The organism is Corynebacterium sp. HMSC065H09 (assembly GCF_001812845.1).
In the GTDB taxonomy this organism is placed as follows: Bacteria; Actinomycetota; Actinomycetes; order Mycobacteriales; family Mycobacteriaceae; genus Corynebacterium; species Corynebacterium jeikeium_D.
In genome coordinates, this window is the sequence record NZ_KV810585.1 from 1 (window position 1) to 57671 (window position 57671).

At 58.5% G+C, this 57671-nt stretch carries 47 protein-coding genes (1 of these 47 running past the window's edge); 27 read left to right on the forward strand and 20 right to left on the reverse strand.

Annotated elements, in window-relative coordinates; translation table 11 throughout:
• Window positions 1-196 precede the first annotated feature (196 nt).
• The 5 genes from HMPREF2878_RS03955 to HMPREF2878_RS03975 all read right to left on the reverse strand — a co-directional run bounded on the left by HMPREF2878_RS03955 (window position 197) and on the right by HMPREF2878_RS03975 (window position 4192).
• Window positions 197-1429: an amidohydrolase gene (locus HMPREF2878_RS03955; RefSeq protein ID WP_070652883.1), complete on the reverse strand. Its 1233-nt coding sequence runs from the start codon at window positions 1427-1429 to the stop codon at window positions 197-199.
• Between the two features lie 82 nt (window positions 1430-1511).
• Window positions 1512-2009 (reverse strand): hypothetical protein, encoded by a 498-nt coding sequence (locus HMPREF2878_RS03960; protein ID WP_048732907.1) that lies wholly within the window; start codon window positions 2007-2009, stop codon window positions 1512-1514.
• A 107-nt stretch (window positions 2010-2116) separates the two neighbouring features.
• Window positions 2117-2728 (reverse strand): suppressor of fused domain protein, encoded by a 612-nt coding sequence (locus tag HMPREF2878_RS03965; protein WP_070605535.1) that lies wholly within the window; start codon window positions 2726-2728, stop codon window positions 2117-2119.
• A 30-nt stretch (window positions 2729-2758) separates the two neighbouring features.
• On the reverse strand, window positions 2759-3403 hold the full coding sequence (locus tag HMPREF2878_RS03970; RefSeq protein ID WP_070605537.1) for a ribonuclease FAU-1 family protein: 645 nt from the start codon (window positions 3401-3403) through the stop codon (window positions 2759-2761).
• Between the two features lie 96 nt (window positions 3404-3499).
• Entirely contained in the window at window positions 3500-4192 is a 693-nt protein-coding gene (locus HMPREF2878_RS03975; RefSeq protein ID WP_049193655.1) for an Rv1157c family protein, read from the reverse strand.
• A gap of 635 nt (window positions 4193-4827) precedes the next feature.
• On the opposite strand from HMPREF2878_RS03975, the gene typA reads away from it, so the two are divergent.
• From typA to HMPREF2878_RS04010, 7 genes are all read left to right on the forward strand, one after another.
• Complete coding sequence (typA, locus tag HMPREF2878_RS03980; protein WP_016422389.1) at window positions 4828-6741, forward strand: translational GTPase TypA; 1914 nt, start codon at window positions 4828-4830, stop codon at window positions 6739-6741.
• An 83-nt stretch (window positions 6742-6824) separates the two neighbouring features.
• Window positions 6825-8957 (forward strand): ABC transporter family substrate-binding protein, encoded by a 2133-nt coding sequence (locus HMPREF2878_RS03985; protein ID WP_070652884.1) that lies wholly within the window; start codon window positions 6825-6827, stop codon window positions 8955-8957.
• A gap of 8 nt (window positions 8958-8965) precedes the next feature.
• Entirely contained in the window at window positions 8966-9919 is a 954-nt protein-coding gene (gene mshB / locus HMPREF2878_RS03990) for an N-acetyl-1-D-myo-inositol-2-amino-2-deoxy-alpha-D-glucopyranoside deacetylase (protein ID WP_069358855.1), read from the forward strand.
• Complete coding sequence (locus tag HMPREF2878_RS03995; protein ID WP_070652885.1) at window positions 9912-10433, forward strand: hypothetical protein; 522 nt, start codon at window positions 9912-9914, stop codon at window positions 10431-10433. Before mshB ends, HMPREF2878_RS03995 begins: the two co-directional genes overlap by 8 nt.
• Window positions 10434-10665: 232 nt before the next feature.
• Window positions 10666-10989: a ferredoxin gene (gene fdxA, locus HMPREF2878_RS04000; protein ID WP_069358853.1), complete on the forward strand. Its 324-nt coding sequence runs from the start codon at window positions 10666-10668 to the stop codon at window positions 10987-10989.
• 54 nt (window positions 10990-11043) lie between these two features.
• Window positions 11044-12171, forward strand: coding sequence for a succinyldiaminopimelate transaminase (gene dapC, locus HMPREF2878_RS04005; RefSeq protein ID WP_070652886.1), 1128 nt, complete (start codon window positions 11044-11046; stop codon window positions 12169-12171).
• 90 nt (window positions 12172-12261) lie between these two features.
• Complete coding sequence (locus HMPREF2878_RS04010) at window positions 12262-13203, forward strand: pseudouridine synthase (RefSeq protein ID WP_070652887.1); 942 nt, start codon at window positions 12262-12264, stop codon at window positions 13201-13203.
• Here the strand turns inward: HMPREF2878_RS04010 and dapD are convergent.
• The 3 genes from dapD to HMPREF2878_RS04025 form a co-directional block, all read right to left on the reverse strand.
• Window positions 13200-14171: a 2,3,4,5-tetrahydropyridine-2,6-dicarboxylate N-succinyltransferase gene (gene dapD, locus HMPREF2878_RS04015; protein ID WP_070652888.1), complete on the reverse strand. Its 972-nt coding sequence runs from the start codon at window positions 14169-14171 to the stop codon at window positions 13200-13202. The two genes, HMPREF2878_RS04010 and dapD, sit on opposite strands and share 4 nt — an antisense overlap.
• Before the next feature lie 116 nt (window positions 14172-14287).
• Window positions 14288-15691 (reverse strand): amino acid permease, encoded by a 1404-nt coding sequence (locus HMPREF2878_RS04020; RefSeq protein WP_172620259.1) that lies wholly within the window; start codon window positions 15689-15691, stop codon window positions 14288-14290.
• Between the two features lie 124 nt (window positions 15692-15815).
• Complete coding sequence (locus HMPREF2878_RS04025) at window positions 15816-16808, reverse strand: 2,3,4,5-tetrahydropyridine-2,6-dicarboxylate N-succinyltransferase (protein ID WP_016422397.1); 993 nt, start codon at window positions 16806-16808, stop codon at window positions 15816-15818.
• 83 nt (window positions 16809-16891) lie between these two features.
• Here HMPREF2878_RS04025 and HMPREF2878_RS04030 point away from each other — a divergent pair, with 83 nt between their 5' ends.
• The 6 genes from HMPREF2878_RS04030 to HMPREF2878_RS04055 all read left to right on the forward strand — a co-directional run bounded on the left by HMPREF2878_RS04030 (window position 16892) and on the right by HMPREF2878_RS04055 (window position 22241).
• The gene (locus HMPREF2878_RS04030; protein ID WP_246821858.1) at window positions 16892-17782 is read left to right on the forward strand and encodes a hypothetical protein; all 891 of its coding nucleotides are present in this window, start codon (window positions 16892-16894) and stop codon (window positions 17780-17782) included.
• A gap of 5 nt (window positions 17783-17787) precedes the next feature.
• On the forward strand, window positions 17788-18924 hold the full coding sequence (gene dapE, locus HMPREF2878_RS04035; RefSeq protein ID WP_016422399.1) for a succinyl-diaminopimelate desuccinylase: 1137 nt from the start codon (window positions 17788-17790) through the stop codon (window positions 18922-18924).
• 69 nt (window positions 18925-18993) lie between these two features.
• Window positions 18994-19821, forward strand: a complete 828-nt coding sequence (locus HMPREF2878_RS04040; protein WP_048732866.1) for an LOG family protein — start codon at window positions 18994-18996, stop codon at window positions 19819-19821.
• Between the two features lie 45 nt (window positions 19822-19866).
• A complete protein-coding gene (gene folP, locus HMPREF2878_RS04045) occupies window positions 19867-20679 on the forward strand; it encodes a dihydropteroate synthase (protein ID WP_070652962.1) in 813 nt (270 codons plus the stop codon).
• A 223-nt stretch (window positions 20680-20902) separates the two neighbouring features.
• Window positions 20903-21070: a DUF3117 domain-containing protein gene (locus tag HMPREF2878_RS04050; RefSeq protein ID WP_005509573.1), complete on the forward strand. Its 168-nt coding sequence runs from the start codon at window positions 20903-20905 to the stop codon at window positions 21068-21070.
• 295 nt (window positions 21071-21365) lie between these two features.
• Window positions 21366-22241 (forward strand): methyltransferase domain-containing protein, encoded by an 876-nt coding sequence (locus HMPREF2878_RS04055; protein WP_048732862.1) that lies wholly within the window; start codon window positions 21366-21368, stop codon window positions 22239-22241.
• Between the two features lie 3 nt (window positions 22242-22244).
• On the opposite strand, the gene budA is transcribed toward HMPREF2878_RS04055, so the two are convergent.
• From budA to glgA, 3 genes are all read right to left on the reverse strand, one after another.
• Entirely contained in the window at window positions 22245-22994 is a 750-nt protein-coding gene (gene budA, locus HMPREF2878_RS04060; RefSeq protein ID WP_080969585.1) for an acetolactate decarboxylase, read from the reverse strand.
• Between the two features lie 130 nt (window positions 22995-23124).
• Window positions 23125-24648 carry a glycoside hydrolase family 5 protein gene (locus HMPREF2878_RS04065; protein WP_070652890.1) on the reverse strand — a complete coding sequence of 508 codons (1524 nt, stop codon included), beginning with the start codon at window positions 24646-24648 and terminating at the stop codon, window positions 23125-23127.
• A gap of 202 nt (window positions 24649-24850) precedes the next feature.
• Window positions 24851-26047, reverse strand: coding sequence for a glycogen synthase (glgA, locus tag HMPREF2878_RS04070; protein ID WP_070546826.1), 1197 nt, complete (start codon window positions 26045-26047; stop codon window positions 24851-24853).
• A 112-nt stretch (window positions 26048-26159) separates the two neighbouring features.
• On the opposite strand from glgA, the gene glgC reads away from it, so the two are divergent.
• A complete protein-coding gene (gene glgC / locus HMPREF2878_RS04075; protein WP_042388575.1) occupies window positions 26160-27377 on the forward strand; it encodes a glucose-1-phosphate adenylyltransferase in 1218 nt (405 codons plus the stop codon).
• A 312-nt stretch (window positions 27378-27689) separates the two neighbouring features.
• On the opposite strand, the gene HMPREF2878_RS04080 is transcribed toward glgC, so the two are convergent.
• Window positions 27690-28364: an O-methyltransferase gene (locus HMPREF2878_RS04080; protein ID WP_049189280.1), complete on the reverse strand. Its 675-nt coding sequence runs from the start codon at window positions 28362-28364 to the stop codon at window positions 27690-27692.
• A 158-nt stretch (window positions 28365-28522) separates the two neighbouring features.
• Between HMPREF2878_RS04080 and sigE the strand changes: the two genes are divergently transcribed.
• The 4 genes from sigE to tatB all read left to right on the forward strand — a co-directional run bounded on the left by sigE (window position 28523) and on the right by tatB (window position 31639).
• The gene (gene sigE, locus HMPREF2878_RS04085) at window positions 28523-29176 is read left to right on the forward strand and encodes an RNA polymerase sigma factor SigE (RefSeq protein ID WP_049193704.1); all 654 of its coding nucleotides are present in this window, start codon (window positions 28523-28525) and stop codon (window positions 29174-29176) included.
• Between the two features lie 51 nt (window positions 29177-29227).
• Entirely contained in the window at window positions 29228-29620 is a 393-nt protein-coding gene (locus HMPREF2878_RS04090) for an anti-sigma factor family protein (protein ID WP_052317810.1), read from the forward strand.
• Entirely contained in the window at window positions 29620-30939 is a 1320-nt protein-coding gene (locus HMPREF2878_RS04095) for a S1C family serine protease (RefSeq protein ID WP_070652891.1), read from the forward strand. Before HMPREF2878_RS04090 ends, HMPREF2878_RS04095 begins: the two co-directional genes overlap by 1 nt.
• A 112-nt stretch (window positions 30940-31051) precedes the next feature.
• Window positions 31052-31639 (forward strand): Sec-independent protein translocase protein TatB, encoded by a 588-nt coding sequence (tatB, locus tag HMPREF2878_RS04100; RefSeq protein ID WP_070652892.1) that lies wholly within the window; start codon window positions 31052-31054, stop codon window positions 31637-31639.
• A 244-nt stretch (window positions 31640-31883) separates the two neighbouring features.
• Here the strand turns inward: tatB and HMPREF2878_RS04105 are convergent, their stop codons facing one another.
• Window positions 31884-33017: an Mrp/NBP35 family ATP-binding protein gene (locus HMPREF2878_RS04105; protein ID WP_049193006.1), complete on the reverse strand. Its 1134-nt coding sequence runs from the start codon at window positions 33015-33017 to the stop codon at window positions 31884-31886.
• Between the two features lie 319 nt (window positions 33018-33336).
• Here HMPREF2878_RS04105 and HMPREF2878_RS04110 point away from each other — a divergent pair, with 319 nt between their 5' ends.
• Window positions 33337-33819 (forward strand): YflT domain-containing protein, encoded by a 483-nt coding sequence (locus tag HMPREF2878_RS04110; protein WP_042388577.1) that lies wholly within the window; start codon window positions 33337-33339, stop codon window positions 33817-33819.
• A gap of 43 nt (window positions 33820-33862) precedes the next feature.
• Here the strand turns inward: HMPREF2878_RS04110 and HMPREF2878_RS04115 are convergent, their stop codons facing one another.
• Window positions 33863-35086, reverse strand: a complete 1224-nt coding sequence (locus tag HMPREF2878_RS04115) for a magnesium and cobalt transport protein CorA (RefSeq protein ID WP_070652893.1) — start codon at window positions 35084-35086, stop codon at window positions 33863-33865.
• Window positions 35087-35129: 43 nt separating this feature from the next.
• Here HMPREF2878_RS04115 and HMPREF2878_RS04120 point away from each other — a divergent pair, with 43 nt between their 5' ends.
• Window positions 35130-35885: a type 2 periplasmic-binding domain-containing protein gene (locus tag HMPREF2878_RS04120; RefSeq protein ID WP_070429353.1), complete on the forward strand. Its 756-nt coding sequence runs from the start codon at window positions 35130-35132 to the stop codon at window positions 35883-35885.
• Window positions 35886-36237: 352 nt separating this feature from the next.
• On the opposite strand, the gene HMPREF2878_RS04125 is transcribed toward HMPREF2878_RS04120, so the two are convergent.
• The 3 genes from HMPREF2878_RS04125 to HMPREF2878_RS04135 form a co-directional block, all read right to left on the reverse strand.
• On the reverse strand, window positions 36238-39906 hold the full coding sequence (locus HMPREF2878_RS04125) for a multifunctional oxoglutarate decarboxylase/oxoglutarate dehydrogenase thiamine pyrophosphate-binding subunit/dihydrolipoyllysine-residue succinyltransferase subunit (protein ID WP_048732838.1): 3669 nt from the start codon (window positions 39904-39906) through the stop codon (window positions 36238-36240).
• A gap of 103 nt (window positions 39907-40009) precedes the next feature.
• Window positions 40010-43855, reverse strand: coding sequence for an ABC transporter ATP-binding protein (locus tag HMPREF2878_RS04130; protein ID WP_168165344.1), 3846 nt, complete (start codon window positions 43853-43855; stop codon window positions 40010-40012).
• A gap of 106 nt (window positions 43856-43961) precedes the next feature.
• Window positions 43962-44780, reverse strand: coding sequence for a hypothetical protein (locus HMPREF2878_RS04135; protein WP_240593319.1), 819 nt, complete (start codon window positions 44778-44780; stop codon window positions 43962-43964).
• 177 nt (window positions 44781-44957) lie between these two features.
• On the opposite strand from HMPREF2878_RS04135, the gene HMPREF2878_RS04140 reads away from it, so the two are divergent.
• Complete coding sequence (locus HMPREF2878_RS04140; RefSeq protein WP_240593320.1) at window positions 44958-45779, forward strand: (2Fe-2S)-binding protein; 822 nt, start codon at window positions 44958-44960, stop codon at window positions 45777-45779.
• Between the two features lie 198 nt (window positions 45780-45977).
• Window positions 45978-46811 carry a hypothetical protein gene (locus HMPREF2878_RS04145; RefSeq protein ID WP_070652896.1) on the forward strand — a complete coding sequence of 278 codons (834 nt, stop codon included), beginning with the start codon at window positions 45978-45980 and terminating at the stop codon, window positions 46809-46811.
• 28 nt (window positions 46812-46839) lie between these two features.
• Here the strand turns inward: HMPREF2878_RS04145 and HMPREF2878_RS04150 are convergent, their stop codons facing one another.
• On the reverse strand, window positions 46840-47394 hold the full coding sequence (locus tag HMPREF2878_RS04150; protein WP_049190066.1) for a hypothetical protein: 555 nt from the start codon (window positions 47392-47394) through the stop codon (window positions 46840-46842).
• Between the two features lie 297 nt (window positions 47395-47691).
• Here HMPREF2878_RS04150 and HMPREF2878_RS04155 point away from each other — a divergent pair, with 297 nt between their 5' ends.
• The 3 genes from HMPREF2878_RS04155 to HMPREF2878_RS04165 all read left to right on the forward strand — a co-directional run bounded on the left by HMPREF2878_RS04155 (window position 47692) and on the right by HMPREF2878_RS04165 (window position 51103).
• Window positions 47692-48753, forward strand: a complete 1062-nt coding sequence (locus tag HMPREF2878_RS04155; protein WP_070546812.1) for a chymotrypsin family serine protease — start codon at window positions 47692-47694, stop codon at window positions 48751-48753.
• A gap of 255 nt (window positions 48754-49008) precedes the next feature.
• Window positions 49009-50163: a trypsin-like serine protease gene (locus HMPREF2878_RS04160; RefSeq protein ID WP_246821912.1), complete on the forward strand. Its 1155-nt coding sequence runs from the start codon at window positions 49009-49011 to the stop codon at window positions 50161-50163.
• 181 nt (window positions 50164-50344) lie between these two features.
• On the forward strand, window positions 50345-51103 hold the full coding sequence (locus tag HMPREF2878_RS04165) for an Eco47II family restriction endonuclease (RefSeq protein WP_070652898.1): 759 nt from the start codon (window positions 50345-50347) through the stop codon (window positions 51101-51103).
• Here HMPREF2878_RS04165 and dcm read toward each other — a convergent pair.
• Complete coding sequence (dcm, locus tag HMPREF2878_RS04170) at window positions 51095-52375, reverse strand: DNA (cytosine-5-)-methyltransferase (RefSeq protein ID WP_083310817.1); 1281 nt, start codon at window positions 52373-52375, stop codon at window positions 51095-51097. The genes HMPREF2878_RS04165 and dcm overlap by 9 nt on opposite strands.
• 223 nt (window positions 52376-52598) lie before the next feature.
• Between dcm and HMPREF2878_RS04175 the strand changes: the two genes are divergently transcribed.
• Window positions 52599-53981 carry an MFS transporter gene (locus HMPREF2878_RS04175; protein WP_070652899.1) on the forward strand — a complete coding sequence of 461 codons (1383 nt, stop codon included), beginning with the start codon at window positions 52599-52601 and terminating at the stop codon, window positions 53979-53981.
• On the opposite strand, the gene HMPREF2878_RS04180 is transcribed toward HMPREF2878_RS04175, so the two are convergent.
• Window positions 53978-54910, reverse strand: coding sequence for a bile acid:sodium symporter family protein (locus tag HMPREF2878_RS04180; RefSeq protein WP_070652900.1), 933 nt, complete (start codon window positions 54908-54910; stop codon window positions 53978-53980). The genes HMPREF2878_RS04175 and HMPREF2878_RS04180 overlap by 4 nt on opposite strands.
• Window positions 54911-55622: 712 nt before the next feature.
• Here HMPREF2878_RS04180 and HMPREF2878_RS04185 point away from each other — a divergent pair.
• Window positions 55623-57671 carry the 5' portion of a DEAD/DEAH box helicase gene (locus HMPREF2878_RS04185; RefSeq protein WP_070652901.1) on the forward strand. 123 nt of this gene lie beyond the right edge of the window, so 2049 of the gene's 2172 nt are visible here — the first part of the coding sequence; its start codon is at window positions 55623-55625; the stop codon falls past the right edge of the window.

Genomic DNA, 57671 nt, shown 5'->3' on the forward strand with positions numbered 1-57671 from the left:
TCATAAACTCATACAGTTTCACATTTGCAGCCCGTAAGTTTTTGGGTTAAGTAGCAAGAAGCATGTCCGGTCGGCGTGCGCCGGGGCCTACTTTTTCGCTTAACCCCCGGTTTTTCGGCCGTCCCGCACGAGTCCGGCACTACACCATCCACCAGCTCGCCTGCAGCCGCACGCATCAGCCTCGCTAATCACACCCTCATTTCGCCAACCAAGCACAGGCAGCTACAACGATTGCTTCTGCGCCCCGGTCAAGAGTGGGTTGGAGGTCAGGGGCAAAAGCTGGGTTGTGGTTGCCAACAGCGCTGCTCTCATCCGCGAAGCCGCCGAGCCCCCAGTACGTATATGGCACGCCAAGCGCATCGGGGATGATTGAGAAATCTTCAGAGGCGGGCACTGCGTCCAAATCGGAGACTTCATCACCGAAGTACGCGTCGAATGCCTCGCGCACAGTATTCGTGGCGTCCCCGTCATTGTTCGTGAGGGGATAGCGGTCGTAGTAAGTGAACTGCGGGTCTTGAGGGCTGCGGGCAGCAACGCACTCTGCTCGTACAATGCGCTCGATTGCCTCTTTGAGGTGTTCGGTCACGGCGCTGTTGTAGGCACGAGTGTTGATGAGCAGCTCTGCGGAGTCAGGGATGATGTTGGACTTAGTTCCCGCCTGAATCGCGCCAACGGTCACCACTGCGGTCTCGGTGGCTGCTACCTCACGCGAGACAATCGTCTGAAGACGCATCACAATGGTGGATGCCAAGACAACGGGATCGACACTGAGCTCCGGCATGGATCCATGGGAGCCATTACCGTACACAGTGACTTTGACCGAGAATGCAGAGGAGAGAACTGGCCCGCGGCGAGTGCCCACATAGCCGCCGGGCAAGCTAGCTAGTACGTGTTGACCGAGATAAACATCGGGACGCGGAATAGCCTTCTCCAGATCTGCCGCCAGCATTGCGCGTGCACCTTCGGCGGTTTCTTCAGCGGGTTGGAAGATACCGATGAATGTGCCAGACCACTGATCAAGGTTTTCGTTGAAAGCCTGCAGCGCTGTGAGCAAAGACATCAGGTGGAAGTCGTGGCCACAAGCGTGGGCGACGGGGACCTCTGTGCCGGTCTTTTCATCAATCTGCGTTGCCGTGGAGGCGTAGTCTTTGCCGGAAGTCTCCTTCACCGGTAGCGCATCAATGTCTGCGCGCATAGCTACAATCGGCCCGGCACCGTTCTCAATAATGGCAACGATGCCGGTGTCTCCGACGCGATTTGTGGAAATACCTGAAGATTCGAGCTCCTGAATAATCCGGTCTGCAGTGCTGTGCTCCTGCATGGAAAGCTCAGGGTGCCGGTGGAAATATTTGTACAGTTCCTCGCGCTGGGATTGGGTGGACGCGAGACCATTCAGAATCTTTCTGGCGCTCTCAGTATTAGTGGGCATACCTAAAATGTACGCCGACCTAAAGCGGACGGTGGAGGCCCTGGAAGGCATCCCCGTCCCGCCCCAAACCTCTAAGAGCTGCCTACGTCGTCACAAAGAACTTCTGGTTACGCTCGCCGCGGTAGGACTGGGCGGTTGCAGTTGCGGCGATGATAGAGGCAACAATCAGCAGGCCAGCTGTAATCAAACCGAGCGCCGACGAGTCTCCGGAGCGTACCTGGGAAATCGTTCCGACCAGCGTCATTGATGCATTAATGACAAAAACTGCCGCCGCCACGGACAGCACCGTGCGCGCTGCAGTCGATCCTTCAAGGAGTTTGCCAGCAAGCCACCAGCACGCAATCGCCGTTGCCGTCTGCGCGAGAATCGCAAACGCGAAGCTCACGGCCAAGCTGGTCTGTGCAGCAGAAACCTCGATGTTGTTGGCCTTTGCCGCTTCCGTAACAGTCGCGTCCCATTTCAATAGGGAACTGACCACGGTGAGGATTAGCGCTGGGACGTAAACATATACCGCGAGCCGCCACCACCTAAAGGACTGCGCCGCATGGAAAGGAACGTCTTTAGCCGAATTGACTGCCATAATTCCATACTCTAAACCACGCTGTCGCGGCGCGAAACGTCACTGCTAGGTTGAACTTATCGCTTGCCGACGAGCAGATAACCGGCAACCACCACAAAAGCTAACTTTTATACAGCGCTGGTGCGGTGCGGGTCGGTGAAGTCGACACCTTGGGTTTCCCACACGCGACGCAGTTCGTCAACGCCCTTAGCGCGAGCAAGGGCAAATTCGTTGGTCGTGGCGGGGACCGGCTGGAAGATTGTGACTTCGGTTTCCTCTATCGCGACCGGCGGGATTTCTGCCTTGAGCAGCACAAAACCGGTGAAGCGCGACTGATCCCACAGTGGCTGGCCGAAGTCGATTAGTGCCCCCTCGGTGAGGATGAGGCCTTCGATGCTTGGGGAAGCGGCAAGAATACCCAGCGGGCGGATGACTTCGTCCAGTCCACCACGAATAGGCAAGATGAGCTCGGCGCGCGGGCCAGAGTTGGTGTCCACCACCATTGCGGACGGATCCTGCATCGCCTCGGCACTGCAACCCAGTGTTGCATAGGTGACAATCCGGTCTGTGTCAGGTCCGAAGCGCAGCATCTTCAGTGGCGCAGAGCCAAGGAAGGTCAGCTGGGCTTCGCCGGGGTTGGACTCTTCAAAATAGGAGGTAAATGCTGCTCGGACTGCTTTGATAATCGCATTGCTATCGGGGCCGGCGGGAGGAATGGGGCCGGTTAAGTTATCGAACACGGGCGGTACTCCTTTGTTGAGGTGGTCGTTCTAGGCCGCAGGCGAAAGCTCAACGGCATCAGCCCACGTCGCATCGAGGTTCAAAGTCTGCATCCACGCATCAATGTTGTCACCGTGTGCGGCGATTGCGGCGCGTGCAGTCAGCGTGGTCTCGATGGCGAACTCGGTGAGTTCATCGCTAATCAGTCCCTGAGTGTGGGCAGCGACAAGCTCGTCGACATCTTCAACTCGAATCTGTGTGGCCGCATCGACGGGTAGGGGAGCTATGGCCTCAGAGTCGGTCGGTGCCTGCAGGATGTCGAGGTACAAATCGGTCATACGCCAGCACTGCGGATCAGTCCGGTCGATGCTGACAATATCGACGTAGCGTTGGTGTTCTACCTTCACGCCCGGGCGGAAGTGATAAATGCTGATGCGCAACCCTTCGTCGGCAAGCAGGAATGACTCTAGATATCCAAACTTTGGATGATCCATCCCACGGCGCATATAAAGGCGGCTGGGTGTGAGAGTTCGGAACTCATCGACATTGCGCTGAAAGCCCTTGGGGTCGGTGTTGACCATTTCACGTAGGTCAAAGGTCTCGACTTTCGGAGGATGTGTGTCCTGACTCGAGCGAATTGGGGAGAGCGCAGGAGCTGCCGCGGTCGAAGCCGAAGTGGCCGGTGAAGTGGACATGCGAATACCTTAACGTGTGGAGGCTGCCTTTTTGGGCATAGAAAAGCCCTTTCTGCATACGTGATGCAAAAAGGGCTAGGGGAGAACTAGAAAAACTTAGTTCAGGCCGACCGGGAAGACGCCGGCGGTCGGGGTGTAGTTGCAGTTGGTCGGACCAGGCTCTTCCTGAGTGGTGATGCCGCCCTGCATGACAGCGATGACCACGCCCTTGCCCGTGTCGGCGGTGCCGTTGACAGCGCCCGGGCCCTTCTCGGCGTTGATGCCGTTGTTCTCCAGGGTGGTCTTGCCGTACTTGCCGTTAGCAACGTTGACCCAGTAGACATTCATCTCTGTGTCCTGCTGCTTAGCCAGCTGCTTGGTGCCCAGGCCAGTGAAAATAAAGCCAAGCTGGTTTTCTGGAACACCTGGCAGAGGCAGGTCTGCCGGGCCCGGAACGGTAGTGGCCAGGCCGAAGGAACGACCTTCGCCGCCGATGCACTTGTCGGCAACAGTAGGTAGCAGGAACTGGTTGGTCTTCGGGGCACCTTCCGGAACCTTGAAGCCCGGCTCGCCCTCGCCCTCACCAGTCAGGAAGTCAATTCCCTTGTTCAGTGCGCTGGAAATTTCCTCAGGAACGCCTGGGGAGTTAATGATGTCGCGCGCGTTGCCGTAGAGATTCGGCGAAGCGATGTTCAGGGAGTCCAGCGACGGGGAAGCAGAAGCGGCGGGAGTCATGCCCGCAGTGAGAATTGCAGCTGCACCCAAGGTCGCTGCGGCACGGCGCAGGAAGGAGCGTCCAGTCGAAACCACGGTGAAGAACCTCTCATTCGTGGGCTATTGGAGTCGGAATCAAAATTTCGGAATCGTTGCTCATCTTAGAACGACTCCAACGTGAAATGGAAAGATTTGAAAAAGAAATGTTCAGAATCTTCTCAGGAGATTAACGCACGGATTCCCGCGTGTCGCAAGTCAATTAAAGTGGTTCTTGGTGTAGAACGAGATGATTGTGACAATTGAGGCGCAATGCGTACGCATGGGGTTAATGGTGTTTCGCAGCGTGTAAGTGGGTGAAGTCAAGTCTCATCCCGTGGGGTTACAACTATGGCATTTGGTCACATGTGTCACATGGCGGGCTGAGAGATTGCCGTCGTGAAGCGTTGTGGCGTTGGCGGATGTGTCATTATGGCTGTCGGTAAAGCGGGGGTGCAGTAAGGGGGTAATTTATCCCTAAGGGTGGCGCGGCAGTGCCACTTTGCATGACGGATAGGTGCTCGGGGTTGCGAGAATCTCTGCCAGATGTGCAGGGGCATTAAGAAGGAGTACACTGTAGAACGCTTTATTACGCGTTGATGCGGGGAGTTAAAGGCAGTCGTAAAGACAGTCCTTTAGAGCAAGGCCGTATCTTTTTCTTTTAGTCCTCTTAGCTTGTTAGGAGCTATCCGCCTGTGAGCGATACCGAGTTCCGTAATGTCGCCATTGTCGCACACGTCGACCATGGCAAGACCACTCTCGTGAACGCCATGCTGGAGCAGTCCGGCGTCTTCAGCGACCACGAAGAAGTTGCAGACCGAGTGATGGACTCTGGTGACCTTGAAAAGGAAAAGGGCATCACCATCTTGGCGAAGAACACCGCTATTCGCCGAAAAGGTGAGGGCAAGAACGGCGAAGACCTCATCATCAACGTCATTGACACCCCTGGTCACGCCGACTTTGGTGGCGAGGTGGAGCGCGCACTGTCCATGGTTGACGGTGTCGTGCTGCTGATCGACTCCTCTGAAGGTCCGCTGCCGCAGACCCGCTTCGTCCTGGGCAAGGCGCTTGCTGCCTGCATGCCGGTGATCATTGTGGTCAATAAGACTGACCGGCCAGATGCACGTATCGACGAGGTTGTCGAGGAAGCACAGGATCTGCTGCTCGAGCTAGCCTCCACCCTGGAAGACCCGGAAGCTGCAGAGGTCGCTGAGCGCAACCTTGAGCTGCCGGTTCTCTATGCCTCTGGTCGTGCCGGTAAGGCTTCTACCGAGAACCCGGGTAACGGCAACTTGCCGGAGTCCGAGAACCTGCAGCCGCTGTTCGACGTCATCACCGAGGTGCTCCCGGAGCCGTCCGCTGAGATTGATGCCCCGCTGCAGGCGCAGGTGACCAACCTGGACTCCAGCTCCTTCCTTGGTCGAATTGGTCTGATTCGTATCCACAAGGGCCGTATCCGCAAGGGACAGCAGATTTCGTGGATTCACTACGACTCCGAGGGCAATGAGCATGTCAAGAACGCGAAGGTCGCGGAGCTGCTGCGTACCGTCGGCGTGACCCGCGTACCTGCTGAAGAGGCCATTGCAGGTGACATCGCCGCTATCTCCGGTATCGACGAGGTCATGATCGGTGACTCTCTCTGTGATGCCGAGCATCCGGACCCGCTGCCGCGCATCCTGGTCGATGAGCCGGCTATTTCTATGACGATCGGCGTGAACACCTCGCCACTGGCAGGCCAGGGTGGTGGCGATAAGCTGACCGCTCGTATGGTCAAGGCCCGCCTGGACCAGGAGCTGATTGGTAACGTCTCGCTGCGCGTGCTGCCGACCGAGCGCCCGGATGCCTGGGAGGTGCAGGGCCGTGGTGAAATGGCGCTGTCCGTTCTGGTTGAAACTATGCGCCGTGAGGGCTTTGAGCTGACCGTCGGTAAGCCGCAGGTTGTTACCAAGACCGTCGACGGCAAGGTTCAGGAGCCGTACGAGCACCTGACCATCGATGTTCCTGAAGAGCACCTGGGCGCTGTCACTCAGCTGATGGCGGCTCGTAAGGGACGCATGGAGCAGATGGGTAACCAGGGCACCGGTTGGGTGCGCATGGAGTTCCTCATTCCGTCCCGCGGTCTGATTGGCTTCCGCACCACTTTCATGACGGAGACCAAGGGCACCGGTATCGCCAATCACTACTCGGCCGGTTACGGCGAGTGGGCAGGCGAGATTAAGGACCGTCCGACGGGATCGTTGGTCGCTGACCGTACTGGCCAGATCACCGCTTACGCGCTAATCCAGCTTTCTGACCGCGGTACCTTCTTCGTCGAGCCGGGTGACCAGGCTTACGAGGGCATGGTCGTTGGCCAGAATCCGCGTGATGAGGACATGGATATCAACATCACCAAGGAAAAGAAGCTGACCAATATGCGCGCAGCCTCGGCTGATGCGACCGTGACTCTGGAGAAGGCGCACAAGCTTTCCCTCGATGAGGCTATGGAGTTCTGTGGCGCTGACGAGTGTGTTGAGGTCACTCCGGAGGGTATCCGCGTACGCAAGCAGATCCTCAGCGCTACCGATCGCGCTCGCGCTCGTTCCCGCGCGAAGGCCATGAATAAGAAGTAATTCGGGTTGCTAGGGGACTGGACCACCTGAAAAACCAGTCTCGGGGTAACTGACTCGACCAGGTGTCGAGTAATCTCGTGAATATGTTTATTCGCAGCCGTCGTCACGCAGCTTCTCGTCGATTTTTCGTAGCATCGACACTCTGCGTGACGGCGGCTTTGGCGTCTTCGTGCATGGCTCGCCCGTCGGACGCTCCGACTGTGCCCGGGCAGCAGGAAGCGCCGGTGCAACAGGAAGACACCGCTGACCAGGCCAAAAAGATGCGTGAAGTCACGGTCGGTGTCGACGAGTTTGTCGAAGGCTTCAATCCGCATTTGCTTGCCGACGTCTCCCCGGTGACCAGCCTGGTAGCGCGACTGACACTGCCTAGTGTTTTCACCCCTGCGCCGGTAGAGGGCGAGGCTGGTGACGCTAGTGCCTCCGCGCAAGCTCCCGGAGTGGTGGATAACGCTGCCAATGCTCGCTCGGCAGGAGCTCCCCAGTGGCTGCTCAACTCCGACTTGCTGGATTCCGTGCAGGTCATCGAGAGTGATGACAGCAAAGACGGTGACGCCAGAAACGGAGCTGGAAACGGGAAAGCGGCCGATGTTGACATCACGGATCCGACGGTAGCGGCAGAGCATGTCCGCTACCGCATTCGAAAAGGGGCGCAGTGGAGCGATGGCACGCCAATCAGTGGCGAGGACTTCCGCTACCTATTTTCCCAAGTCACGTCCACGCCAGGATCGTTGGATACGGCGACTTATGAGCTGATTAAATCCATTGATGTCTCCGACGGTGGCCGTCAGATTGATGTGACGTTCACTCAGCCGATTACGCATTGGCAGCGCCTGTTTGCACATCTCTTGCCAGCGCATTTGATGCGGTCGAACACTGATGGTTTTTCCGAAGGGCTGGCCAGCCGTTTCCCGGCCTCCGGTGGGCAGTACACCGTCGAGTCGATGGATGTCGGCCGCAACATCATTCGACTGGTTCGAAATGACCGCTACTGGGGTGAGCAGCCAGCAGCCTCGGAGGTTATTACGCTGCGTGCCATGCGTAGTGCCATCGATGGTGCGGAGCAACTGCGTTCGAAGCAGATCCAGGCCGTGCAGGTCCGTCCGACGGAGACGTCTGAGCTGACGTACGGTCTAGTCCCCGGTGTTGCTGAGTTCTTCCATGAGCCCAACCGGGAACTGGTTTTCAGTACCAACCTCGCGTCGAGCAGGCTTGCCGACGAGTCCGTCCGCCGGGCCATTCTGCGCACCATCAACGTTGCACAGGTCTCAGAGGTGGCCACCGGACGCCGAATCGCGGGTGGTTCTGGTGACGGTGGTGAACAGGAGAAATCCGAGGCACCTCAGGCCGGATTTACCGAGGACAATCCGCTACGAATCGGCATCATTAGCGACGGTATAGCGGCACGCGCTGCGGCTTTTGCGGTCGCTGACCAGTTGACTGCAGCTGGTATCCCCGCCACCGTTGTTTCGTATTCTCCGGCGGACATGCTGCGGTCTTCGTTGCCCTACGGAACCGTCGATGCCGTGGTGGCATGGGCAGAGCAGCCCAATTCCGTCCAGGCGGCCCGGGAACGCTATGCGTGTACGGAAGGCTCGATCAGTTCGCTACCGCCGAAGGACTTGGATGAAGCAGGCGCAGAGTCGGCTACCGAGTCTGAGTCAGAGGGCGTTGACAGTTCGACAAAACCTGCACCAAGTGGAGATCGGGGAAAGAGCGCTGAAGAGCAGAGCTCGCTGGACGGGACGACACCGTCTGAACGGTCCACATCTTCTACCTCAGCGGAACCGGCTGACCTAAATGGAGTACCTGTCGCTCCGAGATCGGCTGCTCGGAGCGAGAATCTTTCCGGCCTTTGTGACCCGCAGGTTGATGAGCTGCTCGCTCCCGACAGTTCTGCGTTGCCCGCTGAACTCGCCGATATCATTGCTGGCCACAGTATCGAGCTGACCTTGGTGAAAGACGGCTTGCTGACGGTCGTCAGCCCGGAAATTACAATTACTGGGCGGAAGGACTCTTCGCAGTGGACCGATGACCCAGTGTTGGGCCGCCTCGGTGTTCTGGGTGAGATTCGCCGAGTCGCGACGCAAAGCGGGACTCGAGAATCGTCGGAGAATTCTCAACCGGGAGATAATCCGCGCGAAGATACTGAGCAGGACGGTTCGGGTCAGAACCAAGATGGCCGCGATAACATCGACCAGGAGAACAAGGGGAAGTAAGAAAGTCCGTGAAGTTACTTTTTGTTCACGCACATCCAGATGACGAGTCCATTTGGACAGGTGGTTTGATTGCGGCTGCCGCGCGTTCCGGAGCGTCGGTAAGCGTAGTGACCTGCACGATGGGCGAGCTGGGAGAGGTCATCGGTGCGCCGTACCAGGGGCTAGTTGCTGATGAAGCCGACCAGTTGGGCGGTTTCCGCGTCGCCGAGTTGCGCTCGGCGCTGCGTGCGTTAGGCGCCAACGGTCCTGATAACGCGCCGCGGTTCCTCGGCGGCGCTGGACGTTGGCGTGACTCCGGGATGGCCGGTGACAAGGGCAATGAGCATCCGCGTGCCTTCGTGAACTCAGGTGATGAGGCGGTCGCCCAGCTTCGCACCATCCTCGATGAGCTGCAGCCAGACCTGGTCATTACCTACGACGCCGATGGTGGCTATGGGCATCCGGACCACATTCGTGCGCACGATATCACTGTCGCGGCGTGCGGAAATCGCTTTCCGACGCTGTGGGCGGTCACCGATCGTGAGGCAATGGCGGCGGGGCTGGATGCCATTACCGTGGTACCGGAGAGCTGGCAGTCGTGCGATGTCGACGACTTCGCCACCGTGACTGGCCATTTCGAGGTTCAGCTGGATGACGCCGCTGTGGCTGCCAAGGTTGAGGCCATGCGCGCGCATGCGACGCAGGTGTGGTTCGCCGATGGTTCCGTCAGCGAGGTTAATCCGGATGCTGTCTATGGGCAGACCGATGGCTCTGGTCGTGCGCGAGCCGTCTGGGCGTTTTCCAATTTGCTGTGTCAGCCGGTGACACCGACTGAGGCATACCGTTTTGGTACGGCGACCGCTGCGTCCCTGGAAGAGCTGGGGGAGCTGGTGAATATCCAATTACCGCCAGAGCCGGTAGCGAGCGTCGACTCTGTACCGAGCGTGGATCTGGAAGCGGAGGGGAGTGCGGACGATGAGTAACCCTCAGCCTCACGAAAGCGAAGACTTGATTAACGCTGCTGGCGGAAAGTTGAAGAACGAGCGCTTGAGTATTGAAAAGCGCACATTCGGGGATGAGCGCTATTGGGGTGACCCGGAACGTTCGCAGCCACGCGAGAGCTTCCATCAGGGGGAGGTCACAGTAGCGCTAGTCTGGCTGTCGCTGGCTGCGTTGGCAGCGTTGGTGATTGAAGTAGTTTTCCTCGGAGTGTGGATTACCATCGGCTCGGTTGCTATTCCGTTGCCGTGGACCATTCCGCTGGCCTATATTGCCAATCTGATTATCACCAACACAGCGTTGCTGTGGACACGCGATCGCTCCAAAGCTGCAATTCCGACTGTCATCTGGGTGCTGGGCTTTGCAGGCATTCTGCTGTGGGCAGTGCTGCCCTTCGGTGGGGACTTGGCAATGGGGCAGTGGTTGCGAACAGTGCTGCTGCTTGTTTGCGGTGTGCTGGGCGGTGCCTGGCCACTGCGCCATCTGCGGGCACTCTAGCGAAAACCGCAGCGGATACTGCAGGAGACGGTGAGGAATTGATACAGGGCAGGCCCGCATCAATGTGGCTCTTTCTGGAGCCAGTTGAAAACAACACCCACGTTGGGTGTAGACTCCAATCTGAATATACCGCTCTGTCTATTTTGCTCTGTTTCTCGTCGGAACGGCATAATCGACAGATAGCGAAAGCCTCATCCCATATCTTGTGAGAAAGGTTCTTAAACCTAAAACCATGACTTACATCATTGCCCAGCCATGTGTTGACGTCCTCGACCGTGCCTGTGTTGAAGAGTGCCCGGTTGACTGCATTTACGAGGGCAAGCGCATGCTCTACATTCATCCTGATGAGTGCGTGGACTGTGGCGCTTGTGAACCGGTCTGCCCAGTCGAGGCCATCTTCTACGAGGACGATGTTCCGGATGAGTGGGTTGAATTCATCGATGCGAATGTCGACTGGTTCGATGAGTTGGGTTCCCCGGGTGGTGCCGCCAAGCTCGGCCCCCAGGACTTCGATGTGCCATTCGTGGCAGCTCTGCCGCCGCAGGCAGAAGAATAAAACCACAGATGATTAAACCTATTTCTTTTCCCGGGAAGGACTTCATCACCGCCCATGTCAGCTGCCCGTAAGCGCGTAACTCCCGGTTCTCTTTTGCCTCAGTTTCCGTGGGATTCTCTCACGCAGGCGAAAGCCACTGCGGCTGCGCATGAAGAGGGCATGGTCAATCTCTCGGTCGGCACACCGGTCGATGAAGTCGCTCCGATAATTCGGAAGGGCCTTACCGAAGGTGCTGCCGCACCGGGTTACCCTCAGACCGTCGGCACGCCTGAGCTACGTGCTGCGATTGTTGCAGCGATGGCGCGGCGCTACGGCGTGACGGGACTGGAGTCAGCGGTCAATGGCGGCAATGTGCTTCCGGTCATCGGCACCAAGGAAGCGATTGGCTGGCTTCCCTTCCTCCTCGGCGTAGGCGCGGGGCACACCGTCGTCATCCCCGAGCTGGCATATCCCACCTACGAGGTCGGCGTTCGCATCGCAGGCGCTGAGCTGCTGCGTGCGGACTCGCTGACGCAAATCGGCCCCGCCTCGCCGACGCTGATGTTCATCAATTCCCCGGGCAACCCCAACGCCAAGGTCCTCGGTGTTGAACACCTGCGCAAGGTGGTTGAGTGGGCGCGTGCTCGGGACGTCGTTGTCGCCTCTGACGAGTGCTACCTGGGGCTCGGTTGGACTGAACAGCCAGTCAGTATTCTCGACCCGCGAGTGTGCGACGGTGATTTCACCAACCTGCTGGCTATTCACTCGCTGTCCAAGACGTCGAACATGGCGTCGTACCGCACCGGCTGGTTCGCTGGCGACGCGGACCTCATCGCCGAGCTGGTTTCCGTGCGCCGTCACATGGGGCTGATGATGCCGGGACCCATCCAGCACGCCACGATCGCCGCGCTTAACGACGACTCCCACGAGGCCGAACAAAAGCAGCGATATTGTGACCGCCGTGAGATTCTGCATGATGCACTGGTAGCCGCAGGTTTTCGTATCGATGACTCCGAGGGCGGGCTCTATCTGTGGGCTACGCGCGGGGAAGACTGCTGGCAGACCGTTGATTGGCTGGCCGAACGCGGCATTTTGGTCGCGCCGGGTAGCTTCTACGGCCCCAAGGGTGCGCAGCACGTGCGGGTGGGGCTCACAGCAACGCTCAACGACATCGAAGTGGCGGCGGCGCGTATTCGCGGCTAGCCCCGGCCAGATGTGCTGGCCCGCGTAGGCCGAATGCTGCAAACGGTGCCGACATCGGCATAGACCAAATCATGAAAAAGGGAGTGTGCCGTGGGACGTGCCGCAGGCAATCGAGATGCGTGGTGGGGCCTTGAGAAGAACCGTCAGGCAGCGCAAGTCGATGCCGCCGCTCACGAGCGCGAGGAGTACATCCCCTTTGAGCCGGCAATCGTGGCCGACACCGATGAGTTTCTGGTCGTAGACAAGCCACCTTTTCTGCCGGCGACTCCCAATGGCCGCATCGTGGCCAATACCGTGCAGGAGCGACTGCGACGTAGTCTCGGGGAACCGGAGATAGTGGCCGTTCACCGCCTGGATTTTCTGACCAGTGGGCTGCTGTTGCTTTCCCGGAATCCGGCTACCCGTGCGCGCTACCAGCAGCTTTTCCAAAACCAGGAAATCACCAAAGAATACGAATGCCTCACCGTGATGCCCGATGATTGGCATGTGGGGGAAACCAGGGATGTCACGCTTCTGCTCGATCCCAACCCGGCGGGGCGCGGAGTAAAAGTCGTGGAGACCGACGATTTCGCTCGCGCTGCCGCGAAGAATCCCAAGTTCAAGCTCGCACGCACAACCGTGACCTTCCTCGGCCGAGTAGCCGCGGACATCGGCGATGTGCTGGCGAACAGCCATGGCGGTGGTGCGACCAGCACCAGCATTCCGCTGCACGCAGTCGGCTGTGGTTGTGGGCATTGCGGGAGTCGCATGCAGGTGGGGCGCTGGCGGCTACAGCCCCATACGGGCCGCACGCATCAGCTGCGGGCGACGATGGACTGGCTAGGCTATCCCATTCTCGGTGAGGACACCTATGGCCGGAAAGCGGGGGCGCAGGGGCCGTCGGCAAGCGCGGGCAGCGCGCCAAAGTACACGCCGCAGCTGCGATTGACGGCAACCGCGCTGGCCTTTGTCGACCCCGTCACTGGTGAGCGACGTGTCTACCGGAGCGCGCGGAATATCGCGGCCCCGGCAGACGTGCCGACCACCCCTTAGTTAGCGTGCAGCTCCGCGCTGAGCTTCACCTTTTCGGCAGCCCACGGCACAACCTCGACTGCACCAGAGAGCGAGTTGCGGCGGAAGAGCATATTCGATCCGCCCGAGAGCTCGCGGGCCTTGAGCGTCTTCTTCACACCGTCTAGGGCAACGAGGCACTTGGTGCCGGCAGTGATGTAGAGCCCGGCTTCGAGTACGCAGTCATCGCCGAGCGAGATTCCGAGTCCAGCGTTCGCACCGAGTAGGCATCGCTTGCCGACGGACACAACTTCCTTACCTCCACCGGATAGTGTGCCCATGATGGACGCACCACCGCCGATATCGGAGCCGTCGTCGACGACGACCCCCTGAGAGATACGGCCTTCCACCATGGAGTGTCCAAGCGTGCCTGCGTTGAAGTTGACGAAGCCCTCGTGCATGACTGTGGTGCCCTCTGCGAGATGGGCTCCAAGGCGCACGCGGTCAGCGTCACCGATGCGGACTCCGGTGGGAGTGACGTAGTCGACCATGCGGGGGAATTTATCGATGGAGTAGACGGTGACAGGCCCGCGGCGTGACAGCTTGGCTCGGGTTACCTCGAAGCCTTCGACAGCACAGGGGCCAAAATTCGTCCACACCACATTGTTGAGCTTGCCGAAGATGCCGTCCAGGTTGATGCTGTTGGGGGTGGCCAGGCGGTGGGACAGCAGATGGAGACGCAGGTAGGCATCGATGGTGTCGACTGGTGCGTCATCGAGTGAAGCGATGGTAGCTGTGACCAGACGGCGGGTGGTGCCACGGTCCGCATCGGCTACGGCCAGATCTGTGAGGTAGGTGAAATCTTCGGGCAGTGCGTCGGCGTCGATGGTTCCGGTCGTGGTGGAGGTTGCCACGCCCTCTTCGATGAGCTTGGGGGCGGGGAACCAGACGTCGAGAACAGTATCGTTGTTAAAAGTGGCAATGCCGGTAGCTTGTGCTCCAAATTTCATGGAAAACAGGCTACCGGCATATCCCTATCTATGAAAAGTGTTCCGCAAATGTGTAGCAAGGAAATGTTCGGATAGGGGTAGCAGGGTGGTTAGGCCCTGCAGTCAGTTGCTAACGGCTAGTTGCTATCGCTGGACTCGAGAGCCTCGCGGGCCGCGGTGCGGCTCTTCTTAGTCAGTGCAGCGAGCACCGCGAGGAACGCAGTGACACACACAACGGCGATAACCTGCTGGCGAGCACCAGAATCGGTGAGCATGCCAACAGCGAGGCCCAGGATCAGGATGACCGCTACCCAGGACAGTGCCGGGTAGGCCCACATGCGAACGGAAAGCTCGTTGTTCGCCTCCATCTGCGGGCGCAGCTTAATCTCGGACAGGGCGATGACCAGCCAGATCACCAGCAAGCAGCCGCCGACAGCGTTCAGCAGGAAGACCAGGACACTCGAGCCGTCGAAGACAACCTGCAGGCCAACGGAGACGAAGGCGAAGACCATCGACATGATGACCGCACGGTTCGGAACTGCGCCCTCATTGGTGTGGGCGAAGAAGCGCGGTGCCTCACCGCGGGTGGACATCGAGTAGACCAGGCGAGAGGTTGCGTAAATCTGAGCGTTGAACGCGGACAGCAGCGCCAGAACGATAATGGCCTCCATGAAGCCAACGGCACCCGGAATGTTTGCCTGCTTCAGAACCTGGGTGAACGGCGACTCAGCTGCGGAGTCAGCGCCGTCAATCTGGGAGTACGGCAACAGCAGGATGATGACGGTCACGCAGCCCAGGTAGAACACAGAGATGCGGAAGATCACCGAGCGGACAGCAGCAGCGATGGAGCGTTGCGGATCTTCAGCCTCAGCAGCGGCGATTGTGACAATCTCGATACCGCCGAAGGCGAAGGCCACAGCCAACAGACCAGCGGCAATGCCGGACACTCCATTCGGGAGGAATCCGGATTCGGCAATATGCGTCGTACCGACGAAGCTGGTGCCTGGCAGCAGACCGAAGAAAAGAAGAACGCCAATGACCAGGAACGCGATAATCACCGCGACCTTGATGAACGCGAACCAGAACTCGAACTCGCCGAAACCGCGCACATTCGCCAAATTCACTACAGCGAAGAAGACAACACAGATCAGGCCTGGAATCCAGCCCGGAATACCGAACCACGCACCCATGATGGCACCGGCGCCGGTGATTTCAGCACCGAGCACCATGATGAGCATGAACCAGTAGAGCCAGCCGAGGACAAAGCCAGCCGAGGAACCAAAGGCCATCTCGGCATAGGTGGAGAAGCTACCCGGTGTCGGGCGGGCAGCGGCCATCTCGCCGAGCATCTGCATGACGAGGACGACAATGAAGCCAGCGATGACATAGGAAACTAGAACACCCGGGCCAGCTGCCTTAATGCCGACGCCCGTACCAAGGAAAAGACCGGCACCGATTGCGGAGCCAAGACCCATCATGGTCAGGTGTCGAACCTGCAGCCCCTTGCCCAGCTGAGCTGTCTCGCCGGAGGTGGAGGTAATTTGCGATTCGGTCATGTCGCAAACATTACCTCGCTGATAACAGGGGCAATAACCGTATTACGGGTTTACCCCCATTCACCGTTTCGGGGCCAATTAATGTGTCTTCAAGAGCACCGAAAGTAGGTTATCCGGCCAGCTCATCCGGCACGTCGGCAAGCTGAGTGAAAGCAGCGGCACCTTCGTCATTGCCCGGGCGTTCCGTGCGGCGGACGCACACCGCCGAGTGGTCCGGGTGATGGTAGAAGTGCATGTTGTCGCGGCCCGAAATTTCCCATGCCTGAATACGGCGGTTCTCCGCGGGGACATCGATGGGCGTATCGGGGGCAATGAGGATGCTTCGGTCAATAATGCAGTCATTACCGAGGCTGACGCCGACGGTGCCGGCCGCGATATCGATGTGGCAGCGCTCGCCAACCGTGAGCGGCTTACGCTGACCGGAATCGTCATGAGCGGCAATGATGGAGGCCGACAGTCCCACCTTCGTGTGCGCGCCAATGACGACACCGGAGGATAGACGTCCCTCAATCTTGCATGGGCCCAGAGTGCCCGAGTTCAGCGAGACAAATCCCTCGCGCAGTACGGACGTACCCGGTGCCAAGTAAGCGCCCAACCGCACGCGCTCGGCCTCTGCAATGCGCACACCGGCGGGCAGCACATAATCGACCATGCGCGGCATGCGGTCGATGGCGTAGACGTGAATCAGACCGCGGACGCGCAAGTGGGTGCGCAGTTGCTCGAAGTTGTCCGGCAGACATGGCCCCTTGTTGGTCCACGCCACCACATGGAGTAGCTCGTAGAGCCCCTTGGTGTTTAGCTGGTGCGGCTTGACCAGGCGGTGGGAGAGCAAATGCAGGCGCAGGTAGGCATCGTGCGGGTCGACAGCAGGCTTGGACAAATCCTCAATGGACGTGCGCACTGCCACCTGCTCCACGCGGCGATCCTCGTCCAAAATCACCTGACGAAGCAACTGTGGGGTCAGATCAGCGGCGCCGAGCCGGTGAGTGCTCGATTCTACGACCTCATCGCTTAACTGAGGTGCGGGAAACCAAGTATCGAGAACTGTACCGTCCATTGCGATATTGGCGATTCCCGTAGCGACAGCACCAGATGTAATCATGATTCTTAATATTAGTATCTCTTTAAGGAATCTTCGCGGAAGGATGAACTATGCCCCTAGCTGGCCTTGAAAGCACACAGAAAATGAAGCAGTGGTTCTTAGTGAGCCTCATCATTGCTGTTAGTGTGCTCGGACTCGGCTTCGTCCTGTCCCTGCCGGTGGTCTTCTATGTCGGATTCGCACTGCTGAGTGCTTGGATTCTCGCCGTAGCCAGCTTCTTTGGTTTCGTTTTGCCGCCGCGAGCAATGCCAATTGGCGCAGTCGGTGTGGCTATCGCCGCAGTGGTTGCGCTCATTGCGCCGAACCGTCTTGTGCTGGTTATCGCAGTTGCCATCGCGGTGGGGCTCGGCGGTGGCATGATTGCCCGCCTTTTGCTGGAGCGCAAGAACCGCGATCAGCAGGCACGCATCGATGCCCTGCCGATGTGGGAGCGCGATGAGCTGGGCGATGTCGCCGAAACGCTTCGTCCTGCTTATCGACGAGACATCGATCCCACCCCAGTGCAGCTGCCACATGCAACGGCCAAGATTGTCGCGGCCGTCTGTAAGCCGCTGGCCGGTTCTACGGTGATTGTCAGCACGAATGAGCTGCGTCCGGTAATTGCGGTCTATGGCTCCCGTGTAGCTGTGGTCTATGGTCCCGGCGCGGGCGTTGTCGAGGAGGATGGCGGAAACGGAGAGGCGACCGATTCTGCAGGGGAGGAGCGGGCGCTGGGGTCGTCGGCAAGCGAAACTCCGGAGGCAATCATTGCCCAAACTCTCCCGGAAGGAGCGAAAACCCTGGTCTTTGAGGTGGCTGATGGGCTCAAGCGCCCGGCGGAGGGGAGAATTGGTGTGACCTCCGCCGAACCGCATGAGCTGGCGCTGTTCCTCGGCGGTGGCGCGCCTGCCAATGGAGATGCGATCAATGGTCGTGCGGCGCATATTCATCACAAAATTCTGGTTTCGCTGGCGCACAATGGTTTGTACGCTTAATTGATGTGAAATCGAAGTTAAATCTGCTCCAAGATCCTGTAGACCTCACGGCGGCACTGGTGGACATCGAATCGGTGTCCCACAATGAGACCGCGATTGCGGATGCCGTCGAGGCGGCATTGCGTGAGGTCGCGCAGGCAGATGAGTCGATTGAGGTCCTGCGCATTGACAACAACGTGATTGCGCGGACCCATCGGGGGTTGCCGCAGCGCGTGATTTTGGCAGGACACCTGGATACGGTGCCGACTGCGGACAATGTGCCCTCGACGCGTGGGGTAGACGCGCAGGGGCGAGACACACTCTTTGGGTGCGGAACTGTGGATATGAAAAGCGGTGACGCAGTCTACCTGCATGCTTTTGCGACGCTGGCGGCAAGCCAGGAGTTGCAGCGCGACCTGACACTCATCATGTACGAATGCGAAGAAATCGCCGCGGAGTTCAACGGGTTGCGGCACTTGAGTGAGTCGCATCCGGAGCTTTTGGCTGGCGATGTCGCTCTGCTGGGCGAGCCCAGCGGCAATGTCATCGAAGCCGGCTGCCAGGGCTCTATCCGCCTGCGTCTGACCGCGCACGGCACACGTGCACACTCGGCTCGGGCATGGCTCGGCGACAATGCCGTGCACAAGTTAGCACCGGTGCTGTCACGCATTGCCGCCTATGAACCGCAGACTGTGGATATCGACGGTTTGGCCTACCGCGAAGGGCTCAACGTCGTCTGGCTGGAGGCCGGGGTTGCCACCAACACGCTTCCCGACGAGGCGGTGCTGCGAGTCAACTTCCGATTCGCGCCCAACCGCAGCGCCGATGAGGCCATGGCACACTTCCGCGAGGTGCTGGGACTCGACGAGTTTGCGGCCGAGGACCTCACCGTCGATGTCGAGGATGCGAGCCCTGGGGCACTGCCGGGACTGCATGCGGCTGCTGCGAAGGAGTTGGTTGCGGTCGCAGGCGACGTCGTAAAGCCCAAGTTTGGGTGGACCGATGTGGCGCGTTTTTCGGCGCTCGGCATTCCTGCGGTGAACTTTGGCCCGGGTGACCCGGCGTACTGCCACAAGAAGGACGAGCAGATTCCGGTCGAGTGCATTACGGCGCTGTGGGAGGACCTGCGGCGGTACTTGACCACCGCGCCGGTGGCTGAGTGAGCCTAGAGTCACACCCTGCCCTCGCTGAGCGGGTGCGCGTATGTCATTGCTGGCATACATTGTGAGGTTATGAAACCTGTACGTACTCCGTCCCCAGCTAAGCGCCGTGCACTCCGCGGCCCAATCGCGATTCGACAGGCGGGCGAACCGCAGGCGTCTACGACCGACCGCAGGCTGTTGTCACACAACCCGAACACGGACTGGCTGCACAACGACACCTGGCGTGTGCTGCGCATTCAGTCGGAGTTCGTTGACGGCTTTGGTGCGTTGGCGGAGATTCCGCCGGCGGTGACGGTGTATGGTTCGGCACGTTTGCCAGAGGACAGCCCGTACTACCAGTGGGGCTTCGACCTGGGCAAGGCGCTGGCGGAGGCGGGTTACGCGACCATCACTGGCGGCGGCCCGGGCATCATGGAAGCCGCCAACCGCGGCTGCTACGACGCCGACGGCCTGTCCATTGGGCTGGGCATTGAGCTGCCGCACGAGCAGCACTTGAATGACTGGGTCGACCTGGGCATGAACTTCCGCTACTTCTTCGTTCGCAAGACCATGTTCCTGAAGTACTCGCAGGCGTTTATCTGTCTGCCGGGTGGATTCGGCACGCTCGATGAACTCTTTGAGTCACTGGTGATGGTGCAGACCGAGAAGGTGGAAAATCACCCAATCGTGCTGCTGGGCACTGAGTTCTGGTCGGGGCTGGTCGATTGGATGCGCGAGAAACTGGTGGCCATGGAGCTGATTTCTCCGACTGATATGGACCTTTTCCTGGTCACCGACTCCATTGAAGAAGCGGTCGAGTACATCGAGGCCGCGCACGAAAAGTTGATGGAAGAGTGCGAGCCGACCTCTGACGTTCCCGAAAAGCTCCGCCGAGTCCGTCGCTTCAGCGAGAGGTAAGACGCTGTGCGGAGTTTTTATCAGGACTCCGCGGTGCCGACGGTGATGGCCATCGTCAATCGCACCCCGGATTCCTTCTATGACCGTGGCGCAACGGCTGCGGAGGAGGCCGCGCTTGCTCGCGTCGACGAAGTTGTAGCTACCGGCGCAGGCATTGTCGATATTGGCGGCGTCAAGGCTGGTATCGGTGCGGAAGTAACTGTTGCCGAGGAGATTGAGCGCGTGGTGCCGACCATCGCGAAGGTCCGCGAGCGCTATCCTGACCTGCACATCAGCGTCGACACCTGGCGCGCCGAAGTCGGGGAGGCCGCCATCAAAGCTGGCGCCAACCTCATCAACGACACTTGGGCAGGCCATGACCCGGAGCTGCTGGAAGTCGCTGGCGCCCACGGGATGGGTTACGTCTGCTCACACACCGGTGGAGCACTGCCACGCACCAATCCGGTTCGCGTGCGTTACGACGACGTCGTGGACGATGTCATCTCAGAAACCGGCAAGCTCGCCCAGAGGGCAGTGGACGCTGGCGTGCCGGAGGACCGCATCCTCATCGATCCCACCCACGACTTCGGCAAGAACACCTACCACGGCCTCGAACTTCTGCGGCGCTGCAATGAGCTCGTGGCTACAGGATGGCCGGTGCTCATGGCGCTGTCGAATAAGGACTTCGTCGGTGAGACTTTGGACCGCCCGGTCGAGCAGCGTGTGCCCGGCACCTTGGCTGCGACCGCCCATGCGGCAGCTGCCGGCGTTGCGGTGTTCCGTTCGCATCAGGTGTCCGAAACCCTTGATGTTTGCCGTATGACTCTGGCTATTTCCGGTGATTTTGCGCCACTGCATCCGGTGCGTGGGCTGGTGTAAGGGGCGTAGTTTGAGGCGCTTCACCCATGCCGCTGCGTGAAACAAAGGACTATGATGAAGAGAAGTAGTCGAAAATGCCGACAGGGATTCTAAACCGGGATCTTGAGCCGGGGTCGTAGACCGAGGTCTTGAACCGGGATTGTCAATCTCCTGGCTACCACAGCCGAGCTGGGGTGGCTGGTCGTCTCCTGCATCGACATTGTCTTAGAACGAAGGAGTTCACATGGCAGCAATGAAGCCGCGTACCGGTGATGGTCCGCTGGAGGCAGTTAAAGAGGGCAAGAAGATTGTAATGCGCGTCCCCGCAGATGGTGGTGGGCGCCTGGTGGTGGAACTGTCCCCGGAGGAAGCCAAGGAGCTCGGTGCAGAGCTTGTAGCAGTAGTGGAGTAGCAGAGTAGTGGGGTAGTGGCCGGGTCTGACCGGTCTTGACCCAGCGGCGACCTACACAGGTGGTGTAGGTCGCCTTTTCTTCTTCAGGTGATAACGGCTCGAATGAGGGTTTATGAACAAAAAGTACGGGCTGCAAATGTGAAACTGTGCGAGTTTATGACACTTTCAATCCAGTTTTCGGGCAATTTTTGTCATAAACGTAGTCAGTAACTCGCATTGGAGTTACTTGGCTGAGCTCGACACGGGCTAAGATAGTGAAAATTATTTTTCTAGCTCAGTTTGAGGAGTGACCGACGTGCTAGCTGACATCATTGATGTGCTTGCTGACCCCATCGATGGCACTGATTTGAAGTTTGGTGATGCCGAACGAATGACTCTGAAGTCCGAATCCGGACATAGCTATGATGTCGCCCGCCAGGGTTACGTTACGCTCGCCGGTGGGGCTGGCCTGCGCTACACCGGCGATGACGCCAAGATGATTACCGCCCGCGAGGAGTTCCTCTCTGGTGGCCACTATGCTCCATTCGTTGAGGCAGTTACAGGCAACGTCCAGGACGTGCTTGACGACGCCAACGTGTCCGAGGCCGCCAGCCCAGTCATCTGCGAAGTCGGTGCGGGCACTGGTTATTACCTCGCACACACGCTGGACAGCATTCCCAATTCCCGGGGCGTGGGCATCGACGTCTCAGTGCCGGCCGCCAAGCACCTGGCCAAGAGTCACCCGCGGCTCGGTGCGGTTGTGGCCGATGCGTGGGCGCGTCTGCCGCTGCGTGATGGCTCCATCGATGCGCTTACAGTCGTCTTCGCACCTCGCAACGCGGAGGAGTTCGCTCGCGTGCTCAAGCCGGGCGGCCAGGTTGTGGTTCTGACTGCCACCACTGGTCACTTGGGTGAGCTTCGTGAGCCACTGGGCATCATTGATGTCGAGCGCGGCAAGGTCGAGCGCATGATTTCCCAGGCAGAGGGGCACCTCGTGCCTGTTGGCGACCCGGAGCTGGTGGAGTTCGGTATGAACCTCAACCAGGGTGCAATCGCCGCACAGATCGGTATGAGCCCGTCGGCACGCCATATTCACCCGGAGGTGCTGCAGGAACGCATTGCGGCGCTACCTGCAGAGATGCACGTCACCGCCCGTGCCTACGTCACTCGTCTTGGCCGCCCGGGAGACTAGCGTTTACTCCTTGACCTCGGTTTTGTGAATCTGCTCGTCCAGGTCTTCCGGATCCAGGTCAGCATCCGAGAATTCCGCCGTTAGCGGAAGGCGAAGCTGCAGGTCAGTGCCCGGGCACAACTCGATAGTGCCCGAGCGCAGCTTAAAGTCCAGCACATGCCCGCCGCCGGTGCCGCCTTCCGCAAGGAAGTGCACGTGACAGCCGGGCACCGAAATTCCCTTCTCGTACACCGGCGTGCGGAAGCCCGCAATCGTGCCCCGCAGGTTCTCAAAATCAACCGACGCGTCTTCTTCCGTCGCATCAACCATCTTCTGGTACGGCTTTTCCTGCTTTACGACGGTTCGAGTCTTCACCCACTCAAATTCGCCGGTAATCCGCAGTGCGTACATAAAATTTTGGCTCGGCACCAGGGAATCGATGATGGGGCTAATTTCCTTGCGAGTCAGGTTTTCCGGCGCATCCATCACCGTGTGGGGAACGAAGTTGGTCACCACCGTGTAGGGGCTGCGCTGATCCATGGTGGCCCGGGTCGCGGAGCCGTCGTGACGCACCTGCCAGCAAACACCGTCGAGGATTACCATTTCGCCATCGAGACCGTCGAAGGTGCCGATGCCGAAGTTGCCATGACCAAGGATTTCGCCAATGGTCATCTCGCCGTCGTAGATGCCATCGAGCAGTGCGGACATCAGTGAGTTTTGGAAAATTGTGTGTCGGACCGTTGGAAAATTCTCGTGAGTGGTCATGGAAGCCATTATATTCGCGGTGCTTGTGGCTCAGTTTGTTCGGCGTTTTCGGTCCGATGGTGTGGGAGGACCCTGCGGCACGAAAAACGCCCTGCGGAAGAATCCACAGGGCGTGATTTGGTGAATCGAGCGGTTGGTTCTACTTCGGCCGGATGGTGACTGACACGTGGTCAGCAGTGGAGACGATATGAACCGTCTGGCCATCGGCAGCGACAGTGGCGTGGCCACCCTCGACATTCACTGTGAACCCATTCGGGAAGTTGATTGAGGGCACAACGAGCTCGCTGGTGGAACCAGGTGCGAAAACTCCGGTGCCGTCGACGCGGCTATTGTTCCAGCTGGCCTTGTAGACACGGGTGTCGCGGTTCCAGTCAGTAGCCTGCGGGGTGCCTGCGACCGCTCGCAGGTGTGGAGCGGCGAGGATGGTCATCTTGTCGCGGTTGAAGGCATCGGCACCTACAGGTCCTGGAACAGTAGGGTCGAAGACCATGCCCTGTTCCTTCTGGTTCTGCGTCGTCGGGTCGTTGCATCCGCAGTAGGACCAGTACTGCCAGCCGACCATGTGGCGGCGGGCAAGCGAAATTACGCCATTGAGGGTATCGGCATCGTCGGTCGCACCGAACTCGGACAGCAGTGTGGCCGAGCCGTTACCGGATGAGACGATTTCCGCATTGTCGAAGGTACGACCATCGAAGAAGTCACAGCCCGTGTAGGTGTTGAACAGGGCATTCGTGGTGCAGTAGACATGCCAGCTGAGGGCCGTACCAGCGGTTTCAGGAACCTCCGGGGCTGCCGGATTCGTGTTCAATCCGGTGTTCCACATGGAGTAGGGCTCGTAGTGGACAATAGCGTCCGGGTCCTTGTCGACAATCTGATTGGCAGCCTTCTGGTGCAGTTCATCGAGCTTTTCCTTAGCCGGGCCGCAGTCGCCGAGAGCCAGATAGCACAGTGGGTATGCGGAGCCTGGCCACGGTTCATTTATGATGTCGTAGCCCATCAGTCCCGGCATGTCGCCAAGGCGTTTGGCGACATGGCCCCACATGGCTGCGTAACGCTCCTGCAACCCAACGCCGCCTGGCCCTTCGCGGTTATTCAGGAAGTTGTCGCATGCCCTAATGAGTCCGATATTGAGAGCCTGGTTAGCGGGGAAGCCAACCTTTAAGAGGCTGGGAACCCCGTCGTCAATGACAGCCCAATCCGGGGCAAATTCGCCTTCGAACTTCTCGTTGTACATGTCCTGGTGGGCATCGACCAAGACCGCGATTCCACGCTCAGTGAGCATGGAGATAGTGCGGGCAATGGAATCCAGGTATTCGTCGTTGTACTCGCCGGGCTTTGGCTCTACTGCTTTCCAGATAATGCCGACTCGCATGGAGTCGAAGCCCTGCTGCACGAGCCAGTCAGCATCGTCCTCGTTAAAGCCTCCGGCCTCTGGGGTGTAAGGATCGTGCTTGTAGACGATGTTCGATCCCTGAGTGAGGAAAGCACGGCCGTCACCGTCGGTAAACCAGCGACCGGACTGTCCAAGGGGACCACGCTCGGTGATGGTAGCGGTACTAGGGGATGGGGCTACTTCTGTAGCGAGCGCCTGATGCGGTACTGCACCCGCTAGCGCTATGGCAATGGCGGCACCAACTGCTGCCACCTTCTTAGTGAATCTCATACTCAGTATGCTATTGACCAGGAATGATAAATTCAGCCAAAACTTAAATTAGGTTTAGGAAAGTGGGCAAAGGCATAAGTAAATGTCCTGAACGGGGTTAGTAAAAAGGCTAAAAAAGGCCCACCGCTTCCTTCTCGGAAGCGATGGGCCTTATGAGGAGACTCCGTTCGCCGCGCATCCGTGGCGTCTCGCAGACAGCCAGCTACATCAAAGACTTATAGACCTCGACGGTCTGCTGAGCGATGTTCTCCCAGCTAAACACATCTTCAGCGCGCTTCTTACCCGCCTGGCCAACCTTGGCAGCGCGGTCGCGGTCGGCGACCATGTTGTTGACAGCGGCAGCGATGCCTCGTTCGAAGCCCTCCGGATCGGACTCGTCGTAGTGAACCAGAGTGCCGGTTTCACCATCGACGACAACCTCCGGAATACCGCCGACATCAGAGGCGACAACGGCGGTGCCACAGGCCATAGCCTCGAGGTTAACGATGCCCAGCGGCTCGTAGATGGACGGGCAGACGAAGGAATCCGCGGCCGTCAGAATCTCCTGGATCTTCTCCTTCGGCAGCATGTCCTGCACCCAGAAAATGCCATCGCGCTTCTCCTGGAGGTCATGGACGAGCTGCTCAGTCTCCTTCGCGATTTCCGGGGTGTCCGGAGCGCCGGCGCACAGAACGAGCTGCACACCGTCGTCGAAAAGCGATGCGGCCTTGACCAAATGAGCGACACCCTTCTGACGGGTGATGCGGCCGACGAACGCGACCATCGGGCGAGACGGGTCAACGCCGAGCTCCTCCAGGACAGACCAGCCGTTCTGTTCCTTGGACTCTTCCCACGTCGGGCGCGGGTACCACAGCTCGGTGTCGATACCGTTCAGGACAACGTGGACCTTGTCGGGGGAGATACGCGGGTAGGCATCCAGGATGGCGTCCTTCATGCGCGCGGAAACAGCAATGACAGCGTCTGCGTACTCCATAGCATTGCGCTCGGACCAGCTGGAAACGTCGTAACCGCCGCCAAGCTGCTCGCGCTTCCATGGGCGGTGCGGCTCCAGTGAGTGCGCGGTTGCCACATGCGGAATGCCCTTGAGCAGACCAGTGAGGTGACCGCCCAGGCCTGAGTACCAGGTGTGAGAGTGGACGACATCAATGTCGGTTGCCGCGGCGGCATTTGCCATGCGCAACCCCGTGGACAGCGTCTTAATCGAGGCGTTGGCATCCTTCAGCTCCGGGTCAACGCCGTGGACATATACATCCGCCTCATCGCGAGGAGCACCCATGCAGTGCACATCGACGTCAACGCCGTCGAGGCCGCGCATGAAACGAGTCAGTTCAGTTACGTGAACACCTGCTCCGCCGTAAATCTCCGGAGGGTATTCCTTGGTCATCATGGCAACACGCATAGTTCCAGCGTAACCAGATTTGACAATTTCCGTCGCTTGATATGCCTGGGTGTGGGTAGCGGGGAGGGGAGACTGGCAGCGAGGAACGTAAATCGCATATAGGTTGGTTGGTGTGAGGAGTCAACCACATGTTTTGTCCATTGTCCTTGCCGGTGGCGAAGGCAAGCGTCTCTTCCCGCTGACGGAAGACCGCGCTAAGCCCGCCGTGCCTTTCGGTGGTAGCTATCGGCTTATCGACTTCGTGCTGTCGAACCTGGTCAACGCAGGTTTTCTGAAGATCTGTGTGCTGACCCAGTACAAGTCCCACTCGCTCGACCGTCACATTTCGCAGGCGTGGCAGCTGTCCGGCATTACCGGCCAGTACGTTACCCCGGTGCCGGCTCAGCAGCGTCTGGGTAAGCGCTGGTTCACCGGTTCGGCGGACGCGATTCTGCAGTCACTGAATTTGGTTTATGACGAGGATCCGGAGTACGTCATCGTCTTCGGTGCCGACCACGTCTATCGCATGGATCCGCAGCAGATGCTGGAGGCCCACATCGAGTCTGGCGCTGGCGTGACCGTCGCTGGTATCCGCGTCCCGCGTTCTGAGGCCAGCGCATTCGGTGTCATCGATGCCGATGACAACAACCGAATCACCGAGTTCCTGGAGAAGCCGGCAGATCCGCCCGGCACCCCGGATGACCCGAACTCGACGTTCGCGTCGATGGGTAACTACATCTTCACTACCTCCGCGCTTATCGACGCTATTAAGCGTGACTCGGAAGATGAAAACTCCGACCATGACATGGGCGGAAACATCATTCCGATGCTGGTAGAGGAGGGCGAAGCTTTCGTCTGGGACTTCAAGGACAGCTACGTTCCTGGTGAGACCGAACGTGACAAGGGCTACTGGCGTGATGTCGGTACCATCGATGCCTTCTACGAGGCCAACATGGACCTGATTTCCGTCCACCCGGTGTTTAACCTCTACAACAAGAAGTGGCCAATCCACACCTTCTCGGAGGAGAACCTGCCTCCGGCCAAGTTCGTCCAGGGCGGTATTGCTCAGGCTTCGATGGTCGGTGCTGGTTCGATTGTCTCCGGTGGTACGGTCCGCAACTCGGTGATTAGCACCAACGTTGTGGTCGAGGACGGCGCGACGGTGGAGGGCTCGGTTCTCTTCCCAGGCGTTCGCGTCGGCCGCGGAGCAGTGGTTCGCCACGCGATTTTGGACAAGAACGTTGTAGTTTCAGATGGCGCCATTATCGGTGTCGATCCGGAGAAGGACGCAGAGCGCTTCAAGGTCAGCGCTGGCGGCGTTGTGGCCGTTGGTAAGAACCAGGTTATCTAGGCTGGTTGAGTCCGAGCGGCTGCAAAAGGCACGTACCGTGGGGTACGTGCCTTTTCTCCTTTAACCCTTTTTGCTGCCTAGTTGCTACCTAGCCCAAAACCGGCAACCCCAAAAATCACGGGCTTCGCATGTGAATACGGGCTGCAAATGTGAAACTGTGTGAGTTTATGACACTTTCACGCCATTTTTCGGGTCACTTTTGTCATAAACGCAGTCAGTAACTTGGCTTGACCCGCCGCCGCTGTCATAAACGCAGTCAGTAACTCGGCTCGGCCCACCGCTGCCGCTAGCCAGCCGGCCAACAGTAGAAAACTACTTCTTCACCAGCACAGTGGTGCCAGCTGCTAGAGGTAGGCGCATCACGTAAGCGTCGTCAAGCTGGAGCATATATTCGTCGGCTTCACGGGCAGCGACGGTGTCACGGTCAGTGCGTGACGAGTCAGCGACAGTGCCGTCGAGGAGCGCGCCGGTCAGGACGAGCGCGCCACCGGAGCGAAGCAGCGGCCAGGCCTTTTCCTGGGCGGCGCGGAGGATCGCCGGGGCGACGTCCAAGTAGACCAAGTCGTAGGAGTCGGCGGCCAGTCGATCCATGACCTCCAGTGGCTGCGAGGGCAGGAAGCGCTGTCGGTTGGGGCGGATGCCTGCGGCTCGGAAAGCGGACTTCGCCAGAGACTGGTGCTCGAGCTCCGGGTCGATGCAGGTGAGAACGCCGTCATCGCCGAGACCCGCGGCCAGGTGCAAACCGACGACGCCTGCCGCAGGCGATGCGATGACAGCGGCAGGGTGACCGTCGCGGCGGGCACTGGTCAGAGCCATGAGCGAGGTCAAAGCGGCGCCGGTCATCGTATCGGGGACGGCAACTCCGTATTCGCGAGCGCTCACTCGGGCGCTTTCAAGGGCCTCGGAGACTACGGTCGTGTTGTTGACGTGCTGTGCAATAGCGTCACGTGCGGATAGCGGGGTAGCAGAAGAACTCGTTTCGGACACGCTTTATAGCGTAGGAAAAAACTTCGGGCAGGGTAGCGGGGCGCGCCGGTCAGTGCCGGACTAGGTGGGTAAACAAGCCTCAAACTTGTCTGGACTCTCAAACTATTTTCAGGGTAAGGTCACTACAAACCTAAGGTTGGTAAGGAACACTGAACTTCATGCCCGAACGAGTCAAGTCCGAACGAGTCAGCGCAGGCGCCAGCCGCGAGGACGCCGCGTCCGCTGACGTAACTGAGCAACTGTCCGGCACCGCGGCTTTTGACGCAGGTGTGGGGGAGATGCCGTCGTGGTCGGAGCTGGTTCAGGCCCACGCGGATAGTGTTTATGGGCTCGCATATCGGTTGACTGGTAACCAGCAGGACGCGGAAGACCTGACGCAGGAGACATTCATGCGTGTGTTCCGCTCGCTGAAGTCATACCGTCCCGGCACTTTTGAAGGCTGGCTGCATCGGATTACCACTAACCTGTTTTTGGATATGGTCCGGCATCGGCAGGTCATCCGGATGGAGGCGTTGCCGGAGAACTACGACCGTGTCCCGGGTACGCTGAAGACCCCGGAGCAGGCCGTCGATGACGCGATGCTCGACCCGGATTTGGAAATCGCGCTGGCTGAGCTGCAGCCGGACTATCGCGCGGTGGTTGTCCTCTGTGATGTGGTGGGGCTGACCTACGAGGAAATTGCCAGCACCCTTGGGCTCAAGATGGGCACTGTGCGTTCGCGTATTCACCGGGCACGTTCCAGCTTGCGGGCGACGTTGGAGCGCCTGGAGAAGGAACGACAGGAGCTGCCGGAGTCGGTCACCGCAGGCTAGATTTCCCGCACTCAATCCGCGGGAGCGGCTATTGTGGGGCTAGTTAAATAGGTGCGATTTCTGGAGGTGCTGCAGTCTGTGATTCAGCAGGGCGATGACAAGCGTTTTTTGTCAACGGAGCATCTCGGCACCGAGGCAATTGCCGCTTTTGTTGACGGCGAGTTGTCGGTCGTAGCTGAGCGTCGTGCGCAGGCGCACCTGATGGCATGCCCGGAATGTCGCCGGGAGGTCGCGAAGCAGCGGCAGGCGGCCAAGCGTCTGCGTGATAGCGCGCCCTTGCACATTCCAGCTGAGCTGCGCGCTCGTATTGCTGATTTCGCAGGCAGTTGCGAGGACTCAGAGCCCCATCGGTCGGCGCGGCATCTCGCGCACCGTCCGCCGGAGTCGCTGAGTGCCGCGTTGGAGCAGATTGTTCGCGGTTTTCGTAAAGGTGGTAGTCACTAGTGGGCAAACATCGCTCTTTCGATGATTCCGCGTTTGCCCCGGACTCCGATCGTGCCGCCGCAACTGGCGGGTTACAGCGTGCTCCAGGGCAGAAGCTTGACGACGACACCAGTGCCACCGCCCAAGAGTATTCGCCGTGGCAGGATTCGTCGTCACGCATGACGACGGGGCGTCCAGCCCGCAAACCCGAAGCGAAAAAGAAGCCTCGCCCGAAGACGGCTCCCCGCGTCAGCGCGCGGGAAGTGATTTTTGGCCGCGAGGTGCCGTGGCGTGTGATCGCGGCGTCGTCGGCCGTGGTGCTGCTCATTGGCGGTGTTGGCGGCTTTGTTGGCGGTTGGGCTGGCAAGACTTTCCGCTCGGACTACCAGCGTGTGGAGCTGCAGCAGATCGAGGGGCGGCCGGGCAACGGTGATTTGACTGAAATCGGCAAGGTGGCGGAGGCTCTTCGTCCCGCGGTGGTGTCGATTGCGGTCAGTGCCGGTGAGGTCTCGGGCGTGGGCTCGGGGTTTGTCATTGATGGTGACGGTCATATTTTGACGAATAACCACGTCGTTTCGGCGGTGGCGGACCGGCAGGATATGCAGGTCTCCGTAACGTTTTGGGACGGCGGAAAGCTGAAGGAAGTGCCGGCCAAGATTATTGGCCGCGACCCGAAGACCGACCTCGCTGTGATTAAGGTCGAAGATGTTGCGGGGCTGACTGTGGCGCAGCTTGGTGATTCCAACGCGGTTGCGGTCGGTGACACAGTGATTGCGATGGGCTCGCCGCAGGGGCTTGGCGGCACGGTGACCTCGGGCATTGTCTCGGCGCTCAATCGCCCGGTGCGCCTGGCTGCTGAGGGGACCGACACGGACGGTTACGCCGATGCGATTCAGACCGATGCCTCCATCAACCCGGGTAACTCGGGTGGTCCACTGGTGGATATCCGCGGTGCCATTATCGGTATTAATACGGTGATTTTCAGTAGTTCGGGTGGCTCACAGGGGTTGGGCTTTGCGATTCCAATCAATTCAGCCGTTGCCATCGCGGAGCAGCTCATCGCCGGTGAGCAGCCGGTTCATCCGGGGATTGGCGTGACAGCGCGCACGGTTTCCAATGGCGCACTGACTGGTGCCGAGATTGCCAGCATCCTGCCGGGAGGCGTTGCCGACCGGGAAGGCCTGCAGGAAGGCGATGTGATTACGGCTGTGGGAGACCGCGCGGTATCGTCCGCAGATGAGCTCACGGTGGCGCTGTGGACTGTTGGCGCTGGTAATGAGGCGGTATTGAAGATCGTTCGCCACGGAGCCGAGCTGGAGGCGAAGATCACGCCGGAGTAGGGGGGGCGCTGGTTTCGACCGGTTTCGGCTGGTTTCTGCGGATTTGGCAGATTTGGTGGATTTGGCCGCGCAATGCTGCATGCGAGGTGCACTGTAACTAAGGTGGTATAACGTGTTTTCTAATGTTGGCTGGGGCGAGATTCTTGTCCTCTTTATCCTCGGACTAATTCTCATCGGACCTGAGCGGTTGCCGAAGGTAATTGAGGACGTCCGCGCATTGCTTCTGGCTGCGCGCACCGCAATCAATGACGCACGCGATAACCTCTCGGACGAGTTCGGTGAAGACTTCGACGATCTTCGCAAGCCGCTGCAGGAGCTCAACGATCTCCGTCGTCTCAACCCGAAGACCGCCATCACCAGGACGCTTTTCGACGGCGATGACACCTACCTGGACATGCTCTCCGGTAAGCCCGCAGCGGGTGGTGGCGGAACTGGTGCAGCCGGAGCTGCAGGAGCGGCAGGAGCGGCCGGGCCTGCGGGTCAGCAGTACCAGCAGTCCAATACGAACCAGCCAGTGCAGCCGGCTCCGTCGCAGCAGCCGCTCCCGCAGTCGGCTCAGCAGCCAGCCCAGCAGCCGGGAACGTGGCAGGATCCAGTTGCCCAGGCCCGCCAACAGCAAGCGCAACAAACACCACAGCAGCCGCAACAACCTCAGCAGCCCCGTGGGGTGCAGGCCTGGGTTGACGACGACAACCTATAGAGGTTGCAAACCGTTCCCGACCGCAAGTTACTGACTAGGTTTATGACACTTTGAGCACAAATTTTGTCACGAAACTGTCATAAACCTAGTCAGTAAGTGCACGCAGCCACTTTGATGGATGCACCGCCGAAAACACCCACAACACATACGCCCCAGACACCGCAGCCACAAAAGCAGACGCCCCCTTCCCGGCACCGAAACTACCGGGGAGGGGGCGTCGCTGTGATCGTCGTAAAGCGAAGGCCTACTTCGGAGTCACGCCCAGGCCGAGCGACTTGCCTGCGAGCGACTCGCGACGAACAACCAGCTTGTCAGCGATGGCGTTCAGGGCCTCGCCCGCGCCCGAATCCGGCTTGGACAGGACAATCGGGGTGCCCTTGTCGCCGCCTTCGCGTAGCTCTGTGTCCAGCGGCACCTGGCCGAGCAGCTCGACCTTTCCGCCGGTGATCTGGGTAAGACGACGGGCAACGGTCTCGCCGCCACCTGCGCCGAAGACCTCCATCTTGGAGCCGTCCGGCATCTCCATCCAGCTCATGTTCTCGATGACACCGGCGATGCGCTGGCGGGTCTGCAGCGAAATGGTGCCGGCGCGCTCTGCGACCTCGGCGGCGGCCATCTGCGGGGTAGTAACAATCAGCAGCTCAGCGTTCGGCACGAGCTGCGCCACGGAGATGGCGATGTCGCCGGTTCCCGGGGGCAGGTCGAAAAGCAGGACGTCCAGGTCGCCCCAGAACACGTCTGCGAGGAACTGCTGGATAGCGCGGTGCAGCATTGGCCCACGCCAGACAACCGGTGCGTTGTCGTCGACGAAGTGTCCGATAGAAATCAGTGACACGCCGTGCGCCTGCGGAGGCATGATCATGTCGTCGACCTGGTGCGGCTTTTCCTCGGAGCCCATCATGTGCGGGATGGAGTGTCCGTAGACGTCGGCATCGAGGACACCGACAGAAAGGCCCTTCGCGGCCAGCGCGGCGGCGAGGTTCACGGTCACGGAGGACTTACCGACGCCACCCTTACCGGAGGCGACGGCGAACACGCGGGTGCGGGAGTCCGGCTGGGCAAACGGGATCACAGGCTCGGAGGCGGTGCCGCGGACGGCGTTGCGGAACTCGCGGCGCTGCTCGTCATTCATCACATCGGTGGTGACGGTGACGTTGCCAACGCCCTCGATACCGTTCAGCGCCTCTTCGGTGCGCTCGATGATGGTGTTTTTCATGGGGCAACCGGCAATGGTGAGGTAAATCTCCACGGCCACGTCATTGTTGTCCGCCACCGAGATGGACTTGACCATGCCAATCTCGGTAATCGGGCGACGTACCTCAGGATCTTCGACCTGCGCCAGGGCGGTGCGAACTTCAGCTTCAGTAATCGTAGACATTATGTAGTGAATCTTATCGTGAGACCCCGCAAGACAAAGAACTACTGACAAAATCAGTAGTTTGCCGCTTTACGACGGTCACAGCGACCAACCCTTCCGGCAAGAGCGGTGGCGGTGGAATGGGCGGCGGACCAGTCGGTGGAACAATTGCCAATCGTCTGACGTTGTCCTTGATAGAACGCCTTTTGGCGATAGTTTTAGCAATATTTTCAGCAACTGAGTCACCATTTACTGTGACAACAACTGCAAGGGAACGGTGAGAGTACCGATGGCAAATGGGGAAGCGGGCAGCGGTTGGGGGAGCGGCCGGGAACAGAGCATGAAGTCCCGGTTGCCTCAGCGCCAGGTGCCCGAGGGGTGGCCGGTGGGCAGTTTCACCAACTACTCCGACGCGCAGGCGGCGGTGGATTCGCTCAGTGATCGCGATGAGTTCCCGGTTTCCGACCTCACCATCGTCGGTGTTGACCTGATGCAGGTGGAGCGCGTAGTCGGCAGGCTGACCTGGCCGAAGGTGCTCGGCGGCGGCGCACTGTACGGCCTATGGATGGGCCTGTTCTTCGGCCTGATTCTGGGGCTTTTCCAGGAAGATTGGGTGAGCCCGCTGATTGTTGGCCTCGGTATGGGCGCCATCTTCGGCATCGTGCTGGCCGCAGTTCCGTACGCAATGCAAAACGGCAAGCGGGATTTCTCGAGCACTACGGAGATTGTTGCCCGTCGCTACGACGTCCTGTGCAATCCCCGCAATGCCGAGCGGGCCCGTGACCTGTTGGCGCAGCGGGCGCTCGGTGGGAATCGCGGGTAGGTTGCTGTATCCGTCGTAAAGCGATGCCTGCCAGAAGCAGTACCTACAGCCACTTGTTGCGGCGCAGGACCCACACCAAAAACGCCACGATGGCAAACATGATGGCGAGGACGATGAAGTAGCCGTACTCCCAGTGCAGCTCGGGCATGTGGTCAAAGTTCATGCCGTAGATGCCGGCCAGGGCGGTCGGGACGGCGAGAATAGCCGCGTACGCCGAGATGGTACGCATATCCTGGTTCTGCTGCAGCTGGATTTTCACGGCGGCGGCGTCGATGAGGGCGGAGAGTCGTTCGTCGAGTCCGGAGACGAGGTCCGCGGCGGCGAGCTGGTGGTCGAGAACATCGGAAAGATAACGGCTGACGTCCTTAGGCATGATGTCTTCCCGCAGATTCATCAGGGAGCGCAGTGCCGGTGTCAGCGGATCGATCGCGTGGCGCATTTCCAGAATCTCTCGTTTGAGGATGTAAATGTCCTCAATATCCGAATCCAAGTTCGGCTCGAAGACTTCGTCTTCCATGATCTCCACGCGATCTTCCAGCTGCATAGCGATGCGCAGGTACGCATCGACGAGGTTGTCCGTCAGTGCCCACAGCACGCCCGCGGGGCCGTAGTCGATGGCGTCGGTGGTGTTCTCCACGCGTGCGCTAATGCGCTGCATATCCGAGCTAGGCATGCCCATGCGAATGGTGATGACGTACTCCGGGCCGATAACAATCATCAGCTGGCCGGAGCGAATAATCTCATTTTCGTCATCCGCGAGACCTTCCGGGGAGTAGTGAATCGAGCGAATAACAAAAACAACGTGATCATCGTGGATCTCAATCTTGGGGCGCTGGCGGTTAGTCAGTGCGTCCTCCACCGTCAGCTCATCCAGCCCGTAAAGCTCAGCGATGGCATCCATCTGTGTCGCGTTGGGGCGCGACAACGACAGCCACGTGAAGCCCTCGCCAAAATTCCGTACCTCGGACAGCCCGGAGAAGTGGTCGTAGGTGCCCGGCAACCGCTTGCCGCCGATGTAGACGCCGCAATCGCGCAGGGCATCGCGCACCGCCCTCGACTGTCCTGTTCCTGTGCTTGACGACGAGCCGTTGGTGCGCGTCACCTTCGAGACAGCCGACTTCGCTGCGGATTTAGCCGCATTCGTCGCCCGAGTGGTTTTACCGGGTTTTCCTGTGGCCGACGGTTTTTGGCTTTGACTGGCCGAGCTAGTTCGCGGATTGCGAGCCTTCGCCGAAGCGCTGATGTTGCGGCTTTTCTCTTCGCCCATTCTGGGTGACCTCACAATCCGTTCGTAGGTTACGCTGGTGTCGATGATTGATTTTAGACGTGCGAACGCCGGGTTCCACTTTCGCATCCGCTCAATGGGGTGCAAGGGTAGCTCCACGGCTACTGCGTGCACTTTTACCGCCCTGGCATTGGTCACTGGGGCGACGGGGTTCGGTCTTGCCGCATGTTCTGATTTGGATCCGCAGATGCCCGTTCCTCCCGAGCAGGAGGCGGTGGTGACTGTCGGGGCAGACCTACGCAACCCTGAGCAAGCAGCTCTTGCGTACGTGTATGCGCAGAGCTTTGAGAGGATAGGGCGGCAAGCGGAGGTCGTCGGCATTCGCGATGCTGACGACCGGTTGCGGGCCGTACGCAATGAAGCGGTCCTGGTCTCCTTCGGATGCACAGGTGAGCTACTCGGCCTGAGCGACCCTGCGTCGGCGGCTTCACTGGCGGAGGAATACGCGGACGACTCCACCCCGGACAAGCAGTTCAGCGGCGAGTGGCGCGACCGTGTGTACGACGCATTTTCGCGGTCGCTGCCGGGTGAAGTTATGGCCACCGACGCGGGCATGGCACAGGGCTGCGCGGATGTGTCAGCTGACAATGCTGGGGCTGACTTGCCGCAATGGCTTGTGCCTTTCTACGTCAAGCCAGCGTTGGACCGAGATGATCGAGTCCGCGTGCTCAATGAGATTGCGGGTTCGCTGAGCACTGAGGACTTGAAGCTGATGACCCGGGCTGTGGCTGGTGGCGCCAGCCCTGAGTTGGTCGCTCAGGAGTGGCTGGACAAGGCGTAGTCGGGGCGGCGGGGGCTAGTTGTGGCGGTATCTGACGCGTATCTGCTGTTGGCTGCCGCCAAGTTTGTTGAATAACCCATGAATGCGGGCTGCAAATGTGAAACTGTGCGAGTTTATGACACTTTCAATCCAGTTTTCGGGCAATTTTTGTCATAAACGTAGTCAGTAACTCGCATTGAGGACTAAGTAGTAAATGGTGCCGACCCGGTGGCACGCCGACCGGACACGCTTTTTGACTATTCGCCCTTGATGCCTGGCAACGATCGCCCAAGCAACAGGAAAGGGGCTCCAACCGAACGGTTGGAGCCCCTTAGCGTTCACACGCTAACTGGTGAAGACCAGTCAATGAGACCTACTTGAGAGCCTCTTCCAGCAGAGCCTTCTCCTCAATCTGGTGTACCTTAGCCACACCAGTTGCGGTGGAGGACTGTGCACGGCGGGAAACGCGGGTCAGCTTCGGCATATCCGGCAGAACCTCTGGGAGGTTCAGTGCCAGGAACGGCCATGGACCCTGGTTAGCCGGCTCATCCTGAACCCAGCGGACTTCCTCAAGATCCGGGTAGGACTCGAAGATGTCGCGGAGGCGGTTGTGCGGCAGCGGGTGCAGCATCTCCAGGCGAGCGATTGCAAGATCGTCGCGCTTGTCCTTCTTGCGCTTCTTCTCCAGCTCCCAGTAGATCTTGCCGGAGCAGAGCAGCAGGGTCTTGATGCCGGACTTGTCCTTGGACTCGAAGTTCGGGTCATCGATGACCGAGCGGAACTTGTTCGGGTTGGTGAAGTCCTCGACAGCAGACGCTGCCATCTTGTTGCGCAGCATTGACTTCGGCGAGAACACAACCAGCGGACGGTGCAGGTCGGACAGGACGTGGCGACGCAGCAGGTGGAAGTAGTTAGCCGGCTCGGACGGCTGAGCAACGGTGTAGGAGCCCTCGGCTGCGAGCTGCAGGAAGCGCTCGATACGTGCCGAAGAGTGGTCCGGGCCCATGCCCTCGTAGCCGTGCGGCAGCAGCAGGATCAGCTTGGAGGTCTGACCCCACTTGGCCTCGCCGGAGGAAACGTACTGGTCAATGGTGGTCTGAGCGCCGTTGGCGAAGTCACCGAACTGTGCTTCCCAGAACACTGCTGCGTCCGGGTTACCCAGGGTGTAGCCGTACTCGAAGCCCATGCCTGCGTACTCGGTCAGAGCCGAGTTGTAAATCATGAAGCGACCACCGTTCTTGGACTTACCGTAGGCGTCGATCGGGTTGTATTCCGAACCGTCCTCGGAGTCAATCAGAACTGCGTGGCGAGAGGTAAAGGTACCGCGGCGGACATCCTCACCTGCGAAGCGGACGTCGATGCCAGCACCGGTGAAGGAGCCGATTGCCAGCAGCTCGGCCATACCCCAGTCGATGCCACCTTCCTGAGTCATCTCCGCGCGCTTCTTAGCGACCGGCGCAACACGCGGGTGAATCTTGAAGCCCTCAGGGAGGTTGACGTAAGACTGACCAATCTCGACGATTTCAGCCTTGTCGATGCCGGTCTTGAGACCGTGCGGCAGCGGCTGAGAACCGGCGATACCGGTCTGCTCGCCCGGCTTTGCGTCCTGAGCTGCGCGAACCTCGTTGAAGACCGCTTCCATCTGGTCATGGAAGTCTCGGCGTACTGCTTCGTACTCTTCCTCGGAAATGTCACCGCGACCGATGAGGTCCTCGGTGTACTGAGCACGAACGCTTTCCTTCTCGTCGATGATCTTGTACATCAGCGGCTGAGTCATGGACGGGTCATCGGCCTCGTTGTGGCCGCGCTTGCGGTAGCAGACCAGGTCGATGAAGACGTCCTTGCCGTAGCGGTTACGGTACTCAACAGCCAGCTGGCCGACCCAGACGACAGCCTCCGGGTCGTCACCGTTGACGTGGAAGACCGGGCAGCCGTATGCCTTGGCGATGTCGGTTGCGTAGTAGGAGGAACGACCGGAGTCCGGCGAAGTGGTGAAGCCAATCTGATTGTTCACCACGATGTGGACGGTACCGCCGACCTTGTAACCACGCAGGGACATGAGGTTCAGGGTCTCCTGGACAATGCCCAGGCCGGCGAAGGATGCGTCACCGTGCAGCAGCAGCGGCATGACGGAGTAGCCCTCTTCGCCCTTGTTGATCTTGTCCTGGCGTGCACGAGCAAGACCCTCAACGACCGGGTTGACGGCCTCGAGGTGGGACGGGTTCGCAGTCAGGGTGACGTCAATCTCGCCCTCGCCGAACATCTGGATGTGACGGCCAGTAGTACCCAGGTGGTACTTGACGTCACCAGAACCGCCGACCTGTGCCGGGTCGATGTTGCCTTCGAACTCGGTGAAGATCTGGCGCAGTGGCTTGCCGACGATGTTTGCGAGCACATTCAGTCGACCGCGGTGTGGCATACCGATGACGACCTCATCCAGGCCAGCGCCAGCAGCGGTGTCAATGGCGGAGTCCATCAGCGGAATCAGCGACTCTGCGCCCTCAAGGGAGAAGCGCTTCTGGCCGACGTACTTGGTCTGCAGGAAGTTCTCGAATGCCTCAGCGGCGTTCAGCTTCTGCAGGATGTACTTCTGCTCAGCGTGGGACGGCTTTGGCTGGCCGCCCTCAATGCGCTCTTCCAGCCACTCGCGCTCTTCGCGGTCGAGGATGTGAGCGTACTCGGAACCGACCTTGAGGCAGTATGCGTTCTGCAGGCGCGAGAGAACCTCGCGCAGCGTCATCGTCTCCTTGCCGCCGAAACCACCGACGTTGAAGGTACGGTCCAGATCCCACAGGGTCAGACCGTGCTCCTCAATATCGAGGTCAGCGTGGTTCGGAGCGGAATCATTCGGCTGGTCAGAACGCAGCGGGTCGATATCAGCCAGCAAGTGACCGCGGGAGCGGTAGGCCTCAATCAGACGCATAACGCGGGTGTTCTTGTCGATACCCGTGTTCGGCAGATCCTGTGCCCAACGGATTGGGGTGTAGGGGACGCGCATGGTCTGGAAGATGTGGTCCCAGAACTTGTCGTCGACGAGCAGGTTGCTCATCGTGCGCAGGAACTCACCGGACTCTGCACCCTGGATAATGCGGTGATCGTAAGTAGAGGTGATGGTCACCAGCTTGCCGATGCCCATCTCTGCCAGACGGTCAGCGGAAGCACCAGCGAACTCAGCCGGGTAATCCATGGAACCGACACCGATAATCGCGCCCTGGCCCTTGGTCAGGCGCGGGACGGAGTGGCGGGTACCGATGCCGCCCGGGTTGGTCAGGGAAATGGTGACACCCTGGAAGTCCTTACCGGTCAGCTTGCCGTGGCGAGCACGAACGACGATGTCCTCGTAGGCGTCGACGAACTGCTTGAAGGTCAGGGTCTCACACTCGCGGATAGCGGCAACTACGAGCGAGCGAGAGCCGTCCTTAGCTGGCATATCAATAGCCAGGCCGAGGTTAATGTGCTCCGGGGTAACCAGAACTGGCTTGCCGTCAACCACCTTGTAGTTGTTGTTCATGTCCGGGTGGAGCATGACAGCCTTCACCATGGCGTAACCAATGATGTGGGTGAAGGAAATCTTGCCACCGCGGGCGCGTGCCAGATGATTGTTAACCAGGGTGCGGTTTTCAAACATCAGACGTGCCGGCATATCGCGAACCGACGTAGCGGTCGGCATCTCCAGGGAGACATCCATGTTCTTAGCGATAGCCCGTGCGACGCCCTTCAGAGGCTCCTCGCCGGATTCAACAGCCGAAACCTTGGCTGCTGCATCCATTGGGGACTTCTTTGGCTTCGGGGACGCCGGCTTGTTCGGGGTCTTAGTTGGTTCGACCCCCTTGGATTCACGACGTCCGGTTGCCTTAGCTTCCTCCTTCGTGGCTGCTGCTGGCTTTGCCATATTGGAAAGGTCCTCGCCCTTTTGGGACGGGGTGTGGGTTGCGAAGAATTCGCGCCATTCCTGACCCACAGATTGTGGATCCTTCTGGAATTGCTGGTACATCTCGTCGACCAGCCATTCGTTCTGGCCGAAGCTCATGTCGCTGCTCACGGCAGGTACTCGCCTCTTTTCGTCTTAGTTTTACTAACTCACGTTTATTCTAATTAGCGCAAGTGTCAAAGTGTCATTCAAGGATAACGAAAATTCTGAATTACTACACCGTCGCGCTCCCCATATGGTACTTGCTCCAAAGCTCTGCGTATTGGCCACCCGCCGCTAGGAGCTCGTCATGGGAGCCGTCCTCGACAATACGCCCGTGGTCAAGTACCAAAATCCGGTTGGCCCGAGCCGCTGTAGCCAGGCGGTGGGCCACAATAATTGCCGAGCGTTGACGCGACGCACGGTCAGTGGCTTCAAGGATTGCCGACTCTGTTGCAGGGTCGAGTGTCGCGGTGGCTTCGTCGAGAAGCAGCAGTTCAGGACGCATCATTTCGGCACGAGCGAGTGCGATGAGCTGACGCTGTCCGGAGGAGAGCCCTCGGCCATCTGGGCCGACGGGGTGGTGGAAGCCACCGGGCAGGCTGGCAATGGTGCTGAGGGCACCGACGTTTTTCGCGGCCTGCTGAATTTCAGCATGACTGCTGTCCGGTAGACCGTAGGAAATATTTGTTGCTACTGTCCCCGAAAACAGGTGTGATTCTTGGGGGACATAGCCGAGGGTGCGTCGCCAATCGTTAAGAGGGAAGTCGCGGATGTCAGTTTCGGAGGCTCGCACCACACCGTCAACTGGATCGTAGAACCGAGCAAACAACTTAATGATTGTTGATTTTCCGGCGCCCGTGGATCCGACAATTGCGACTGTTTCTCCGGCAGGAATCTGCAAATCGAGAGCATCGAGAACCTGCGGGCGTTCGTGCTCAGAGTCGGCGGCGGAGTAGGAGAAAGTTACCTTGTCTAAGCGCAGGTCGCCAGCAGCTGCGCGGGACGCGCCGTCAGTAGTGCCGTGATCTGGCATGGGGGCGGTCTGTAGGAGGTCATCAATGCGATTGAGGCCGACCTTCGCCTGCTGGTAGCCGTCGAAAACATGGGACAGCTGCTGAATCGGGCCAAAGAGCATTCCTAGGTACAGCGTGAAGGCGACGAGTACGCCGGGCGTCGTGGTTCCCGAAGCAACCTGTTGGGCACCGACAGCCAATACCGCGGCTGTTGCCAACTCAGAGACGAAGTTGATGCCGGGGAAGAATAGAGCCACGGCCAGCTGCGCTCGCTGACGAATTGCGCGGTACTTATCGGATTCCTCGGCAAAGGAAGATTCGATATCGGCGACGCGGTGGTACATCTGAATCTCGCGAAGCCCACCAATGGTCTCCTGAAAATCAGCGTTGACCAAGGAGAGCTGCTCGCGTGCAAACTTGTATAGGCGCGAGGAGATTCGGCGGAATACCAGGGTGGCCACCACAATGATGGGAAGCGATGCCAACGCCACTGCGGCGAGTGACACCTGTGTGGCAAGCAACAGCGCTGTGACACCGAGCAGAGTAAACGCGGCGATTGCCCCTTCTGCCAGTCCCGTTTGCAGGAAAGAGGAGAGCGCATCGATGTCGGTTGTCATCCTCGTCATGATGGCGCCCGAGCGATTGGCCTCGAAGTAGTTAATGCCAAGCGACTGCAGGTGACGGTAGCAACGCACACGCAGGGCATAGAGCAGCCGCTCACCAGTGCGCGCAGTAATAACAGCATTTGTGGCTACGGCAAGCCAACTGATGAGGACCGTCGCCAAGCCACCTGCGGCGCAGGCCCACAGCACGGCCTCATTGTGCTCACTGATGCCGTGGTCAATGGCGTAGCGCACGAGCATGGGGAACGCCAGATCGGCGACGGCAATGAGGGCGAGCAGCGCAATGACACTTATAAATAGGCCACGGACATAGGACAGCAACCGGCGCAGAGAAAAAAGCTCGGAGTTGTCGAGTGCCGCAGCGGGCACACGCGGTTTTTCGGTAGCGGGTGGGAGGTTTCGCACGCGCTCGAGTAGCTCCGGCGTCGCAGGCGCATTGGCGAGAGCCGCCCCCATGCCACCACGACCGCCGCCGCGGCCACCGGGGCCACCGGGTCCACCTGGACCGCCTGGACCTCCTCCGGCTCGGCCAACCCCGCGGCTCATTTGAGAAGTGGCACCTCCGGGAAGCCGCGCAGCGGTGTCTGGCGTGGAGTTGTCGGAGGTTGGCGCGGTTTCGTCGGGCCAGAGTTCCTCGGGGCTGGGGTCCTCACTGCCAATGGGGTCGAGAACGAGGTTTTCGATTTCGGGGTAGGCGTTCTGGTCGATGTCCATCAGCTCGGTGAAGCGCGGATGAGAAGTAATCAGTTCGGCTTTGGTTCCAATGCCGGTGATGGCACCGTCTTCGAAAATGGCGATGTGGTCCGCCTGCTCGAGAGTGGAAGATCGATGCGCCACGATGACGATAGTCGTATCCGCCAGCTGTGAGGTCAGCGCGTTGAAGATTTCCAACTCAGTTGCAGCATCGATTGCTGAGGTCGCGTCATCGAGAACCAAAACTCGAGGGCGGGCGAGGAATGCCCGTGCTAATGCCACACGTTGAGCTTGTCCGCCGGAGAGATTATGCCCGCGCTCGCCGATGGCTGTGTCCCACCCCTGAGGCAGGTCGTCGACGAAGTTGACCTGGGCGGCGGTCGCTGCGGCGATAATCTCTTCCTGGGACGCCGCGGGATTGGCGAATGCGATGTTCTCACGCAACGTGCCCGCAAATAGATAAGGAGTGTCCGGAACGACAGTAATAGCGTCATATACGTCGCTGGAGAGAATGCGCGCGGTATCTGTGAATGTGCCGTGGCTGGGCGCATCGATAGTGATAGTTCCCGAATCCGGCAGATAGTGACGGCCGAGTAACTCCGTGGCGATAGTCTTTCCGGACCCCGGTGGGCCAATCAACGCTAAGGTCGCCCCTGGCGCGACGGAGAATGAGACATCGTCGATAAGCGTGCGTCCGCCACGGCTGTGGGTGACGTGGTTGAAGCTGATGCCAACGGGGCCGTCGGGGAGAGGAAGCGTGTCGGTGGGTTCGGGGTTGTCTGGTCGGGCGTCGATGACATCGGAAATGCGGTCGATGCTTGCCGACGTCAGATGTATCGAGATGACCATGTTGGAGACCAGACGCGACAGGGCAGTCAGGCTGGTGAGATACGTGGCAAAAGCTACGAACGTGCCTAGGGTGATGTGTCCGTTAATCGCGAGCCAGCCACCGACCGCGATATTTCCGACGAGGGACAGTTGCGGCAACGACTGTAGCGCCGGTTGGAATCGAGCGCTGAGTTTTGCCGCTCGCAGGCGGAGGGAGTAGAGCAGCGACGAGTTACGCTCCATCTTCGCAACTTCGTTGTCACCCTGCGCAAACGCCTTGACAACGCGGATGCCGGAAACGGTTTCCTCGACTTGTCCGGCGATCTCGCCTGCTTGCTGTTGGGCAGCCCAGGTTGCGGCATGGAGTTTGTCACGCGAATTCACTGCAATGTAGACAATCGCTGGCACCACGGCGAGGCCGACCAGTGTCAGGGGCAGCGAGAGGGCGAGCATGATGCCGATTGTGATGAACAGCTTGACGACGGATCCCAGCGTCAACGGCAACATCGCCAGTAGTCCGGACACTGCCTGGAGGTCAGAAATTGACCGTGACACAACCTGGCCGGTGTTGACTCGGTCTTGTGCTGGACCATCGAGGTTTTGTAGGGAGCGAAGGATCTTTAGTCGCAGGTCGTGCTGAACATCAATGGAGAGTTTGCCGGAGAAGAATCTGCGCCCCATCTGGGCGACGAAGCGTACTAACGCGATGGTCAGAAATACAGAAATGACTGCCTGCAGGGGAGTTAGGGAAGGCAGTAGGCGTGCGGGGACACCGCCATCGGAAGTGCCCGTTGCCACATCAATGGCATCTCTAGTGAGAAGTGGAAGTACGGACTCCAGCCCGACAACGATTAGCGCTGCGACAACGACACCATAGAGCGGTAGTGGCCTGTGAAGAGACTGTTTCCACAAGAACTTCATGGGAGAGGTTCTGAGGGGTTTGCTCTGGGCCATGGTGGGTACCGCTCTTCCATTGAAAAACGTCGCTGAAGGGTAAGTCGCTGAAGGGTAATCGGGGTAAGAGGAACTACTTATTCTTCTTTTTCTTCGGCCACTTCAGCGCCGAGGGAATAGAGAACCTCGATGACTTTGAGTCCTTCTTCGAGTCCTCAGAGGTGTTGGATTTAGCCGGTAGCTTTCGTTCAAAGCCCGACCAATCCTGGGGAAGCGGGCCCAGAGATGCGCGAGTGGAGCTGATAAGAATGCCACCGAGCTTGCGGTTGGCGGAGGCCCCAACCACGGCGCCAATTCCAAATGGCAAAATCTTACCGATGATGGCCAGGCGAGCGTTCTTCATCAAGCGCTTGCGTGCCTCGCGAATCAGCAGGCGGTTTGCTGCACCCAGCTGCGGAACGCCAAGCCGTGGCAGTAGAGAATTTACGGAAGTTTTGGTCTGCTTCCGCAGCGATTCCTCGCCAAGCAGAGAGGCCATAATAGCTGTCCCCTCAGAACCACTCATGGCCGCAAGAATCAGCGTGCGACGGCGTTGCGGATCGGTGATGTCAATATTGCGCAGGGTTGCTGAGGCCAGTGTGTACCAGGCTGATGCTTCCAGGAACAGCAGCGATTCACCGGTAACCGCAGCCAAGCCCGTAATCATGCCGACGCCGGGAAGAACCGCACTGCCGCCGGCGGCACCACCGGTGCCGGTGACCAGGTTGAGGTAGTGGGAATCAATACGTTCTTGTACCTGCGCCGGAGTTTCATCTTTTTTGCGCTTGTGCAGGGAACTGACGTACCCGGTGATGGCAGACGACTGCCAGCTCATGGTCTTATCCAGGGTTTGGATAAGAAGGGTTCCCAGTTTTCCGGCATCACGTTCGATCGCTTCGGGGGTTGAGTTCACCGCATCAGTTACTGTGCGAGTTGAATCCTTCTTCGTCTTTTGGAACAAAGTAGTAGACCTCCTAAACGGGTCCGTTGAGAGCCATATGCCCATATAAACACTACTGAGCTGTGGGGAAATTCCGTAGTCGGTGGAAAAATAGACAGGTGTACGGCGATTAACACAGTCGATAGAAGGATGAGACTGGTGAACGATGTCACGCGGGGTGCCGCATTGCCTCCCGAGTACTCCCAGCTTTTGGCGGACTTTCCTCGGTTTTCCGCAGATGTCACGCCTCACGACGGCGCTGCGGAGTGGCACCTTTCTACCGAAGCTGTAGCCGCCGGAATTGAGGCTGGGAGAAAGCTGTTTCCCATGCCCGAGGTTGAGGTGGATACCCGTTTCCAGGCCCAGTTGTGGTGGTGGTCCATGTGCGGAGCATTGGTAGGGCCATCGCTGGCATGCGTGTTGGTGTCCGATCGAGTTCCAGTGTGGCAGTGGTCTTCTTGGCTCACATTTCTTCGAGATGACTATTGGGTTGGGTTCCAAGCTCAACAGTTTGAAAGCATCTCCGCTGAGGATGTGGATGAGCTGAAGGATTCCGGCGAAGCACTGGCTCATTTCTTGGAGCCGTTGGCTCAGGTTGTTGGAGAAGTCGGGGAAATCAAGCCTGCCCCTCTTTGGGCCGTGGCTGCCGATGCCGTAGCTAACGCCGCAATATCCGCCGGTAATGAGCTGATGGAGCCCTGGCGTGGAGCGCTTATTGGCAAACATGTCGTTGAGGGAATACAGAGAGTACATCGGGTTCCTCTTCCTCGTTTCATGGATTCCTGCGGAGGCGAGGTGCTCCCCTGGGATGAAGCTGCTGCTGAGGCGGGAGAAGAACCGGACTTCGATGTAGTTACTCACCTGGAGAGAGCTACTTGCTGCATGATTTATCACAGCCCAGATGCCGATCTGTGTGTCTCCTGTCCAAAACGTTCTCGTGAGGAACGCCATCAACTCTGGGCACGCTACTGAGCGCTCTGTTTTCGAGAATCGACAGCTGGCGGCCTGCTCCTCAACCGACCGCGTTGGCGGCTTTGCAGCAGCACGCACGCTGCCGGCGCGATCTTTCGCAGCAATTGCCGGGGGCATGAGCCACCCCATGATTGCGCGTTTGTCGCTACGATTGGCTGCGGGTAGAGGCCAATTATCTTTCAAGGGAGGATTCCACCCATGAGCTTTTTCGAGCAGATTGCTGCGGCACTGGACCGCGAGGGCATTGAAAGCCGTGTCAACGATGACACCCTCTTCGTTCCCATTACCTCTGACCTGGAGGTTCAGTTCGTCACCATTGATGAGGACATCCCGGCTGCCGAAGTTTACGTAGCCGCTGCCGATGTGGATGATGAGGACGATGAGTTCGAAGCTGTTCTGGTCTCCGCTGTATTCTCCGTCGAAGACGCCGTCGCGGCAGTCGCCCACCATGTAGCTACTGACCAGGTTGTTGGCCTGCTGCGCACTCTGCTCGATGGTGATGATGACCGCATTGCTGACCTGGAGTTTGAACAGGACCCCGAAGAGGCAACCTTGGTCACCTCCGAAGTTGGTACCTCCTCGTTGGTCCAGGTTTTGGTAACTGCCCACAACAACGAGCCCAGCGCACACGTCCGCTTCATCTCTCAGGACGCGAACTTGGACGACATTGTCGACCAGGCCATCGCAGAGTTCTGGGACTCGGACACCGAAACGGTTCTCACCGATGATGACCGTCGCAAGATGTTCGCTGACCTCTACTCTGACATCCAGACCTTGCGCAATGAGGTTCTGACGCTGGGCACCTTCAAGGACTTTGACAAGCTGATGGATGTCCTTGCGCTCGTGGTAGACCGCGCAGAGGAATGGGAAGATCAGCTGGCACCCGTCGATGACGGGTACGCGGAGTATATCTACTCTGATCACGTTGCCTCCTTGGACGGGGAAGATGATGACGATGACGACGATGATGACCTCTATGGCGATGGCGACTATGACGACGAGGACGACGAAGAAGGCGACGACAGCGAGTAGCCGTACTGTGGCAGCACTGTGACCAGTGCTAAGCCGCTGATGGGCGAGAAGAAAAGAGCTCGTTAGGACACGGCAGTGGCCGCGCGTCCCTGGTGCCAATCCAGCTATAACGGCGCCCGGGGAGTGCGAGGTCAGTGCCGTTTTCGTGTATCTTGCTGCAGTCCTGCGCACGATGGAGTGCCTCAGCCACAGCCCGAGTACGTCGGCGGTTTTCTTCCCGCGTCCGATTCGAACCGCCAATTCCGCGGAGGACTACCTCCGATGAGGATTCCACCTTGACGGAAACGGAGTACATGAACATGGGCTCATCCTTCAGGATGAAGTATTCCGCGTGCACGTCGGCAAGCTGGGAGACCAGTGCGCGAGGAAGCGCTATCCGTGACGCGCGGACGGTGACCACAGGCCCGTCGGGAAGCGAGAAGGTGTGATCTAGCGCGCCGGGCGAATGCCTACGGCCGATGGTGGGGTGGCAGAGGATTGTGCGGATGAGGTCGAGGTCTTCGAAACATTCTGCACGGTAGGTAGCGGATAGTGGGGGAAGAGCTAGGCGGCGATGAATGGGAAACTCGTCTGCTGTGTTCATGGTTCACAAGTTATCGAACACCCCGGACTCACATTTTCGAACATATAGAACTAATGTTCGAGATATGTTTAGCATCAATGGGTAACCTAAGTGGGGGTAGTCAATTGGCTAGGTGTCTGGTGTTATTGCAGGGACACGTGAGGTTGTGGAAACGATTCGATAACGACTTTTGTAAAAGCCCAAGAGTCTGAGAAAACGCTATTTCTGGGGTGGGGTGGTGGATTAGTGTGAGTGGTGGCCCTAAAGAAAAACTAAACATTTGAAAGATTCGTCTCAATGAAGCACGCAAGAAGTCGAATGGCGGTATCGGCTTTCGCAGCACTTTTGTCCTTAGCAGCCCCGGTCGCGGCACATGCTGTCGTGGTTGGTCCGGGTGACCCGATTCGAACTCCCATGGAGGGAAGCCCGTGGGATGGGCACCGAAATGTCAACTCGCCGATGTGTTCGGCGGGTGTTCCGGGAGCGGTGACGGACCGCAATGGGGAAAAGCATCGGGTCATGTTGACCGCAGGGCACTGTGTGAATGATGCTCCGGATGTGGGTCTGCCAATCGTTACCGGTGAGGTGTATGTGCCAACCACCGAAGGCGATAAGCGCATTGGTACGACAGGTGCTCACCGTTGGGAAGTGCCGCAGGAAGATGCCGGACTGGAGTCGTTGCCGGCGGCCTTTAATGGTGCAGACTATGGAGTAATCAACCTTGATCCAGACGTAGAAACTACCGGCGCAAGTTACTCCATCGATGAAAATGGTCAGAGCTACGGGGAGCCTGTAGCGATGACTGGCATTCAAGACAATGAAGATCTGCCGCGTGGCGAGGTCTCCTTCGATAATTTTGGCAAACCTATCTGTAAGGACGGCATGCGTACCGGACGTGCCTGTGGCTATCAGGTATTCCGGGCTCGAAACGGCATTTGGACGGTTGGTATCGGCGTTGACCACGGTGACTCGGGCGGAAATGCCTACGATCCGACCACAAATGAAGTTATTGGCGTGAATTCGATGACCTTCGGTCCGGTCTCGCGTGTGATGCCCGCGGATATTGCCATCCAGGAGGCCTACGGCATTCCCGACGGTCAAGTAAACGACCACTTCGAGGTATCGGATTCCACGGCTCAGCGCGACTCCACCTATCGCACCCTCAACGAGGATATGGCGGCGGATCAGGAGTACGCCCGGACGCAGAATTCGCAGGGTTCTCAGGAAGGTTCTGTACCGCAGTTAACTGATCTTGTGGACCAGTTGCCGCAGTCGCCGCAACTGCCTGAGCTGCCACAATCGCCCCAATTGCCACAATCGTCACAGCCGTTTGAGCTGCCTCAGTTGGCAGAAATTCAGCTTCCAAGCTTTGAGGGCTAGCACCAGTCTGAGAATCTGACAAAAATCACCCCCGAACCGTTAAGAGAGCCAGAATCATCCAAGGCGGATGGTTCTGGCTCTTGCATTGCTGTTGAACAAACTTTTTGATGCGTAATGCGCGTGCCGTGAAGGCGATTGAACGGTTCCTCGACTGAGAATTTCACCCTAGGTTCCATTTTTGGAGAGCTTTGTAAAGGTGTCCCTAATACACTGAGAGGGACAAGTTTTCTGTACAGAAATGGAGTAGCGCACACTATGGTCAGTTCGAAGAAGGTCGCCACACTTACGGCTGCACTGTCGGTAGCTGCAGGTGGCTTTGTGCCCGGAATCGCGGTAGCTGAGGCTGCACCGGCAAACTCGGATGTTGTCATCGGCCCGGGCTCGCCGTTGCGAATGCCGTTCCCGAGCAGCAAGAACATCGATGGACGTCATGTTCAGTCCCCGATGTGCTCTCTGGGAGTTCCTGGCACCGTTGTGGATCAGAATGGCGTTTCGCATCGTGTCATCATGACTGCCGGCCACTGTGTTGTGGCGAAGGATACTGAAACCGGCGAAGAGGTCACCGGCCAGTTCTTCATCCCAACCAAGGATGGCGACAAGCTGGTCAACAAGGACTACATGGGCACCGATGTCATGCCGGAAGAGGGTGACTTCGACGAAAACACCACTATGCCGGAGTTCTTCAACGACCTCTTCAATAGCGGTGACTACGGCATCATTGAGGTTCAGGACGACATCAAGACCACCTCTATGTCCCACTCTGTTGATGAGTTCGGCAACGTCCACGGCGAGCCGGTTCAGATCGTCGGTATCGAGGACAAGCGCACTCTCGACCCGATGGAGATTTCCGTTGACAACTTCGGTGAGCCCGTGTGCACTGACGGTTCCCGAACGGGCCGCGGTTGCGGCTTCCAGGTCTTCCGTGTCCGTAACGGTGTCTGGGCCATTGCTCCGATTGACCACGGCGATTCGGGCGGAAACGCTTACAACCCGGAGACTCGTGAGGCCATTGGCGTTAACTCCATGGGTATTGGCCCGCTGAGCCGCTTCCAGCCGATTGACGTTGCTCTTGAAGAGCAGTACGACATCCCGGACGGCCAGGTCAACGAGCGCTTCAAGGTAGAGACCTCCACCGAACCGCAGTCTGAGTTCCGCACGATTGACGAGGACGTCCAGTACACCAAGCAGCACGTCCCGCAGGAAGAGCCGGATCTGGGTCCGATTGGCGAGCTGCTCCCAGAGGGCGTCGAGGTCCCACCGGAGATTGCTGACATCATCTCGGAGAGCCCAGCTCTCCCGGAGCTTCCCATTCCGGAGCTGTCGTCCCCGCAGCTGTCGGACTCGACTGCTCAGGCAACACGGGCAGCCAGCAACCTCTCCTCGCAGGCAGGTCTGCCGAGCCTGTTCTAATCAGGTCACCGCAGTCTCGTAGATAGGGCGTTCGCTTTACGACGCTCCGTTTAACCCCCTATTCCGCCATGGTGGCGGGGTAGGGGGGTTATTTATAAAGATAGAACTTTCTTGACTAAGACGTTTAATCGGAAGTCTATAAAACATTGTTCAAAACTATTTAGCGGGCTATGATTCGGATATGTCAAACACTGTGCAACCCCAGGATCTGTCGTGGATTTCATACGACCAGCTACTAACAATTGCCGAGAAGCGATTCAGTAAGTTCATTAAAAATATTTCAGTAAAGAAGAATTCCGTAAATGATCCGACGCTTGTGCTTGCATTAGCCACATTCCTTGATCAAGATATCGATTCTGTTCGGGAAATGCTTGCTATGCAGGGACAGATCAAGACGCTCCAGAATAGTATCGGGCTCTTCCATCAAGATGTATTAGGCTCCGCTACCGGCTGGCGCGGGTTAGGAACAAATGGTGGGGTACTTGACATTGAGTCTGAGGCGCCCGTTGCTTTGGCTGGTGGTCGAAAGGTTATTGCTGAAGTCAAGATGAGGTACAACACAATTAAGGGGAGTGACCAACCAAAAGTATTCAACAAGCTTAAAGATGTAGTTGCCGTTAAGGGGGGATATAGGGAGTATGTGAGTTACCTCGTACAAATTATTCCCGAAAAACCAGTTGCGTACGACAAGCTGTGGAAAGTGACTGGGAATGAGACGCATGAAAGTGTTCGCGTCATCGATGGTCGATCTGCTTATCATCTCGTTACAGGAGATCCGAATGCAATCGATGATTTGTTTAAATTGCTGCCGACGGTATTCGATGAAGTTGCGAAAAAGATTGATCCTGACCGTGCTGGTCTGACTACCGCCTTAACGGAGAGTGTTGTGGAGCAAGCCTTGGCCAAGGCGTTGCCAAAGAAATCCGCGCTTCTAAAATAGAGCCTGTTCTCTGAAGTCGATATTGAGAGACTCAATCCCGAGTGACTCGATATCGACTGGTTCGATGATTTCATACCCTTCTGGTACTTCACCTTCGAGCATTGCTCGGATCCCAGTCCCAACATGATAAGCAAGATTTGTTGGAACTGCGTTTCCGATTTGTTTGTACTGCTGTGACATGCTTCCAGCGAACTCCCAACTATCGGGGAAAGATTGAATGCGTGCGTATTCTCGCACATTGAGGGGGCGTGTCTCGTCCGGATGGCATCGTTCGGTCTGTTTTTGGGCAGGATTGCATGTAAGCGTCAGCGATGGTTCAGACCAGGAGAGTCGGCGCGCCATGCCTGTCTTTCCACCGCCATGAAAGTAGCTAGCTTTCATATAAGCCCGCTGATCCTCATCATTCAGGTCACGCCAATAGCCGCCTTCGGGGACTTTTTCCATAATGGAATATTTCCACTCGTTATAGGTCATGCCTTCAGATTTTGGTCGATCCCCAATGACCTCACGAAGTGAGACGGTGTAGTCTTTCTCGATCGGAAAAAGTATTGGATAGTCCAAATCCTTTCTGACGGCGAGCAAAATTAGGCGCTCACGCTTTTGGGCAACATCATGATACTGAGCTCTCATCAGCTTGTAGCCAACTCGATATCCGATCGAATCGAGAATGGCGATCATCGTCTTGAATGTTTTTCCGCCATCATGAGTTAGCAGGCCGCGCACATTTTCGCCCATTGCAATTTTGGGTCGAACCTCGTTAACAATGCGAGCAAATTCGTGAAAAAGAGTGCCTCGTGTATCGGCGAAACCGAGTTTGTTACCAGCGTAGCTAAAAGCTTGGCACGGAAAACCACCTTCAACCAGGTCGACTTTTTCTTTGAATTCGTTCAAAGAAACTTGGTGAATGTCTTCGTGGACGACATTCCAATTTGGGCGGTTTTTTTTGAGGGTTTGTACAGCCCACTTGTCCTTCTCGTTGACTAGGAGGTGCTGGAAACCAGCATTTTCTAGGCCAAGTGCTGTTCCGCCGCCACCGGCGAAAAGGTCAATCGCAGTGAAGTTTGATGGTTCGGATTTCAGGATCGTGTATTGATGATCGGATTCTCCGCCGTCGATCTTTTTCTTGAGGCGCCTAATCTCAGCTAAATCGAACTCTCGGGCACCGGACTTTGATCTGGTGCCCTTGATAAGTCCTTTCTTTTCCCAGCGTCGAATAGTATCGATAGATACATTTAGTTGGTTAGCTGCCTCAGAGATGATAATTTTTTTCATTATAGTATCCTTTGCCTATGCAGGGGTTACCACACCTTAGCATTGCGTCTTTTATTGCGGCAAATGGTTCATCGTGTCGAGCTTGGATGATTTATCTAGAGTGAGGATATCCGGGGGTGTCATGCACTAACCTTAGAGGGTCGATCAAGTGTTCGATTGATGTGTATTTGCAGCAATTTGCTTCTGAAATATCGCAGCTCGTCAGTTAGAAAGGACCGTTACCTTGTCAGCTTCCCGTTCGCGCGACCTGCTTCGTCGTAAAGCAAAGTGCGAATCTCAGCCAGCTATCGCATCGGAGGTGGGAAGCAAATCACAAGTTCCGGATCCTCAGTCGAGTGAATCAGACCGGACAAAACAGCCGATCCCGCGAGAGATTTGGATTCTGGTCAGCGCCGCGTTCATCATCGCGCTGGGCTTCGGGCTGATTGCTCCGATTCTTCCGCAGTACGCACGCAGCTTCGATGTGGGTGTGTTCGCGGCCAGCTTCGTGGTCAGTTCGTTCTCCATTTTTCGGCTAATCTTCGCGCCGGCATCGGGCTCACTGGTAGAGAAGCTCGGATATCGACGCACGTACCTGACCGGAATCAGTATCGTTGCGTTCTCCACTTTGCTCGTCGGTGTTGCGCAGACATATTGGCAACTGCTGGCGTTTCGTGCACTCGGCGGCATCGGCTCGACGATGTTCACGGTCTCGGCAATGGGGCTGATTGTGCGGATTTCACCGCCGGAGATCCGAGGGAAGAGCTCGGCCGCCTATGGCACAGCCTTCCTACTGGGCAATGTCTTTGGTCCAATCATTGGTGCTGCGATGGGTGCATGGGGCATGCGAGTGCCGTTTTTCATTTATGGTGGAGCGCTGATTGTGGCAACGATTGTGGTCGGTACCTCGCTGAGTGCGGAGCACCTTCGCCACGTAGTGCCCAAGCGCACGACCCCTGTACTGAAGTTCTCCGAGGCAATCCGCGACTCGGCATATCGAAGCGCACTAGTCGGAGCTTTCGCTAACGGCTGGTCGAACTTCGGCGTGCGCGTAGCAATTGTTCCGCTCTTCGCGGCAGCGACGTTTTCCCATCTTGGTAGCCACGAGCCTGGCAGTGATGGGGCAGTAGCAGCTACCGCAACGGCTGGTTTCGCGCTGACGGCCTTCGCGCTCGGCAATGTTACGGCGCTGCAGTTTTCCGGTCGTTTGTCCGACCGCATCGGCCGTCGTCCACTGCTCATCACAGGCCTGTTTATCAATGGCGTATTCACTGGCGCAATCGGATTTAGCAGCGGCGCCATTCCGCTACTGATTCTCTCAGTCCTCGCCGGCTTCGGCGCTGGCATGATCAATCCATCGCAGCAGGCCGTGCTTGCCGACGTCATCGGCGCCAACCGCCAAGGTGGAAAGGTGCTCGCCAATTTCCAAATGGCTCAGGACTTCGGAGCGATCTCCGGCCCGCTGATTGTCGGCGCAATCGTGGATGCCGCAGGATTCAAGGCCGGTTTCTTTGTTTGCGGTGTCATTTCGCTGGTCGCAATGGTGGGCTGGATCTTCGGGCGCGAGACTCTACCAGCCCACTCGTCGAACAGCGGAGAAAAAGAAGCCAAAGCGAAAACAGCTTAAGCAGAAGCGGATTCGCTAGCGTCCTCGCCTTTATCGAGCTTTCGGCAAATAGCCACATAGATAGCGCCAGTGATGTTGTGCACCACCGCGGCCACCGCGCCCGGAAGCGCGGCCTCCGGGGTAAAGAACTTCGCAGCCATACCGGAGGACAGACCCGCGGATTGCGTGCCGACCTCCACGGCCACCGTGCGCTTGCCCGCAGTCGGCATCCCCACCAAGTGGCCTGCAAAGAAGCCGAGCACGTAGCCCAGCACGTTGTGGATAATCACAGCCACAAACACAATGAGGCCAATGTGCGCCAGGCTCTCCGCATTCTTGGCGACGGCACCGAAGACCACGCCGCCGATACCGAGGATGGAAATCCACGGCAGAATCGGGAGGATTTTATTAATAAACGAGTCGGCCACAAAGCGAATGATCAGGCCACCGATCACAGGCAGGAGGACTGTCTGGCAGAGGCTCCATGCCATCCCGAGGCCGTCGACCTCCGTGTGCGCGTCGGCAAGCACGAGCATGAGAAATGGCGTCATGATTGGCGAAACTAGCGTCGACACGCTGGTCATAGCGACAGACAGTGCGACATCGCCGCGCGATAGGTATGCGATGACATTCGACGAAGTGCCGCCTGGGACAGAGCCCAGCATGAGCAGACCGACGGCTAGTGCCGGGTTGAGGCCGAGGACTTTCGCCACGGCAATCGCTAGCAGCGGCATGATGACAAACTGCGCGATAACGCCGAAAAGAATCGCCAACGGGCGCTTAGCGACCTGCTTAAAGTCCGGAATGGTCAGGGTGAGGCCCATCGCGAACATGATGATCATCAGGAAATATGTGATGTAGTCCGTCAGCGGAGTAAACGGGGCGGGGAAGAAGAATGCCAGCGCCGAACCCGCCAAAATAAAGCCCGGAAATCCGAGAACCTCAATCATCGCCGAGAGCTTCGACGGTGCCCTATTTTCCTGCTCGCCATTCCCAGAAATCTCCTCGGGAGAATGTGGTTTTAGCGGGGACTGCCGGGGCGAAGACGGCTGCGTTTCTGGTGCGTTGTTATAGCTGGACATTCTCTAGCGACCTTGGGCTTATGCGTTGCGAAATTGCAAAAATCCGCCGAACGGTGGGTGTTCCACGGCGGAAAATAGCTGATATGTGTACAAACTTGTAGGGAAAATGTTAGCCAGCTCACCCTAGGAAATTACAAAGTAGGCACCCCGAAGTGGGTGCAATGCGCTCGCTTGACGACGGCCCCAGCGCCGGGCCTCGTCCAAGAAATCGTCCGTCTAGTGTCGTGACCTTGCGGACAGGAAATGGTTTTTTGACCGACGGTGGCGTAGTCTGGGCAATCGGTGTGAAATCCTGACGACAATGTCGCAGAGAATCTGGCAGCGGTATAAATTCGCTGGTGAAACGCTTGAAAGTGCATAGTGCATGATGGGCGCCCCTCCTCGGAAGTAAAAGCTGAATTGGGTTTGGGCGCAATTTTTCGAAGTATGTGCAAGAGAAGCGATGTCATCGCAATTCCGACGTGAGAGCACTGAAAAACAAGAACGTAAATTGGGCGGGTCATGTATGTGCGACCCAACTGTGAGTAATCAACTGTTGAATATTGAGTGTGCGGGCGAAAAGGCCCAGGAAGAGCCCCAAATGGCTAATAATGAAATGAATGGCAGCGTCGAGGAAAACCGCGAGGATCAGCGCGAAAACCGCGAGGACGCAATTGTGAAGGCCGAGGATGTAGTGGCCGAGGAAGCACCGGTGGTCGAAGAGAAGGCCGCTGAGGAAAAGACCGAAAAGGCTGAGGTCAAGGAAAAGGCCGAGAAGAAGGCCGAAAAGAACAAAGACGACAACGGCGACGACACCGTCGGCTTCGATGAGCTTGAGCTGCCGGATGACATTGTCAATGCAGTTCGCAAGGTTGGGTTTGAGACTCCGTCCCCAATTCAGGCTGCAACTATCCCGACTCTGATGAGCGGCCGCGACGTCGTCGGCCTGGCTCAGACTGGTACCGGTAAGACCGCGGCGTTTGCGCTGCCGATTCTGGCTCGCATTGATCGCTCCGTCCGTGCACCACAGGCTCTGGTGCTTGCTCCGACCCGTGAGCTGGCGCTGCAGGTTGCGGACTCCTTCCAGTCGTTTGCTGATCACCTGGGCAAGATTCAGGTCCTGCCAATCTACGGTGGTCAGTCCTATGGAGTGCAGCTGTCGGGTCTGCGCCGAGGTGCGCAGATTATCGTCGGCACGCCTGGTCGTGTCATCGACCACCTGGAGAAGGGCTCGCTGGACATTTCCGACCTGCGTTTCCTGGTGCTGGACGAGGCCGATGAGATGCTGCAGATGGGCTTCCAGGAGGATGTCGAGCGCATTCTTGCCGACACCCCGGATGACAAGCAGGTCGCGCTGTTCTCGGCTACCATGCCGGCTGCGATTCGTCGCCTGTCCAAGCAGTACCTGACGGAGCCGGAAGAGATTACCGTCAAGTCCCAGACTCGCACTGCGGACAACATTCGCCAGCGCTTCCTGATGGTCAGCCACCGCAACAAGCTGGACGCGCTGACCCGCATCCTCGAGGTCGAGGAATTTGAAGCGATGATCATGTTCGTGCGCACCAAGCACGAGACCGAGGAGCTCGCCGAGAAGCTGCGTGCCCGCGGATTCTCCGCTGCCGCCATCAACGGCGATATCCCACAGACTCTGCGTGAGCGCACGATTGATCAGCTCAAGGACGGTCGCCTGGACATCCTGGTGGCAACCGATGTGGCTGCTCGTGGCCTGGACGTTGACCGCATTTCCCACGTGGTCAACTACGACATTCCGCACGACACTGAGTCCTACGTCCACCGCATTGGTCGTACCGGTCGCGCTGGCCGCTCCGGTGAGGCGCTGCTCTTTGTCACCCCGCGTGAGGGGCGCCTGCTGCGCTCGATTGAGCGTGCAACCAAGTCGCAGCTGCACGAGATGAAGCTGCCGACCGTCGATGAGGTCAACGACTCTCGCAAGCAGAAGTTCGCTGATGATTTGACTGAGGCGCTTGCTGATTCGCAGGTTCCGGTCTTCCGCGAGCTCATCGAGGAGTACGCAGAAGAGCACGACACCCCGCTGGTTGATATCGCCGCTGCTATCGCTGCACAGGCACAGTCGGGCGACTTCCTGATGAAGGAGCCACCGCGTGGCCGTCGTCATGATCGTGACCGTGATCGTTTCGACCGCGACCGCAACCGTGGCCGCGATGGTCGCTCCCGTGGTGAGCGCGGTCAGGGCAAGCGCGCCGACCTGGTCGAATTCGAACGCGAGGGCACCGCAACCTACCGCATCAGCGTCGGTCGTCGCCAGCACGTCCGCCCGGGTGCCATTGTGGGCGCCATCGCCAACGAGGGCGGCCTGTCCTCAAAGGACTTCGGACACATCGACATCCGTGGCGACCACACCCTGGTCGAACTGCCGGCCAACCTGCCGCAAGAAGTCATCAACAACCTCTCCGATACCCGCATTTCCGGCCAGCTCATTGGGCTGAAGCTTGACGACGGCACCTCTGTCGACGACAGCGATGACTACCGTGGTGGCCGTGGTGGCTACCGTGGCGATCGTCGTGATGGCGGCCGCGGTCGCGGAGGATACCGTGGTGGTCGTGGCCGCGATGACCGTCGTGGTGGCGGACGCAGCCGGGGTAGCTACCGTGGAAACTTCGATGACGGT

What these genes read in the sequence shown, in the direction of transcription:
- HMPREF2878_RS04130 (WP_168165344.1), bottom strand. Translation starts at nt 43,855, where the DNA reads ATGAAGTTCTTGTGGAAACAGTCTCTTCACAGGCCACTACCGCTCTAT.
- fdxA (WP_069358853.1), top strand. Translation starts at nt 10,666, where the DNA reads ATGACTTACATCATTGCCCAGCCATGTGTTGACGTCCTCGACCGTGCC.
- HMPREF2878_RS03955 (WP_070652883.1), bottom strand. Translation starts at nt 1,429, where the DNA reads ATGCCCACTAATACTGAGAGCGCCAGAAAGATTCTGAATGGTCTCGCG.
- HMPREF2878_RS04040 (WP_048732866.1), top strand. Translation starts at nt 18,994, where the DNA reads ATGAAACCTGTACGTACTCCGTCCCCAGCTAAGCGCCGTGCACTCCGC.
- HMPREF2878_RS04065 (WP_070652890.1), bottom strand. Translation starts at nt 24,648, where the DNA reads ATGAGATTCACTAAGAAGGTGGCAGCAGTTGGTGCCGCCATTGCCATA.
- HMPREF2878_RS04105 (WP_049193006.1), bottom strand. Translation starts at nt 33,017, where the DNA reads ATGTCTACGATTACTGAAGCTGAAGTTCGCACCGCCCTGGCGCAGGTC.
- HMPREF2878_RS04145 (WP_070652896.1), top strand. Translation starts at nt 45,978, where the DNA reads ATGAGCTTTTTCGAGCAGATTGCTGCGGCACTGGACCGCGAGGGCATT.
- folP (WP_070652962.1), top strand. Translation starts at nt 19,867, where the DNA reads ATGGCCATCGTCAATCGCACCCCGGATTCCTTCTATGACCGTGGCGCA.
- sigE (WP_049193704.1), top strand. Translation starts at nt 28,523, where the DNA reads ATGCCCGAACGAGTCAAGTCCGAACGAGTCAGCGCAGGCGCCAGCCGC.
- HMPREF2878_RS03970 (WP_070605537.1), bottom strand. Translation starts at nt 3,403, where the DNA reads ATGTCCACTTCACCGGCCACTTCGGCTTCGACCGCGGCAGCTCCTGCG.
- HMPREF2878_RS04050 (WP_005509573.1), top strand. Translation starts at nt 20,903, where the DNA reads ATGGCAGCAATGAAGCCGCGTACCGGTGATGGTCCGCTGGAGGCAGTT.
- HMPREF2878_RS04025 (WP_016422397.1), bottom strand. Translation starts at nt 16,808, where the DNA reads ATGATTACATCTGGTGCTGTCGCTACGGGAATCGCCAATATCGCAATG.
- HMPREF2878_RS04120 (WP_070429353.1), top strand. Translation starts at nt 35,130, where the DNA reads ATGATTGATTTTAGACGTGCGAACGCCGGGTTCCACTTTCGCATCCGC.
- budA (WP_080969585.1), bottom strand. Translation starts at nt 22,994, where the DNA reads ATGGCTTCCATGACCACTCACGAGAATTTTCCAACGGTCCGACACACA.
- HMPREF2878_RS04150 (WP_049190066.1), bottom strand. Translation starts at nt 47,394, where the DNA reads ATGAACACAGCAGACGAGTTTCCCATTCATCGCCGCCTAGCTCTTCCC.
- HMPREF2878_RS04165 (WP_070652898.1), top strand. Translation starts at nt 50,345, where the DNA reads ATGTCAAACACTGTGCAACCCCAGGATCTGTCGTGGATTTCATACGAC.
- dapC (WP_070652886.1), top strand. Translation starts at nt 11,044, where the DNA reads ATGTCAGCTGCCCGTAAGCGCGTAACTCCCGGTTCTCTTTTGCCTCAG.
- dcm (WP_083310817.1), bottom strand. Translation starts at nt 52,375, where the DNA reads ATGAAAAAAATTATCATCTCTGAGGCAGCTAACCAACTAAATGTATCT.
- HMPREF2878_RS04030 (WP_246821858.1), top strand. Translation starts at nt 16,892, where the DNA reads ATGAAGCAGTGGTTCTTAGTGAGCCTCATCATTGCTGTTAGTGTGCTC.
- HMPREF2878_RS04140 (WP_240593320.1), top strand. Translation starts at nt 44,958, where the DNA reads ATGAGACTGGTGAACGATGTCACGCGGGGTGCCGCATTGCCTCCCGAG.
- HMPREF2878_RS03985 (WP_070652884.1), top strand. Translation starts at nt 6,825, where the DNA reads ATGTTTATTCGCAGCCGTCGTCACGCAGCTTCTCGTCGATTTTTCGTA.
- HMPREF2878_RS04160 (WP_246821912.1), top strand. Translation starts at nt 49,009, where the DNA reads ATGGTCAGTTCGAAGAAGGTCGCCACACTTACGGCTGCACTGTCGGTA.
- HMPREF2878_RS04155 (WP_070546812.1), top strand. Translation starts at nt 47,692, where the DNA reads ATGGCGGTATCGGCTTTCGCAGCACTTTTGTCCTTAGCAGCCCCGGTC.
- HMPREF2878_RS04180 (WP_070652900.1), bottom strand. Translation starts at nt 54,910, where the DNA reads ATGATTGAGGTTCTCGGATTTCCGGGCTTTATTTTGGCGGGTTCGGCG.
- HMPREF2878_RS03960 (WP_048732907.1), bottom strand. Translation starts at nt 2,009, where the DNA reads ATGGCAGTCAATTCGGCTAAAGACGTTCCTTTCCATGCGGCGCAGTCC.
- glgA (WP_070546826.1), bottom strand. Translation starts at nt 26,047, where the DNA reads ATGCGTGTTGCCATGATGACCAAGGAATACCCTCCGGAGATTTACGGC.
- dapD (WP_070652888.1), bottom strand. Translation starts at nt 14,171, where the DNA reads ATGAAATTTGGAGCACAAGCTACCGGCATTGCCACTTTTAACAACGAT.
- HMPREF2878_RS03995 (WP_070652885.1), top strand. Translation starts at nt 9,912, where the DNA reads ATGAGTAACCCTCAGCCTCACGAAAGCGAAGACTTGATTAACGCTGCT.
- HMPREF2878_RS04115 (WP_070652893.1), bottom strand. Translation starts at nt 35,086, where the DNA reads ATGGGCGAAGAGAAAAGCCGCAACATCAGCGCTTCGGCGAAGGCTCGC.
- HMPREF2878_RS04110 (WP_042388577.1), top strand. Translation starts at nt 33,337, where the DNA reads ATGAAGTCCCGGTTGCCTCAGCGCCAGGTGCCCGAGGGGTGGCCGGTG.